Source organism: Halomonas ventosae, from assembly GCF_004361885.1.
Lineage (GTDB): Bacteria > Pseudomonadota > Gammaproteobacteria > Pseudomonadales > Halomonadaceae > Halomonas > Halomonas ventosae_C.
Map to the genome: position 1 here is coordinate 1 of NZ_SNWH01000013.1, position 57125 is coordinate 57125.

54 protein-coding genes and 1 pseudogene (1 of these 55 running past the window's edge) are annotated in these 57125 nt (G+C 63.2%); 37 read left to right on the forward strand and 18 right to left on the reverse strand.

Annotated features, from left to right (window positions below; translation table 11 throughout):
* Positions 1-198: 198 nt before the first annotated feature.
* The 4 genes from gyrB to dnaA form a co-directional block, all read right to left on the reverse strand.
* Positions 199-2619: a DNA topoisomerase (ATP-hydrolyzing) subunit B gene (gene gyrB, locus DFO68_RS10470; RefSeq protein WP_133483612.1), complete on the reverse strand. Its 2421-nt coding sequence runs from the start codon at positions 2617-2619 to the stop codon at positions 199-201.
* Between the two features lie 11 nt (positions 2620-2630).
* Entirely contained in the window at positions 2631-3746 is a 1116-nt protein-coding gene (gene recF / locus DFO68_RS10475) for a DNA replication/repair protein RecF (RefSeq protein WP_133483613.1), read from the reverse strand.
* A 58-nt stretch (positions 3747-3804) separates the two neighbouring features.
* On the reverse strand, positions 3805-4908 hold the full coding sequence (gene dnaN / locus DFO68_RS10480; RefSeq protein WP_133483614.1) for a DNA polymerase III subunit beta: 1104 nt from the start codon (positions 4906-4908) through the stop codon (positions 3805-3807).
* Between the two features lie 61 nt (positions 4909-4969).
* Positions 4970-6439, reverse strand: a complete 1470-nt coding sequence (gene dnaA / locus DFO68_RS10485; protein WP_133483615.1) for a chromosomal replication initiator protein DnaA — start codon at positions 6437-6439, stop codon at positions 4970-4972.
* Between the two features lie 497 nt (positions 6440-6936).
* Between dnaA and rpmH the strand changes: the two genes are divergently transcribed.
* From rpmH to mnmE, 4 genes are all read left to right on the forward strand, one after another.
* A complete protein-coding gene (gene rpmH / locus DFO68_RS10490) occupies positions 6937-7071 on the forward strand; it encodes a 50S ribosomal protein L34 (RefSeq protein WP_133483616.1) in 135 nt (44 codons plus the stop codon).
* 13 nt (positions 7072-7084) lie between these two features.
* The gene (rnpA, locus tag DFO68_RS10495) at positions 7085-7501 is read left to right on the forward strand and encodes a ribonuclease P protein component (RefSeq protein WP_133483617.1); all 417 of its coding nucleotides are present in this window, start codon (positions 7085-7087) and stop codon (positions 7499-7501) included.
* A gap of 186 nt (positions 7502-7687) precedes the next feature.
* Positions 7688-9382 (forward strand): membrane protein insertase YidC, encoded by a 1695-nt coding sequence (gene yidC / locus DFO68_RS10500; protein WP_133483618.1) that lies wholly within the window; start codon positions 7688-7690, stop codon positions 9380-9382.
* Positions 9383-9485: 103 nt separating this feature from the next.
* Entirely contained in the window at positions 9486-10856 is a 1371-nt protein-coding gene (gene mnmE, locus DFO68_RS10505) for a tRNA uridine-5-carboxymethylaminomethyl(34) synthesis GTPase MnmE (protein WP_133483619.1), read from the forward strand.
* Between the two features lie 6 nt (positions 10857-10862).
* Here the strand turns inward: mnmE and DFO68_RS10510 are convergent, their stop codons facing one another.
* The 9 genes from DFO68_RS10510 to DFO68_RS10550 form a co-directional block, all read right to left on the reverse strand.
* Positions 10863-11711, reverse strand: a complete 849-nt coding sequence (locus DFO68_RS10510; RefSeq protein ID WP_133483620.1) for a 23S rRNA (adenine(2030)-N(6))-methyltransferase RlmJ — start codon at positions 11709-11711, stop codon at positions 10863-10865.
* 82 nt (positions 11712-11793) lie between these two features.
* Entirely contained in the window at positions 11794-12477 is a 684-nt protein-coding gene (locus tag DFO68_RS10515; RefSeq protein WP_133483621.1) for an OmpA family protein, read from the reverse strand.
* Between the two features lie 45 nt (positions 12478-12522).
* Positions 12523-13710 (reverse strand): radical SAM family heme chaperone HemW, encoded by a 1188-nt coding sequence (gene hemW, locus DFO68_RS10520; RefSeq protein WP_133483622.1) that lies wholly within the window; start codon positions 13708-13710, stop codon positions 12523-12525.
* Complete coding sequence (rdgB, locus tag DFO68_RS10525) at positions 13707-14321, reverse strand: RdgB/HAM1 family non-canonical purine NTP pyrophosphatase (protein ID WP_133483623.1); 615 nt, start codon at positions 14319-14321, stop codon at positions 13707-13709. Before rdgB ends, hemW begins: the two co-directional genes overlap by 4 nt.
* Positions 14322-14358: 37 nt before the next feature.
* Positions 14359-15618, reverse strand: coding sequence for an AAA family ATPase (locus DFO68_RS10530; RefSeq protein ID WP_133483624.1), 1260 nt, complete (start codon positions 15616-15618; stop codon positions 14359-14361).
* 33 nt (positions 15619-15651) lie between these two features.
* Entirely contained in the window at positions 15652-16944 is a 1293-nt protein-coding gene (hemL, locus tag DFO68_RS10535; protein ID WP_133483625.1) for a glutamate-1-semialdehyde 2,1-aminomutase, read from the reverse strand.
* Positions 16945-17141: 197 nt separating this feature from the next.
* Positions 17142-18002: a bifunctional hydroxymethylpyrimidine kinase/phosphomethylpyrimidine kinase gene (gene thiD, locus DFO68_RS10540; RefSeq protein WP_133483626.1), complete on the reverse strand. Its 861-nt coding sequence runs from the start codon at positions 18000-18002 to the stop codon at positions 17142-17144.
* Positions 18002-18433 carry a protoporphyrinogen oxidase HemJ gene (gene hemJ / locus DFO68_RS10545; RefSeq protein WP_133483627.1) on the reverse strand — a complete coding sequence of 144 codons (432 nt, stop codon included), beginning with the start codon at positions 18431-18433 and terminating at the stop codon, positions 18002-18004. Before hemJ ends, thiD begins: the two co-directional genes overlap by 1 nt.
* Before the next feature lie 9 nt (positions 18434-18442).
* Positions 18443-20215 carry a chloride channel protein gene (locus tag DFO68_RS10550; protein WP_243726485.1) on the reverse strand — a complete coding sequence of 591 codons (1773 nt, stop codon included), beginning with the start codon at positions 20213-20215 and terminating at the stop codon, positions 18443-18445.
* Between the two features lie 128 nt (positions 20216-20343).
* Between DFO68_RS10550 and argC the strand changes: the two genes are divergently transcribed.
* The 23 genes from argC to DFO68_RS10665 all read left to right on the forward strand — a co-directional run bounded on the left by argC (position 20344) and on the right by DFO68_RS10665 (position 43884).
* The gene (gene argC / locus DFO68_RS10555; RefSeq protein ID WP_133483629.1) at positions 20344-21378 is read left to right on the forward strand and encodes an N-acetyl-gamma-glutamyl-phosphate reductase; all 1035 of its coding nucleotides are present in this window, start codon (positions 20344-20346) and stop codon (positions 21376-21378) included.
* A 118-nt stretch (positions 21379-21496) separates the two neighbouring features.
* On the forward strand, positions 21497-21850 hold the full coding sequence (gene erpA, locus DFO68_RS10560) for an iron-sulfur cluster insertion protein ErpA (RefSeq protein ID WP_133483630.1): 354 nt from the start codon (positions 21497-21499) through the stop codon (positions 21848-21850).
* Positions 21851-21964: 114 nt separating this feature from the next.
* A complete protein-coding gene (locus DFO68_RS10565) occupies positions 21965-22732 on the forward strand; it encodes a transporter substrate-binding domain-containing protein (protein ID WP_133483631.1) in 768 nt (255 codons plus the stop codon).
* Between the two features lie 110 nt (positions 22733-22842).
* Positions 22843-23514 carry an amino acid ABC transporter permease gene (locus tag DFO68_RS10570; protein WP_133483632.1) on the forward strand — a complete coding sequence of 224 codons (672 nt, stop codon included), beginning with the start codon at positions 22843-22845 and terminating at the stop codon, positions 23512-23514.
* Between the two features lie 11 nt (positions 23515-23525).
* Positions 23526-24305 carry an amino acid ABC transporter ATP-binding protein gene (locus DFO68_RS10575; RefSeq protein WP_133483633.1) on the forward strand — a complete coding sequence of 260 codons (780 nt, stop codon included), beginning with the start codon at positions 23526-23528 and terminating at the stop codon, positions 24303-24305.
* 542 nt (positions 24306-24847) lie between these two features.
* On the forward strand, positions 24848-26752 hold the full coding sequence (gene mnmG, locus DFO68_RS10580; RefSeq protein WP_133483634.1) for a tRNA uridine-5-carboxymethylaminomethyl(34) synthesis enzyme MnmG: 1905 nt from the start codon (positions 24848-24850) through the stop codon (positions 26750-26752).
* Entirely contained in the window at positions 26749-27405 is a 657-nt protein-coding gene (gene rsmG, locus DFO68_RS10585) for a 16S rRNA (guanine(527)-N(7))-methyltransferase RsmG (protein ID WP_133483635.1), read from the forward strand. Before mnmG ends, rsmG begins: the two co-directional genes overlap by 4 nt.
* A 37-nt stretch (positions 27406-27442) precedes the next feature.
* Positions 27443-28213, forward strand: a complete 771-nt coding sequence (locus tag DFO68_RS10590; RefSeq protein ID WP_133483636.1) for a ParA family protein — start codon at positions 27443-27445, stop codon at positions 28211-28213.
* Positions 28214-28253: 40 nt separating this feature from the next.
* Positions 28254-29168, forward strand: a complete 915-nt coding sequence (locus DFO68_RS10595) for a ParB/RepB/Spo0J family partition protein (protein ID WP_133483637.1) — start codon at positions 28254-28256, stop codon at positions 29166-29168.
* A 222-nt stretch (positions 29169-29390) separates the two neighbouring features.
* The gene (locus tag DFO68_RS10600) at positions 29391-29777 is read left to right on the forward strand and encodes a F0F1 ATP synthase subunit I (protein ID WP_133483638.1); all 387 of its coding nucleotides are present in this window, start codon (positions 29391-29393) and stop codon (positions 29775-29777) included.
* 14 nt (positions 29778-29791) lie between these two features.
* Entirely contained in the window at positions 29792-30655 is an 864-nt protein-coding gene (gene atpB / locus DFO68_RS10605) for a F0F1 ATP synthase subunit A (protein ID WP_133483639.1), read from the forward strand.
* A 63-nt stretch (positions 30656-30718) separates the two neighbouring features.
* The gene (gene atpE / locus DFO68_RS10610; protein ID WP_133483640.1) at positions 30719-30967 is read left to right on the forward strand and encodes a F0F1 ATP synthase subunit C; all 249 of its coding nucleotides are present in this window, start codon (positions 30719-30721) and stop codon (positions 30965-30967) included.
* A 64-nt stretch (positions 30968-31031) separates the two neighbouring features.
* Entirely contained in the window at positions 31032-31502 is a 471-nt protein-coding gene (locus tag DFO68_RS10615; RefSeq protein WP_133483641.1) for a F0F1 ATP synthase subunit B, read from the forward strand.
* Positions 31503-31513: 11 nt separating this feature from the next.
* Entirely contained in the window at positions 31514-32053 is a 540-nt protein-coding gene (locus tag DFO68_RS10620; RefSeq protein WP_133483642.1) for a F0F1 ATP synthase subunit delta, read from the forward strand.
* Between the two features lie 17 nt (positions 32054-32070).
* On the forward strand, positions 32071-33615 hold the full coding sequence (gene atpA / locus DFO68_RS10625; protein ID WP_133483643.1) for a F0F1 ATP synthase subunit alpha: 1545 nt from the start codon (positions 32071-32073) through the stop codon (positions 33613-33615).
* A gap of 70 nt (positions 33616-33685) precedes the next feature.
* Entirely contained in the window at positions 33686-34570 is an 885-nt protein-coding gene (gene atpG / locus DFO68_RS10630) for a F0F1 ATP synthase subunit gamma (protein ID WP_133483644.1), read from the forward strand.
* A 65-nt stretch (positions 34571-34635) separates the two neighbouring features.
* Positions 34636-36012: a F0F1 ATP synthase subunit beta gene (gene atpD / locus DFO68_RS10635; protein WP_133483645.1), complete on the forward strand. Its 1377-nt coding sequence runs from the start codon at positions 34636-34638 to the stop codon at positions 36010-36012.
* Between the two features lie 24 nt (positions 36013-36036).
* Positions 36037-36465, forward strand: a complete 429-nt coding sequence (locus DFO68_RS10640; protein WP_133483646.1) for a F0F1 ATP synthase subunit epsilon — start codon at positions 36037-36039, stop codon at positions 36463-36465.
* Between the two features lie 226 nt (positions 36466-36691).
* On the forward strand, positions 36692-37501 hold the full coding sequence (locus DFO68_RS10645) for an undecaprenyl-diphosphate phosphatase (RefSeq protein WP_133483647.1): 810 nt from the start codon (positions 36692-36694) through the stop codon (positions 37499-37501).
* Positions 37498-38577 carry an FAD:protein FMN transferase gene (locus DFO68_RS10650; RefSeq protein WP_133483648.1) on the forward strand — a complete coding sequence of 360 codons (1080 nt, stop codon included), beginning with the start codon at positions 37498-37500 and terminating at the stop codon, positions 38575-38577. The genes DFO68_RS10645 and DFO68_RS10650 overlap by 4 nt, the downstream gene beginning before the upstream one ends.
* A gap of 39 nt (positions 38578-38616) precedes the next feature.
* Complete coding sequence (gene glmU / locus DFO68_RS10655; protein ID WP_133483649.1) at positions 38617-39984, forward strand: bifunctional UDP-N-acetylglucosamine diphosphorylase/glucosamine-1-phosphate N-acetyltransferase GlmU; 1368 nt, start codon at positions 38617-38619, stop codon at positions 39982-39984.
* A gap of 11 nt (positions 39985-39995) precedes the next feature.
* Complete coding sequence (glmS, locus tag DFO68_RS10660; RefSeq protein WP_133483650.1) at positions 39996-41831, forward strand: glutamine--fructose-6-phosphate transaminase (isomerizing); 1836 nt, start codon at positions 39996-39998, stop codon at positions 41829-41831.
* Positions 41832-42543: 712 nt separating this feature from the next.
* Positions 42544-43884: a sodium-dependent transporter gene (locus tag DFO68_RS10665; RefSeq protein WP_133483651.1), complete on the forward strand. Its 1341-nt coding sequence runs from the start codon at positions 42544-42546 to the stop codon at positions 43882-43884.
* Positions 43885-43954: 70 nt separating this feature from the next.
* Here DFO68_RS10665 and DFO68_RS10670 read toward each other — a convergent pair whose 3' ends face one another.
* Positions 43955-44161 carry a PA3496 family putative envelope integrity protein gene (locus DFO68_RS10670; RefSeq protein WP_133483652.1) on the reverse strand — a complete coding sequence of 69 codons (207 nt, stop codon included), beginning with the start codon at positions 44159-44161 and terminating at the stop codon, positions 43955-43957.
* A 237-nt stretch (positions 44162-44398) separates the two neighbouring features.
* Here DFO68_RS10670 and hexR point away from each other — a divergent pair, with 237 nt between their 5' ends.
* The 4 genes from hexR (at position 44399) to DFO68_RS10690 (ending at position 49304) form a co-directional block, all read left to right on the forward strand.
* Positions 44399-45256: a transcriptional regulator HexR gene (gene hexR, locus DFO68_RS10675; RefSeq protein ID WP_133483653.1), complete on the forward strand. Its 858-nt coding sequence runs from the start codon at positions 44399-44401 to the stop codon at positions 45254-45256.
* A 130-nt stretch (positions 45257-45386) separates the two neighbouring features.
* The gene (uvrD, locus tag DFO68_RS10680; RefSeq protein ID WP_133483654.1) at positions 45387-47591 is read left to right on the forward strand and encodes a DNA helicase II; all 2205 of its coding nucleotides are present in this window, start codon (positions 45387-45389) and stop codon (positions 47589-47591) included.
* Between the two features lie 48 nt (positions 47592-47639).
* Positions 47640-48113 (forward strand): phosphate-starvation-inducible PsiE family protein, encoded by a 474-nt coding sequence (locus DFO68_RS10685; RefSeq protein ID WP_133483655.1) that lies wholly within the window; start codon positions 47640-47642, stop codon positions 48111-48113.
* Between the two features lie 102 nt (positions 48114-48215).
* A complete protein-coding gene (locus tag DFO68_RS10690; protein ID WP_133483656.1) occupies positions 48216-49304 on the forward strand; it encodes a TRAP transporter substrate-binding protein in 1089 nt (362 codons plus the stop codon).
* Between the two features lie 71 nt (positions 49305-49375).
* On the opposite strand, the gene DFO68_RS10695 is transcribed toward DFO68_RS10690, so the two are convergent.
* Positions 49376-49783, reverse strand: a complete 408-nt coding sequence (locus tag DFO68_RS10695; RefSeq protein WP_133483657.1) for an acyl-CoA thioesterase — start codon at positions 49781-49783, stop codon at positions 49376-49378.
* A 334-nt stretch (positions 49784-50117) separates the two neighbouring features.
* On the opposite strand from DFO68_RS10695, the pseudogene DFO68_RS10700 reads away from it, so the two are divergent.
* From DFO68_RS10700 to cysZ, 3 genes and pseudogenes are all read left to right on the forward strand, one after another.
* A pseudogene (locus DFO68_RS10700) lies at positions 50118-50411 on the forward strand (hypothetical protein); the annotation flags it as partial.
* A gap of 102 nt (positions 50412-50513) precedes the next feature.
* The gene (gene phoU / locus DFO68_RS10705; protein ID WP_133483658.1) at positions 50514-51242 is read left to right on the forward strand and encodes a phosphate signaling complex protein PhoU; all 729 of its coding nucleotides are present in this window, start codon (positions 50514-50516) and stop codon (positions 51240-51242) included.
* An 83-nt stretch (positions 51243-51325) separates the two neighbouring features.
* Complete coding sequence (gene cysZ / locus DFO68_RS10710) at positions 51326-52078, forward strand: sulfate transporter CysZ (RefSeq protein ID WP_133483659.1); 753 nt, start codon at positions 51326-51328, stop codon at positions 52076-52078.
* Here cysZ and phoR read toward each other — a convergent pair.
* The 3 genes from phoR to ubiA all read right to left on the reverse strand — a co-directional run bounded on the left by phoR (position 52066) and on the right by ubiA (position 55057).
* Positions 52066-53382 (reverse strand): phosphate regulon sensor histidine kinase PhoR, encoded by a 1317-nt coding sequence (gene phoR, locus DFO68_RS10715; protein ID WP_133483660.1) that lies wholly within the window; start codon positions 53380-53382, stop codon positions 52066-52068. The genes cysZ and phoR overlap by 13 nt on opposite strands.
* Position 53383: 1 nt before the next feature.
* Positions 53384-54073 (reverse strand): phosphate regulon transcriptional regulator PhoB, encoded by a 690-nt coding sequence (gene phoB, locus DFO68_RS10720; protein ID WP_133483661.1) that lies wholly within the window; start codon positions 54071-54073, stop codon positions 53384-53386.
* An 87-nt stretch (positions 54074-54160) separates the two neighbouring features.
* The gene (gene ubiA, locus DFO68_RS10725) at positions 54161-55057 is read right to left on the reverse strand and encodes a 4-hydroxybenzoate octaprenyltransferase (protein ID WP_133483662.1); all 897 of its coding nucleotides are present in this window, start codon (positions 55055-55057) and stop codon (positions 54161-54163) included.
* A 159-nt stretch (positions 55058-55216) separates the two neighbouring features.
* On the opposite strand from ubiA, the gene DFO68_RS10730 reads away from it, so the two are divergent.
* From DFO68_RS10730 to DFO68_RS10740, 3 genes are all read left to right on the forward strand, one after another.
* Positions 55217-56377 carry an NAD(P)/FAD-dependent oxidoreductase gene (locus tag DFO68_RS10730; protein WP_208107407.1) on the forward strand — a complete coding sequence of 387 codons (1161 nt, stop codon included), beginning with the start codon at positions 55217-55219 and terminating at the stop codon, positions 56375-56377.
* A gap of 106 nt (positions 56378-56483) precedes the next feature.
* On the forward strand, positions 56484-56759 hold the full coding sequence (locus DFO68_RS10735) for an HU family DNA-binding protein (protein ID WP_133483663.1): 276 nt from the start codon (positions 56484-56486) through the stop codon (positions 56757-56759).
* 84 nt (positions 56760-56843) lie between these two features.
* Positions 56844-57125 carry the 5' portion of a hypothetical protein gene (locus DFO68_RS10740; RefSeq protein ID WP_133483664.1) on the forward strand. 75 nt of this gene lie beyond the right edge of the window, so the window shows 282 of its 357 coding nt (coding positions 1-282); the start codon lies at positions 56844-56846; the stop codon falls past the right edge of the window.

Sequence of the window (57125 nt, forward strand, 5' to 3'; positions counted from 1 at the left end):
TCGGCTAGCACTTCCCCTTACCGGGCGTGCAGGGGACTTTCACCCCCAAGTCATTCCAAGGCACCACCCTTGGAAACAGCGCCAGTCAGGCGCTGCGCGCCATGCCTGGCGCACATGCAACAAGGCCAGCCACCATGGCCGGCCTTGTCGTTGTGTTGCACTCAGGCGGAGTAATGTTTCACGTGGAACATCGCAAATCTAGATATCCAGATTAGCTACTAGCGCATAGCGTTCGATGAAATCGCGCCGGGGTTCGACCTCATCACCCATCAGCGTATTAAACATCATGTCGGCAGCAACCGCATCCTCGATGGAGACACGCAGCATGCGACGGGTCTCCGGGTCCATGGTTGTCTCCCAGAGCTGGTCGGGATTCATTTCCCCCAGCCCCTTGTAGCGCTGGATGGACAGACCACGCTGGGCCTCAGCCATCAACCACTCCAGGGCATCGTAAAAGTTCGCAACCGGTTTCTGTCGTTCACCGCGCGCTACGTAGCTGCCCTCCTCCAGCAAACCGTCCAGTGTTTCGCCAAGGCCTGCCATGGCGCGATAGTCGGCACTGGTGAAGAACTCGATGCCCCAGACATAGTCGGTAGTCACGCCATGGGCGGTCAGCGTCACCGCCGGCAGATAGACGCCGCGCTCGCCGTCCTCCTCGAGGCGGAAGGTATAACGTGGCCCGCCCTCATAGGAGACCAGCGCATCCATCTCGTCCTGCAGGTACTCGATCCAGTTCTGCATGGTGACCCGATCGCGCAGGCTCTGCTCGCCATCGAGATGCGCCGCATGGACGATCTTGCGTAGCACCACATCGGGATAGACACGCGACAGGCGGTCGATGCGCTTCATCACATCGCGATACTGGTTGACCAGGGCTTCCAGCTGGGCACCGCCGATGCCGGGGGCATCGGCATTGACATGCAATCGAGCCCCATCGAGTGCCGTCGTCGTCAGGTAGTCGATCATCGCCTGTTCATCCTTGAGATAGAGCTCCTGCTTGCCACGCTTGATCTTGTAGAGCGGCGGCTGGGCGATAAATACATGGCCACGCTCGATCAGCTGCGACATCTGGCGGAAGAAGAAGGTCAGCAACAGGGTACGGATATGCGACCCATCGACATCGGCATCGGTCATGATGATGATGGAGTGATAGCGCAGCTTGTCGGGATCGAACTCCTCGCGGCCGATACCACAGCCCAGGGCGGTGATCAGCGTGCCAACCTCGGCCGAGGAGAGCATCTTGTCGAAGCGTGCCTTCTCGACATTGAGGATCTTGCCCTTGAGTGGCAGGATCGCCTGCGTGCGTCGATCCCGTCCCTGCTTGGCACTGCCGCCGGCCGAATCACCCTCGACGAGGAAGAGCTCAGAGAGGCTGGGGTCCTTCTCCTGGCAGTCGGCTAGCTTGCCGGGCAGGCCGGCGATATCCAGAGCCCCCTTGCGGCGGGTCATGTCACGCGCCTTACGCGCCGCCTCGCGCGCCCGGGCCGCATCCAGCATCTTATTGACGATGGCCTTGGCTTCATTGGGCTTCTCGATCAGGTATTCCGAAAAGTGCTTCCCCATTTCCTGCTCCACCGCGGTCTTGACCTCCGAGGAGACCAGCTTGTCCTTCGTCTGAGCAGAGAACTTCGGGTCTGGCACCTTCACCGAGATGATCGCGGTCAGTCCCTCGCGGGCATCGTCACCGGCGGTATTGACCTTGGCCTTCTTGAGCAGCCCTTCAGCCTCGATATAGTGGTTCAGCGAGCGGGTCAGCGCTGCGCGAAAGCCGGCCAGGTGAGTGCCACCATCGCGCTGGGGGATATTGTTGGTATAACAGAAGATGTTTTCGGAGAAGGTGTCATTCCACTGCATGGCCACTTCTACCCCGACGCCATCCTCGCGTTCGGCATTGAAGTGAAATACCGGATTGAGCACCGTCTTGTTGGTGTTCAGGTAGTTGACGAAAGCCTTGAGGCCACCTTCGTAGTGGAACAGCTCTTCCTTCCCGCTGCGTTCGTCCATCAGTCGGATGGCCACACCGGAGTTGAGGAAGGAGAGCTCCCGGAGCCGCTTGGCCAGGATATCGTAGTGAAACTCTATGTTATGGAAGGTCTCGCTCGATGGTCTGAAATGCACACGAGTCCCGCTCTTGTCCGTCTGTCCCACCACCTTCAGTGGGGCATCGGGAACTCCATGGTGGTAAACCTGCTCATGCACCTGACCCGCTCGCCAGATGGTCAGCTTTAGCTCCTCGGACAGGGCGTTGACGACGGAGACCCCGACGCCATGAAGGCCACCGGACACCTTGTAGGAGTTGTCGTCGAACTTGCCCCCGGCATGCAATACCGTCATGATCACCTCGGCCGCGGACACACCCTCCCCCTCGTGGAGATCGGTGGGTACACCGCGACCGTTGTCGGTGACGGTCACCGACTCATCAGGGTGGATGATCACCCGGATCTCGCTGCAGTGTCCGGCCAACGCCTCATCGATGGAGTTGTCCACCAGCTCGAATACCATATGGTGCAGGCCCGTGCCGTCGTCGGTATCGCCGATATACATGCCCGGCCGCTTGCGTACGGCATCCAGCCCCTTGAGGACCTTGATGCTCGATGAGTCGTAAGCCTGTTCGCTCATTGACTACTCCATCATGACGTCTGTCTGTCTATTGGCAGCAACTTTCCCTGCCCCGTTTCGGAATGTTTCACGTGGAACATCGCTACCCGGGTGTCCGGCTGCCAAAGACCTGCTAGGGCATCGGGATCGACGCTGGTGATGAACACCTGGCAATGCATGCGCTCCAGCCAGGCGCAGAATACTTGGCGATGGGCAAGGTCCAGCTCGGCAGGCAGGTCGTCGATCAGGTAGATGCAGGTGCGGCCGGTGACCTGCTCGAGAAGGCGCCCCTGGGCCAGCTTCAGGGCACTCACCACCAGCTTCTGCTGCCCCCGCGAGAGCACTTCCACGGCCGGACGCTTGCCGAGTCGAATGCCCAACTCCGCCCGCTGAGGTCCCTGCTGGGTAAACCCCATCTGATGGTCGCTGACGCGCCCTTGACGCAGGATATCCTCCAACTCGCGTTTGCGATCCCAACCGCGCGCATAGCGCAGCGCCAACCCGGGCAAGGTGATCAGCTCAACCAGAGTGTCTTCGAACACCGGCATGAACATCTCGACCCATCGGCGACGCATGTCATCCAGTCGATTGCTCCAGTGCACCAGTTCCTGTTCCCAGGCATCCAGGGAAGCATCCGACATTCTACCATGCCTGAGTAGCGCATTCCGATGTTTCAACGCGCGTCGAAAACGCCGCCACACATCGAGAAAGTCGTGTTTCACGTGAAACACACCCCAGTCGAGAAACTCGCGCCGCCCCACCGGCGGCCCCTCCAGAAGGCGAAAGGCATCGGGGTTGATCAATTGCAGCGGCAGAGTCTCCACCAGACGCGAGACGCGCTCGAGACGCTCGCCGGCAAGGCGCATCTCGAGCTCTCCGCCCTCGCGATGCCGACGGATACCGATGGTCATCGGCGGATCACCGGCCAGGCGACCATGCAGCGTCACAGCGTCGGCATCGTGGCTGATGGCTTGACGCAGCTGCCGGGCGCGAAAGGAGCGCCCCATGCCGAGGATATGAATACCCTCCAGCAGGCTGGACTTGCCGCTACCGTTGGCGCCGGTAAAGAGGTTAATGTGGGGGCTGGGCATCAGGTCCACGGCCTGCAAGTTGCGCAGACCGTGGAAGACGAGACGTTCGAGAGGCATCAGCTACAATCGGCCGTGGTGACGATGGTACCTGCACGGGGCACCAGGAAAGGACGTCTCAGAGGCGCATCGGCATGACGACGTACATGGCGTCACCGCCGCCCGGCTCTTCCATCAATGCACTGCTGTTGGGATCAGCCAGGGTCATCTGCACCCGGTCCACCTCCAGCACGCTGAGCACGTCGACCAGATAACCGACATTGAAGCCGATCTCCATCGCCGGCCCGCTGTACTCGATTGCGACGTTCTCCTCGGCCTCTTCCTGTTCGGGATTGTTGGCCATCACCCGCAGATTGCCCTCCTCGAGATTGAGGCGCACGCCACGGTACTTCTCGTTGGAGAGGATCGCCGTGCGCGATAGCACCTGGCGCAGCTCGGCACGCTCGGCGATGAAGACCTTGTCGCCACCGCGCGGCACGACTCGTTCGTAGTCGGGAAACTTGCCGTCGACCAGCTTGGAGGTGAAGGTGAAGTCGCCGGTATGGGCCCGCATATGGCTGGCACCAAGGGTCAGGCTGACTAGCTCCTCACCGTCGTCGAGCAGGCGCACCAATTCCAGGATGCCCTTACGCGGCACGATCAGCTTCTGAGGCGGCTCCACCTGGATCTCGGCAGGACGCGAACAGACGGCCAGGCGATGGCCATCGGTGGCCACGGTGCGCACCAGGTTGTTGCCCAGCTCCAGCAACATGCCGTTGAGATAGTAGCGGACGTCCTGCTGTGCCATGGCGAAGGAGGTGGCATCGATCAAATGCTTCAAGGTGCCCCGCGGCAGATTGAGCTCAACCTTACCCGGGTCATCCTCGATGTTAGGAAACTCGGCCACCGGCAGGGTCGAGAGGGTGAAGCGAGAGCGACCGCTGCGCAGTACCGCTTTGCCCTCCTCGAGGGAGAGCTGTATATCGGCCTGATCCGGCAGGGACTTGCAGATATCCATGAGCTTGCGAGCCGGTACGGTAGCCGACCCGGGTTCATCTACCAGGCTGGCGGCGGTACGCCCAATCAGTTCGACCTCGAGATCGGTGCCGGTCAGCGAGACCTGATCCTGGTCGACCTGAATCAGCACGTTGGAGAGTACCGGCAGGGTCTGGCGTCGCTCCACCACGCCGGCAACCAGCGTCAGCGGGCGCAGCAGCGCTTCTCGGGAGATGGAAAATTTCATGTCGGCTCCACTACTTGTCCTGGAGGGATTGAGGCCGGCGACCCGACCGCTGGTGTTCCGTTCAGCTGGTCAACAGCCGTAGCAGATTCTTGTAGTCCTCGCGGATGTCCGCGCTCTCCTCTTGCAACGCTTTCACCTTGCGGCAAGCATGCAGCACCGTGGTGTGATCCCGACCACCGAAGGCATCGCCAATCTCGGGCAGGCTATGATTGGTCAGCTCCTTGGCAAGGGCCATGGCGACCTGCCGAGGTCGTGCCACCGAGCGCGAACGACGCTTGGAGAGCAGGTCGGCAAGCTTTATCTTATAATACTCGGCCACGGTGCGCTGAATGTTGTCCACGCCGACCTGCTTGTCCTGAAGCGCCAGCAGATCCTTGAGGGATTCACGGATGAAGTCCTGGGTGATTGTCTTCCCCATGAAGTGAGAGTCGGCGATCACCTTTTTCAGGGCACCCTCCAGCTCACGCACGTTGGAGCGAATCTTCTGAGCAATGAAGAAGGCGGCGTCGTGGGGCAGGTCGACCTTGGCCTGGTCGGCCTTCTTCATCAGGATTGCGACACGGGTCTCCAGTTCGGGCGGCTCGATGGCCACCGTCAGCCCCCACCCGAAACGCGACTTCAGGCGCTCCTCTACCCCACTGATTTCCTTGGGATAGCGATCAGATGTCAGGATCATCTGCTGACCACCCTCAAGCAACGCATTGAAGGTGTGGAAGAACTCTTCCTGGGAGCGCTCCTTGCCGGCAAAGAACTGGATATCATCGATCAGCAGGGCGTCGACACTACGATAAAAGCGCTTGAAATCGTTGATGGCGTTGAGCTGCAGCGCCTTGACCATGTCAGCCACGAAACGCTCGGAATGCAGATAGACCACCCGAGCATTCTCGCGTCGCGTTGCCAGGGCGTTACCCACGGCATGCATCAAGTGGGTCTTGCCGAGACCCACCCCGCCATAGAGAAACAGCGGGTTGTAGGCGCCGCCGGGATTCTCGGAGACCTGGCGGGAGGCCGCCCTGGCCAACTGGTTCGACTTGCCCTCGACGAAAGTATCGAAGGTGAAGTTGGGATTGAGGCCACTGCTGTGCTTGAGACTCCCCTCCACCTGCACCTGACGCTCGCCACCTCGCCGCTGAGCAACACCTTCCTCACGCAACTTGTCGATCTCACGCTCGTCTCCCCCATCATCAACACCCCGCGACGGGGCCTGAACCGACGGTGCGCTGGGTGAGCGTTGCGCTGAGACGGGATTGCCCAGCTCACGTGGTTGGGGATTGGGCGCCGCTTGGCGACTACCCACCGCCAAGACCACCTTCGGCGGCTTGGCCGGCGACAATTCCCTCATCAGTTCGCTGATTCGCTTGGCATACTTGTCGCTAACCCAGTCGCGCACAAAACGATTCGGCGCCAGCAGGCGCAACTGGTTGGCTTCCCCCTCCTCTGCCTGGAGCGGGCGGATCCAGGTATTGAACTGCTGGGAACTCAGTTCGTCCTGCAGGGTATCCAGACATTGTTGCCAGAGAGCCAGTGACACGCGACCTCACCATTGCATAGAAAACGACCAGCTATTGTAACGGTCAGGCGCCGAGTTATCCACATAGCGTCCGGCAGCACCGAGTTGTGGAAAACTTCTGGATAGCTCCCGATAGGCCCAGCCGCAACGCGGCCTCTATACGTCCGCTCAAACCGATCTCACAGCTCGTAACAGTCTCGCAATCCCCATCTTTTCCACAGCAAGACTGTCTCTGTAGATAACTGATAAATAAGCTATATAGTATCTTGTACACAAAATGTATCCCCCATACTGATCACAGGCTTAGAGGGCTGAGTCACCGCCAGGCACGGTCGGTGGCAGAAGGCCTGAGTGCCACAGTTTGAGGATCGCATCAGCAGACACGGAAGGAATTGCACTGCGCAGCTGAAATCACTACAATTTCGGGTCTTGAACCGAACACTCCTGGGGCCGAGAGCGGCATCCAGATATCACCGAATGATCGATTCATTCCAAAAACCATGTAGGAATAACGAGTTATGAAACGTACTTTTCAACCTAGCGCCCTCAAGCGCAAGCGCGTGCATGGCTTTCGTGCGCGCATGGCCACCAAGAATGGACGTGCTGTACTGGCCCGTCGCCGTGCCAAGGGCCGCAAGCGCCTGAGCGCTTGAGCGCGGTTCTCGCGTGTCCCATCAGGGCTATCCCCGGCAATTGCGACTGCTGACTGCCGGGGACTATCGACGCGTCTTCGAAACAGCTGCATTCAAGATCCACGGAAAGGGGCTGATGGCTCTCGCCTCCCCCAACGGTTGCGGGCATCCACGTCTCGGCTTGATCTTCAGCAAGAAGAACGTCCGCAATGCTGTGGACAGAAACCGCCTAAAGCGTATCGTGCGCGAATCCATCCGGCTTCAACAGCACCGGCTGCCCTCGGTGGATATCGTGGTGCTGGCAAGACGAGGAGTCCATGAACTGGACAACGCGACCGTGCATCGCCAGCTCCATGGCATGTGGCGTCGCCTCGCGCGAGAGGCAAACAGGCCCGCCCACGAGACGGACCTGCCAGTCGCAGAGAGCGGTGGCGTTGACCGCGCACAATGACCGGCACCCCAGCGTGAGGGTGCTTCATGGAGCCTGCATGCGTCTCACCACTGTTCTGCTCGCCGCGCCCCTCAACGCCGAAACCTCGAATTCGGCCAGCCTGCCGCCGGCAGGCTTTCGTGTATCTCGGGTGTGCGGCCTGCGTTGCGCCATCGGAAAGTTCACTACCCATCGGGCAGACCCCTCATGGACGTAAAACGACTTCTCCTCCTGATTCCCCTGGCGATCCTCGCCTACCTGCTGATTGTCCAATGGAATCAGGACTACGGACAGGTTTCCCCTGAGCCGCAAGCCCCCGCCGTCAACCGCACTGCCCTGCAAGAGGGGAACCCGCCATCCTCCGGCAGCAGCGAGGATCTTTCGGTTCCCACCACCGCGTCCTCGACTCAGGACATTGACGGGGGGATCCCCGGCGAGCCCAGCACGACCTCGGGCAGCCGGGAATTGGTTGCCGTGGTCACCGATGTGCTCGATGTGCGTATCGACCCTCAGGGCGGTGACATTGTCTACGCCGCCCTGCCCCAGCATCGCTTCAGTCTCGACTCCGAGCGACCCTATGTGCTGCTCTCCGACAGCGAGAATCGCAGCTATGTCGCACGTTCCGGCCTTCAGCTCGAAGGCCACGAGGGCCGTATCACCTTCACGCCCGAGACAACCGATTACCGGCTGGGCGAGAACGATGAACGTCTCGAGGTCGACCTGAGCGCCGAGGTGAACGGCGTAGACGTGATCAAGCGCTTCGTCTTCGAACGTGACAGCTATGCCGTCGACGTAAAATACTTCCTGGCCAATGATACCGATAACCCCGTCACGGCGCGCTTCATCGGCCAGTTGGCTCGCGACAACAGCAGCGACCCCTCCAGTGGCCCCAAGATGGGCATGCGTTCCTATCTCGGCGCCGCCTATTCCACGCCGGAGGATCGCTACCTCAAAGTCAGCTTCGAGGAGATTCAGAACGGCGAATTCAACAATCGCGACGTCGAAGGTGGCTGGGTCGCCATCATTCAACACTACTTTACCTCGGCCTGGGTTCCCCCCCAGAACCAGCAGAACCTCTACTACGCCACCACCGACTCCCGAGGCCGTAACGTGGCTGCCTTTGCCGGGCCGACCACCAAGGTAGCCGCCAACAGCGAGGCGACGCTGGGAGCGACCCTCTACATGGGACCCAAGGTCCAGGATCGACTCGAGGCCGTGGCGCCCAACCTGGAACTGACGGTGGACTTCGGCTGGCTGTGGTTCATCGCCAACCCGCTGTTCTGGCTGCTCGATCACATCCATGACCTGATCGGTAACTGGGGCTGGTCCATCGTCCTGCTGACCCTGCTGGTGAAGACGGCCTTGTGGCCACTCTCCGCTAAGGCCTACAAGTCGATGGCGCGCATGCGCAAGCTGGGCCCGGAGATGCAGCGCCTCAAGGAGCAGTTCGGCGACGATCGCCAGAAGATGTCCCAGGAGATGATGAAGTTCTACCAGAAGGAGAAGATCAATCCGCTGGGCGGCTGCCTGCCGATCCTGGTACAGATGCCGGTGTTCATCGCCCTCTACTGGATGCTGCTGGAATCCGTGGAGCTGCGTCACGCGCCCTTCATATTCTGGATCAACGACCTGTCGGTGAAGGATCCGTACTTCATCCTGCCGATCCTGATGGGCGCCTCGATGTTCGTTCAGCAGATGCTCAACCCAACGCCGCCGGACCCCATGCAGGCCAAGATCATGAAGATGCTGCCGATCGTCTTCACCTTCTTCTTCCTGTGGTTCCCAGCCGGCCTGGTCATCTACTGGGTAGTCAACAACTGCACCTCGATCGTTCAGCAGTACATGATCACCCGCAAGATCGAGGCTGATCCCAGTGTCGGAAAGGGCATGAAGACCAAGTAGCAATGTGCGTCGCTGCCTTTTCCCTGACCCCCGCCACAGCGGGGGTCAGGCGTTTACGAAGCGCACCCGGACAATCTCTTCCCTTGCCAGCGAGGAATCGCCAATGAGTGTCAGCCTCCACGATCAGGACACCATCACCGCCCTGGCCACGCCGCCGGGACGTGGCGGCGTGGGGATCGTCCGGGTCTCGGGGCCAGCCTGCACGGCGATCGTCGAGGCCATGATCGGCCAGCGTCTGGCCCCACGATACGCTCACTACGGCCCCTTCCGCGGTGAATCCACGGTGATTGATGAGGGCATTGCGCTGTTCTTCCCCGGGCCGCATTCCTTCACCGGCGAGGATGTCCTCGAACTGCAGGGGCACGGCGGACCGGTGATCATGGACCTGCTGCTCGAGCGCTGCGTGCAACTGGGGGCCAGGCTCGCCCGCCCAGGGGAGTTCTCGGAGCGGGCCTTCCTCAATGACAAGCTGGACCTGGCCCAGGCAGAGGCTATCGCCGACCTAATCGAGGCCAGTTCCCGGGGGGCCGCCGAGAATGCCCTGCGCTCCTTGCAGGGCGAATTCTCGCGCCGCGTGGAAGCACTGGTCCAGCGGCTAATCGAGCTACGCATGTACGTCGAGGCCGCCATCGACTTCCCCGAAGAGGAGATCGACTTCCTGGCTGACGGGCATGTCGCCGAGAGACTTGCCGCCGTCCAGTCGGAGCTGGACGAGGTGCGGGCCGCGGCCGGCCAGGGGGCCCTGATGCGGGAAGGCATGAGCGTGGTGATCGCCGGGCGCCCCAATGCCGGCAAGTCGAGCCTGCTCAATGCCCTGACCGAGCAGGATACCGCCATCGTCACCGACATCGAGGGCACCACCCGCGATGTGCTGCGTGAACACATCCACCTGGATGGCATGCCGCTGCATGTCATTGATACAGCGGGCCTGCGCGATACCCCGGATGCCGTGGAGAAGATCGGGGTAGCCCGCGCCTGGCAAGAGATAGAGACAGCCGACCGCGTGCTGCTGCTGGTGGATGCCGCCACCACCGATGCCGTCGATCCGATGACCATCTGGCCCGAATTCGTCGCCCGCCTTCACGATTCCTCGCGGCTGACACTGGTGCGCAACAAGATCGACACCAGCCACGAATCGCCGGGCATCGATGAGGGTGCCGCCACACCCGTGGTGCGTCTCTCGGCTAAAAGCGGTGCCGGGATGGATCACCTCAAGGAGCATCTTAAGGCGGTGATGGGCTATGCCGTCACCAGCGAAGGACGCTTTTCGGCCCGACGCCGGCACCTCGAGGCGCTAGACCACGCCAAGCAGGCCCTTGCCGGCGGCGAGGCGCAGCTCGCCGGCGACGGGGCCGGTGAGCTGCTTGCCGAGGACCTGCGCGACGCTCAGCACGCCCTGGGCGAGATCACCGGGGAGTTCAGCGCCGATGACCTGCTCGGCGAGATCTTCGGCAGCTTCTGCATCGGGAAGTGAAAAGGACTACTCCCCTGCCCACCAGTCGCCACGATGCTGGCAACTCGTGCCCAGCAGCGGCACGACCCGCTGCATGGCCGCCTCCAGCCGTGTCTCCATCCCCCAGGGCGGATTGATCACCAGCATACCGCTGCCTAACATGCCGCGCTCGCCCTCCCGGGGCTCGCGCAACCTCAATTCACTGCGCCATATCTTGCGCAATCCGCCTTCACGCAGGCCTTCCAGCAGTTCATGGTGGCGGCCGGTCGGCAGCAAGGGATACCACACCAGCAGCACGGCATGGCGCGCCTTGTGCATGGCCTTCCGCACCACCTCAACCACCTCGCCATATTCCGTCTTGCGCTCATAGCTGGGATCGATCAACACACATAGTCGCGGAGTGGCCACTGGCAGACACCTCACCAGTCCTCGCAGGCCGTCGCCATGAATGCGCTGCACATTATCGGGTAGCGGCTGACGGGCCAGATGACCATGCTCGCCGGGGTGCAGTTCAAAGAGCGTCAGGTGATCCTGCTCGCGCAGCCGATCCGACAGCCACCAGGGTGAACCGGGATAGTGGTCCAGCCTGCCGTCCCGCGCCTGGACCCGCGCGACAGCGGCGAGCCAGTTGCCGAGTAGCGGGTCGTCACCCAGACGGGTTCTCGCCTGCCACAGCCGGCCAATGCCGTCGCGGTACTCGCCGAGCCTCGCGGTCTCTTCGGCCGCCAACGGATAGAGGCCGCGACCCGCATGGGTATCGATATACGTAATGGATGTTTTCTTACGTAATAAATGATCAATAACGGAAAAGAGTGTCAGATGCTTGTGAACGTCGGCGAAATTGCCGGCATGATAGGCATGCTGGTAGGAGAGCATGGAAAAGTTCCGTGAATCGGCAAGACGACAAGGCCCGCCACTGCAGCGCAGTGGCGGGCCTTGTACGGCGTGAGAGGTCGGGTTACGGCTGCTGGAAACGCGACTCAATGGGCGACAGGGTGATCTCCACCCGACGGTTCTGGGCCCGGCCCTGCTCGGTGTCGTTGCTGGCTACGGGCTGACTCTCGCCGTAGCCCTGCATGTTCAAGCGGTTGCGTGAAACACCGGCCTGGGCGAGATAGTTGCCCACTGCATCGGCACGACGCTCGGAGAGACGCTGATTGTAGCCGGCGTCACCAGTGCTATCGGTATGGCCGGCGATATTGACCCGGGTGTCGGGATACTGCTGCAGGACCGAGGCCACGTCGTTGAGAGCATTGCGCGCATTGGCGGTCAGCTCGCTGGAGTCGAAGCCGAAGGTCACCTCACTGGGCATGTTGAGCACGATGTCGTCACCACGGCGATCCACGCCTATCCCGGTGCCCTGCGTGCTTTGCCGCAACTGCTGCTCCTGACGATCCATGTAGGCGCCGATACCTCCGCCGGCGGCGGCCCCCACGGCGGCGCCGATCAGGGCGCGATCGCGACGACTGGTGCTGCCGTCACCACTGAGGGCGCCCGCCGCGGCGCCGACGACAGCGCCGATGGCCGCTCCGGTGCCAGTCTGGCTACGCTGGGTCTGCCCGCTGTAGGGGTCGGTGGTAGTGCAGCCTACCAGCAGCGCGGCGGCGGCCAGCGGGGCGATCAATCGAATGGATCTGTGCATGGCGTCCTCGTCTCCTTGGGTAAATCAGTAGCATCCTTCACTGGCTCATTCATCATCGATCAGGGCCAGCAACTCGTTCAAGAATAGTAGACCTTGGGGTGATGCCCTAAGCCGTTCGGCATCTTCCACAAGAAGTCCTTTTTTGCGCGCTGCACCCAACCGTGACCGCAACGCCTGCCAGCCGCGGCCGGTATGGGCCTGCCATGTCGAGAGAGCTACGCCATCGACCAGCCGCAGGGCATTCATGGCGAATTCCAGCGGCAGCTCTTGCGCCTCGATAGCCTGCCGACCCGCCACGAAGCCCCGTGGGTCATTGACCCGACGCAGGTAGGCCTCCGGCAGGCGCGACTTCCAGCGGCGTTCGATCTCAAGGCCATCGCTTCCCGGCATACTGAGCTTGCCGTGGGCACCGGCACCGATCCCCAGATAGTCACCGAAGCGCCAGTAGTTGAGGTTGTGCCGCGAGCCCCGACCGGGGCGGGCATAGGCAGAGATCTCGTAGCGTACAAGGCCGGCGGCCTGCAGGCGCTCGTGACCCCGGTCCTGGATGTCCCAGAGCGCCTCCTCTTCCGGCAAGCGGGGCGGGCGGGAATGAAACTCGGTATTGGGCTCCACGGTCAGCTGGTACCAGGAGAGATGCGTCGGGGAGAGGGAAAGGGCCTGGTCGAGATCGGCCAAGGCCAGCGCTGGTGTCTGTTCGGGCAAGCCATGCATCAGGTCGAGATTGAGGTTATCGAAACCCGCCTGGCGCGCCTGCTCGACGGCTACCACGGCATCATCGCCATCGTGGATCCGTCCCAATGCCGCCAGCTGAGCGTTCTGGAAGCTCTGTACGCCAAGCGACAGACGGTTGATTCCCGCGGCCCGATAGCCGGCAAAACGCCCCCGTTCAAGGGTGCCGGGATTGGCCTCCAGGGTGATCTCGATGTCGGCGGCCAACGCAAGTCGGCTCGCCACTGCCTGCAGCAGCTGCTCGTAGAAGCCGGCCGACATCAGGCTCGGCGTACCGCCGCCGATGAAGATACTCACCAGTTCGCGCCCCGCGGCCAGCGGAAGATCGGCCTCGAGGTCGGCGATCAGCGCCGCCAGGTATGCCGTCTCGGGCAGTTCTGCGCCCCGTCCGACCCCATGAGAATTGAAGTCACAGTAAGGGCATTTGCGCACGCACCAGGGCACATGGACATAGAGCGACAGCGGAGGCAGGCCGGAGATGGCCAGGGAAGGCGCACTCATGGCCGGTCTCGTCCGGCGCCCATCGCCGCCACCAGCGCCTGCAGGGCCCGTCCCCGATGGCTCAGGCGATTCTTCTGCTCGGCACTGAGTTCGGCGGCACTCGCCTGCTGATCGGGAAGCCAGAACAGCGGATCATAGCCAAAGCCCCCCTCGCCGCGCGGTGCAGATAGAATCTCACCTTCCCATCTGCGCTGAACAATCAGCGGGACGGGATCCTCGGCATGGCGCAGCAGCACCAGCACGCACCAGTAGCGCGCCAGGCGCTGCCCCTCCGGCACCTCGGCAAGGGAGGCCAGCAACCGGGCATTGTTGCGGGCATCGCTCTTCGGCTCGCCCGCGAAGCGCGCGGAATAGATACCCGGCGCCCCGTTCAGCGCATCGACCTCCAGGCCGGAATCATCGGCCAGCGCCGGCAGCCCGCTAAGACGACTGGACTGGCGGGCCTTGAGCAGGGCATTCTCGACGAAGGTCAGGCCGGTCTCCTCGACGTCGGTCACGCCGAAGTCGGCCTGGGGGCATACCTCGAAGCCCAGTGGGGCGAGCAGCGAGTGGAACTCGCGCAGCTTGCCGAGATTGCCACTGGCGAGAACCAGCTTGGTAGAAATAGACATCCTATGCCTCTTGCGAAGGAAAGCGCTGGCAGGCTCTTTATCCCAGCATTACATGTTCCTGGATAAGCGCACCCAGTGTCTCGGCGGCATTAGCTGAGGTGGTATCGAGATGCACCAGATGCAGACGCTCTTCATCGGCGAATGGCTCGAAGCGTTGCTGTTGCTTGACAAGAACTTCCAAACTCACCGCTACGTTGCCTCCCTGCCGACGGGCAAGCTTTTCGATGCGCTGACGCAGGATGGAGTCATCAGCCTCGAAGCTGACCAGCAAACAAGGCAAGCCGCGGGCCTCAGCCTGCTGCCGCAGAAGATCACGCTGGCGACGGGTCAAGCAGGTAGCATCCACGCAAGCGGTGATACCCGCATCGAGCAGATGGCCAGCACAGATCGCCAAGCGCCGATACGTCGCTGTGGTGGCGGACTCACCGAAGATGTCCCCCCTCGCCGCATCTCCCGCGCCCGGGGGATGCAGTGAGGCATCGTCGGCCTGAACAAGGCGCTTCCGCTCGGCCTGGGAGCTAACGCGAATCGCTCCCAGGCCCGTGACCAATCCGCGAGTAAAGCGACTCTTGCCACTTCCCGCGACTCCCACGGCAATGATCAAGGGCGGAAAGCGAAACTCGGCGATGCGTTCGGCCAGGGCCAGGTGGCGGCGGCATTCCGCCATGCTCTCGGCCAGCAGGGCGGGATGCTCAGGATCATCACCCGCGGCGGGACGGCGAAGCAGCGCCCGTCGTGCCGCCGTCACGGCATGCAAGGTGCCATACAACGACAACAGTCGAGCCAGTTCGTAGTCGCCAGAATGGCGCAGGTAGCGATCCAGGGCCAAGCGTGTCAGATCAGGCGCTTCGCGGCCCTCAAGGCCAACCAGCAGGGACGCGATGTCGCTGGCGGGATCATCGGCAAGCCTTGCGCCGTGTACCTCGAGATCGCGACCGATGGCATTCGCCAGCACGGGTCGGCCAGCGTGGTACAGCCGGGAATTGGGATGACGTAGCGCCCAACTCGGCACATGGCGAGCGGCGCGCGACTCAAGAAGCGGGGCAAGGCGTTCAAGGTCTTGCTCGAAACAGCAGCCGAGATGAGTAAGCCTTTCACGCTCTTCGTCATCGAGCAGGGCCTCTCGGATCGTGGCAAGTTCAGACTGCATGGCCGAGACAAGCTGCTTGCAGACGCAATGGGCATCGGTCTCCTGGGAGGCGGCCCCACGATGATAGGCCACCAAGGCATCAATCAGTGCGTTCAGTTCCAGGTTCTCACCGCCGGTAGCCGTGTCGATATCTTGGATGAGGCCCATGGCGATCCTCCCGCGGATGAGTGAAGTGATGCGTCAACCCTGCTGCTGCATCACCCAGAATGCCTTCTCGGCACCGTCCAGGGTCAGCTGGATATCCTCAGGGGCATGAGCACTGGACATAAAACCGGCCTCGAAGGCCGATGGGGCCAGATAGACCCCCTGGTCGAGCATCAGGGAGAAGAAGCGGCGGAAGGCATCGGCGTCGCAGGCGGTGGCCTGAGCGAAGTTATCGACCCGGCTCTGGCCGGTGAAGAAGACCCCAAACATGCCGCCAGCCCGCTGGGTGATCATGTCGATACCCGCGGCATCGGCCCTCTGCTGGAGACCATGGCAGAGAGTTTCAACCCGCTGTGCCAGAGCGTCGTGGAAGCCCGGCTGGCGCAGCTTGCCCAGCAGCGTGATGCCCGCCGCCATGGCCAGCGGGTTGCCGGAGAGGGTGCCGGCCTGGTAGACGGGGCCCAGCGGCGAGATCACCTCCATGATCTCGCGGCGACCGCCGAAGGCGCCCACCGGCATGCCGCCGCCAACGATCTTGCCCAGGCAAGTGAGGTCCGGCTCGATGCCGTAGTGGGCCTGGGCCCCTCCCATCGCTACGCGAAAGCCGGTCATCACCTCGTCGAAGATCAGCACGCTGCCGTGCTGGTCGCAGACACGGCGCAGGGTCTCGAGAAAGCCCGGCTGCGGCGGGATGCAGTTCATGTTGCCGGCCACCGGCTCGACGATGATGCAGGCCACCTGGTCGCCGATCTCCTCGAAGCACTCCTCCACGGCATCGGGATCATTGTAGGAGAGCGTCACGGTGTGCTCGGCCAACGAGGCGGGCACACCGGGAGAGCTGGGTTCACCATGGGTCAAGGCGCCCGAGCCGGCCTTGACCAGCAGCGAGTCGGAGTGGCCATGGTAGTTGCCCTCGAACTTGACGATCTTGTCGCGGCCGGTATAGCCGCGTGCCAGGCGAATCGCCGACATGGTGGCCTCGGTGCCGGAATTGACCATGCGCACCATCTCGATGCTGGGAATCATCTCGCAGATCAGATCAGCCATGGTGGTCTCGATGGCTGTAGGGGTACCGAAGGAAAGGCCACTGTCGAGGCGTTCGCGCACCGCAGCAAGCACCTCGGGGTCGGCGTGTCCAGTGATCATGAGCCCCCAGGAACCGACGTAGTCGACATAGCGTTTGCCTTCCACATCGAAGAGATAGGCGCCCTTTGCACGCTCCATGAACACCGGAGGACGATCCATTCCCTTGAAGGCGCGAACCGGCGAATTGACCCCGCCGGGAATATGGCGACAAGCCTGTTCGAAGAGCTGTGCGGATGTGGTCATGTCAACCTCTTGGGTGTTGATGCGTGCCCGAACGGGCTGTGGATAGTTCTTTGGATAGTTCTCTGGATAACTTCGTGACAGACGGTGAAGTGCCGGTGAACGTCGTCGAACGACGCGAGACTGTGCCGCTGTCGGATTCATCTATTCTCCTCTGCCGCATTCTCGTCTGCCGAAGAAGCGATGACCAGCCCGTCCCGTCATTGCCGAGGCGCCGCGGCATCAGTGGCGAGAAAGGCCGGCCGTGCCGGTAACTGCCAGAGACGCCGTGGCAATCGCTGGTCATGACCCGGCTGCCAGCCACGGGACAACGCCTGCCAGGTGAAGGCTTGAGCCTGCTCGCAGGCCCTGACCAGCGACTCGCCCGCCGCCAGGCGCGCTGCAAGGGCGCTGGCCAGGGTGCAGCCGGAACCATGAAAGCGTCCGGCGAGTCGCGGCCAGCTCCACTGCCGGCTGGTCTGTGGCGCATGCAGCGTGTGTTCCACCCGATCGCTCGGTACCCGTGCCGCAGGATAGTCGGTGCCGGTGACCAGCAGGGCCTGGCAACCCAATGACATCAGCCGCACCGCCCGCTCGGTGTCATCAGCGAATTCGGCACCTGCCAGCCGGGCTAGCTCCTGGCGGTTGGGGGTTAGGATATCCACACACGGCAGCAAGTGGCGGCAGATGGCATCGATCAGCTCAGCGGTGGATAAGTCACTCCCCCCGCCAGCCCTGAGCACCGGATCCATCACCACCGGCACCCCGGGGCGACGGCGCAGGATATCCACCACGGCATCCAGCACGGCGCCGTCCGGGATCAGGCCGATCTTGATGGCGGCGATCTCGAACTCCTCCAGGGCCGCCGCCATGGCGCGCAGGTCATCGGCGGCCACGGACGTCACCGCGGTGACGTCCCGGCAGTTCTGCACCGTCAGCGCGGTGGGTAGGGTCAACGCCCAGCCGCCGCAGGCCGCCACCGCTTCGCTGTCGGCGACCAGGCCGGCACCCCCGGTGGGGTCATGGCCGGCCAGCACCAGTACCGTCGGCAGGTGCGCAGTCAGTTCGGTTATCCCGGCCATCAGAACGGCTTCAACACAGCCAGGAAGATGATCAGCAGCAGGGCGATCACCGGCAGCTCGTTGAACCAGCGAAAGAATACCTGACCGCGACGACAGCGCGACTCGGCAAACTGTTTGAGGTAGATCAGGCAGAGATGATGGTAGCCCACCAGCAACGCTACCAGTAGCAGCTTGGCATGTATCCAGCCCTGGGCGAGCCAGGTGGGATTGAGCACCAGCAGCGCGCCGCCGAACACCAGCACGGCGATCATCGACGGGGTCATGATCCCGCGATAGAGCTTGCGCTCCATCACTAGAAAATACTCGATGGCCTGCTGGTCGCCGCGTTCCCGCGCCATGGCGTGGTAGACGTACAGGCGCGGCAGATAGAACATCGCAGCAAACCAGGTCACCATAGCTACCAGGTGCAGGGCCTTGATCCACAGATACATGACGACTCCTCAGCCGTGGGTCGAATCGGAAAAGCGATAATAGCGCTCGATGGCGTCGCGGGTAATGATACCGGAAATCCGCTTCTGCTTGGGCCGGTAACCATGCTCCACGTAGAGGGCATCCAACGCCTTGTCGTTGAGCCGATCGAAGGCCTCAGAGAGCGTCGCCTGCAGGTGGATCGGCGCCATATCCAGGCGCTGACCGGGAATTTCCAGCAGGTCCAGCAGGGCGCTGTCGTCTTCTGACTCGGGGGCTTCATGCTCCAGCAGCCAGCGGGCCAGGTCGGCCGCCTTGAGCGCCAGGGTCGGCTTGTCGTCCGAGGAGCGCTCAATCAGAACCCAGGCAGGACTGGACTCGAGCAGGGCACTGGCCTGGTCGCGGGTTATCATGCGCGAAGTGCGCACCACGCTACGCTCCATCACCGCCGGCACTGAGACCCGGGAGAGCGCCTGCATCAGCGGCTGCTGTAACGGGTGCAGGCCATGACGCGACTGGGTGAGGAAAAACCCTTGGCTGCGACTCAACTGCCGCGCCGTGAGGCTGGCCACCACCACCGCCAGCATGCCCGGCATGATGATGCTGGGATTGTGGGTGAGCTCGAGCAGTGCCATCAGCGCTGCCAAGGGGGCTTGCAGCACGGCGCCCATCATCGCTGCCATGCCCAGCAGGGCATAGACCTCGGGCGCAGAGGCCCCCATCGGCAGCAGCGCCTGACCTGCCATCCCGCACAGCGCCCCCATGGCGCCGCCGGCTACCAGAATGGGACCGATGATACTGATCGGAATACCACATGCGACACTTAAGGCCGTGAGCAACAGCTTGCCGATGGCCACTGCCAGCAGTACATCCACGGCGGCGCCGCCCCCCAAGGCCAGCTGAAGAGAGTCATACCCCATCCCCTGCACCTGGGGATACCACCAGGCCACCCCGGCCACCGCCCCCGCGGCCAGGCCGAAGCGCCATCCCATGGGCAGTCGCTGCAGCCCCTCATGGCCCCGGGAAACGCGCACGAACAGCGCCGCCATGAGGCCAATGAGCAGGCCACTGGCGAGGATCCAAGGGATGTCCAGCAAAGATTTCAGATGCAGGTCGGGAATACCGATAGCGGGGTCGGGCCCGTAGACCAATTGGGCCACCACGGCACCCATCGAGGAAGCCAGGATCACCGGCATGAAGCCGATGATGGTGTACTCCATCATCACCACTTCCATGGCGAAGATGACCCCGGCAATGGGCGTATTGAACGAGGCCGAGATGCCTGCCGCCGTGCCGCAAGCCACCAGTACCCTGAGGCTGTTGTGGGGCAGGTGCAGGTACTGGCCGAGACCGGTGGAGGCCGCTGCGCCAAGATGGATGGCCGGCCCCTCGCGACCGGCGGAAAGACCACCGATCACCGATACCACGCCCACCCACCACTGGGCCAACCAGTTGCGCAGCGGAAAGCGGCCCTGATGATAGGTCAGCCGGTCGATGACGTGGACCACGCCGATACGCCGTCCCTCAGGCGGCAGCTGGAAGAGCCACAGGCCAATCAGAGCGGCCGCGGCCAGGGGCATCAGCATCCGCAGGGCGGGGGACAGGGCCTCGAAGGCCTCGGGATCCCCCTCGGGAAACAGCAGTAGCCCACCCAGCGACAGCAGCAGCCGAAACCCCACCATCAACCCCCCCGTCACCAGACCCGAGACCACCCCCAGCACGCAGAGCTGGGGGAGGGCATCGACATTAGCCAACTGGCGACGGAAGCCTTCCAGACTAAAATCGGGAAGCGGGAGACGCGGCACGGCGACGTTCCTTTTCTGCCTTGTGGGCAAGCCCCTCCAGGCTGGAGCTGGGTAGAGCACGTCTGTCTTGTGTATCATATCCGGCGGCACAGGTCCCATCGCCATATCACCCACCTTAGGAGGCCACCGTGATCAAGGTCGGAATCGTCGGCGGCACTGGTTACACCGGCGTCGAACTGCTTAGGCTGCTAGCTTGTCACCCGCACGTGTCAGTGGAGGCCATCACCTCGCGCTCCGAGGCCGGCACGGCCGTCAGCGAGCTCTATCCCAACCTGCGTGGTCACTACGATGAGCTGACCTTCAGCGACCCCGATGCCGAGCGGCTGTCGCATTGTGACGCCGTGTTCTTCGCCACGCCCCATGGCGTGGCTCACGCCCTGGCGGGCGAGCTGCTCGACAAGGGCACCCGAGTCATCGACCTTTCGGCCGACTTCCGGCTGCGCGACAGCGATGAGTGGGCTCACTGGTATGGTCAACCCCACGGCGCCCCCGAACTGCTGGGCGAGGCGATCTATGGCCTGCCCGAGGTCAGCCGCGAACGCATCCGTCAGGCGCGCCTGATCGCGGTGCCCGGCTGTTACCCCACCGCCGTGCAGCTTGGCCTGCTGCCGCTGCTGGAAGCGGGCGTGATCGATACCGAGCGGGTCATCGCCGACTGCAAGTCCGGGGTCACCGGGGCCGGGCGCGGTGCCAAGGTGCCCTCGCTGCTGGCCGAGGCCAGCGAATCCATGAAGGCCTACGGTGCCTCGGGACACCGCCACCTGCCAGAGATCCGCCAAGGACTCTCCGATGCCGCCGGGGTTCCGGTGGGACTGACCTTCGTCCCCCACCTGACACCGATGATTCGCGGCATCCACGCCACCCTCTACGCTCGCCTGATCGCCGACCCCGGCGACCTCCAGGCACTCTTCGAGCGACGCTTCGCCGGTGAGCCCTTCGTCGACGTGATGCCGCCCGGCAGCCATCCCGAGACGCGCAGCGTGAAGGGCGCCAACGTCTGCCGCCTGGCCATCCACCGTCCCGGTGATGGCGACACCGTGGTGGTGCTCTCGGTGATCGACAACCTGGTCAAGGGCGCCTCCGGGCAGGCCGTGCACAATCTCAACCTGATGTTCGGCCTCGACGAGCAAGCCGGCCTCGAGGCACCGGCGATCATGCCCTGATGGCAGCGAAGGGCCCCACATGAAAACCCGTGATGAGTATCATAAAGTTGACTATTTTAGTGGGGGTTGTGGATAATCCCCACTGGCAAGACATTCATCGATCCAGGGGAGGTCATCCATGAGCGGTGCCGAATCCTTCGTTCCCACCCCCTTGATGCTCTCCGACGGGGCCCGTGCCCGGCTCGCGGCGCTCATCGAGGAACAGGGCAATCCCCAGCTCAAACTACGGGTCTACGTCACGGGTGGCGGCTGTTCGGGTTTCCAGTACGGCTTCGATTTCGCCGAGCAGGTCGCCGACGACGACACCCTCGTCGAGTTCGGCCAGGTCGCGCTGGTCGTCGATCCACTCTCGTATCAATATCTGGTCGGCTCCACCGTCGACTACGAGGAGGGCCTGGCCGGTGCCCGCTTCCTGGTGCAAAACCCCAATGCCACCACTACTTGTGGCTGCGGCGCCTCCTTCATGGTCTGAGCATTAGCGTTGGCTCAGCGGCGACAGCCGGCTTTTTTCCCCACTTGACGCTTCCCCGGGAACTCGCCATGGTTTAAGGCGTAATCCATAACAAATTCTTCCATGGGGAATCGTATGAAACGTCAACTGAAGACCGCTTGGCTGAGTGCCAGCATCGCCCTCGGCTTGGGCCTCTCCGGCGTAGCCAGCGCCAACAATCATGTTCTCACGGTCGTTACCGACCCGAGCTTCGTGCCCTTCGAGATGATGGATCAGGAAACCGGCGAGATGGTCGGCTTCGACATGGACATCATCAACGAGGTAGCCGAACGGGCCGGCTTCGAGTACAACCTGCGCACCATGGACTTCAACGGCATCATCCCCGCCGTGCAGACCGGCAACGTCGACATCGCCATTGCCGGCATCACGATCACCGATCAACGTGCCGAGATCGTCGACTTCTCCGACCCCTATTACGACAGTGGCTTGCGCATCCTGGTCCGCGCTAACGACGACAGCGTCAACGACATCGAGGATTTGGAAGACAAGAAGATCGGCACCAAGGTCGGTTCCACCAGCTATGACTTTCTCGATGAGAACCTTGGTGACGAGGCCGATATTGTCCCCTATCCGGGCAGCAGCGACATGTATATGGCGCTGCTTGGCGGCAGTGTCGATGCCGTCTTTTACGATGCCCCCAACGTCGGCTATTTCGCCAAAACCCGCGGCGAGGGACGGGTCAAGGTCGTCGGTCCGCTCTATGAAGGTCAGCAGTACGGCATCGTCTTCGTCAAGGGCAGCGAATGGGTCGACCCCGTCAACGAAGCCCTCGCCGCAATGAAGGAAGATGGCACTTACGACGAGATCCACGCCAAGTGGTTCGGTAGCACCAGCGGCGAGTGATGCCCTCCATCTGCTGATCGCGGGGCCGGGTCGAAAGCGCCCGGCCCCGCTGCGTTGTGCATCCGGCTCGCCCCCTGTCGCCCCCCCCTGCGTCTTGACGGAGAAACCCTGTGGACGTCACCTTCCAATTCGACTGGCAGGCGGCCTTTGCCTCCATTCCCTTCCTGCTTAAGGGTATTCCCTATACCCTGCTAATCTCCTTTGGTGGCCTGGCCATCGGTTTCCTGATCGGGATCCTCTTCGGCCTGCTGCGGATCAGTCCTATCGCCTGGCTGAAGGTTCCGGCCGTGGCCTATATCGAGATATTCCGTGGCACCCCGGTACTGGTGCAGGTGCTGTTCATTTTCTATGGCCTGCCGCAACTGCTGGGCAGCCCCATCAACGCCCTGGTGGCCGGCATCGCTGCCATCGCCGTCAACGCCGGCGCCTACATCTCGGAGATCGTGCGAGGCGGCGTGCAGTCCATCGAGCGCGGTCAGCGCGAGGCGGGCCTTTCGCTGGGCCTGTCCCGACTCCAGACCTTCCGCTACATCATCTGGCCCCAGGCGTTCCGGCGCATGATCCCGCCCCTGGGCAACCAGGGCATCATCAGCATTAAGGATACCTCACTGTTCTCGGTGATCGGCGTCGGCGAACTGGTGCGCCAAGGTCAGGTGTATATCGCCACCACCTTCAACGCCCTGGAGGTCTACCTGATGGTCGCCCTACTCTACCTGGCGATCACCCTGACCCTATCGTTTGCGCTGCGCCAGCTGGAGCGCAAGGGCCTAGTCGGACAATAAGGAAAGGCGATATGAACCCAGACAAGTCCCAGTCCTCGTCCGGTGCCGATTTCATCGTGCGTCTGGACAAGGTCAACAAGTTCTTTGGCGACCTTCACGTGCTGAAGGACATCGACCTGGCAGTCTCTCCCGGGGAAGTGGTGGTGATCATCGGTGCCAGCGGCTCGGGCAAGTCGACGCTGATCCGCTGCATCAATGGCCTGGAGGAGTTCCAGCAGGGCCACATCGAAGTCGACGGCAACGAGCTACTGCCCCATGGCAAGGCTGGCAGGGCTCTGCAGAAGATCCGCACCGAGGTGGGCATGGTCTTCCAGCAGTTCAACCTCTTCCCGCACCTGAGCGTGCTCGACAACGTGACCCTGGCGCCGATGAAAGTCCGCGGCTGGAGCCGTGCAGATGCCACCGAGACCGCCGACCGCCTGCTTGAACGGGTGGGCATCAGCGACCAGGCGGCCAAACACCCCGGGCAGCTCTCCGGTGGCCAGCAACAGCGTGTGGCACTTGCTCGTGCCCTGGCCATGGAACCGCGCCTGATGCTGTTCGATGAACCGACCTCGGCGCTCGACCCAGAGATGATCGGCGAAGTCCTTGATGCCATGCGTGAACTGGCGAGAGAGGGCATGACCATGCTAATCGTAACTCACGAGATGGGCTTCGCCCGGGAGGTCGCCGACCGGGTAATCTTCATCCACCAGGGAGAGATCGCCGAGCAAGGCCCACCCGAGGAAGTGCTCGATCATCCCCGCCATCCGCCCACCCAGCAGTTCCTGTCGCGAGTGCTCAAGCACTGATAACCCTACATTGGCACCGAAACAAAAGGCTCTGTCGTGATCGACAGGGCTTTTTTTTAGTTGTGGACAGAATATTCGCTTAACTGCGTTGGATCGGCCTGTAGCCCTTGCCACGCGTGGCTATGGGTAGGTAATGGGCAGGTAATGGCGGGGTGTTCACAGTCACGGTAGTAAGCCAGGTAGGCAGCGGTGGATAACCCGTGAGCGAACGGGACTGTGGATAAGCATGCTCTTCGTCCACAGCCTCCTGACACGTCACGCCCAGGGAGCCAGCTCGATCTCCGCACAGTTGTCAACACCATAAGCTATTGAAAAAATGATGATTATATAACTTATCCACGGATAATGCCCACACCAGTAGTTACAACCACAACAGAAGTTCTCTTTTATATTCTGTTTTAATGTATAGCAGGAGCGCGATGATGTCTTCATCACGGAACGGGTGTGGAAAACCCTGACGATTACCCACAGGAGGTTTATACTGGCCCGCTGATTTGCTCTTCCCTGACGCAACATCGGCGCCATGCGCCAAGAGGTGACCCTTGCAATATCCCGACCGCTTTGACGCCATCGTCATCGGCGGCGGCCATGCCGGAACCGAAGCTGCCCTGGCCTCGGCCCGCATGGGCTGCCGGACCCTGTTGTTGACCCACAACATCGAGACGCTCGGCCAGATGTCTTGCAATCCCGCCATCGGCGGGATCGGCAAGAGTCATCTGGTCAAGGAGATCGATGCCCTGGGCGGCGCCATGGGCCTGGCAACCGACCTGGCCGGCATCCAGTTTCGCGTGCTCAACGCCCGCAAGGGACCGGCAGTACGCGCCACCCGGGCCCAGGCAGACCGGGTCCGTTACAAGGCGGCAATTCGTCACATGCTGGAGACCCAGACCAACCTGACGCTCTTCCAGCAAGCGGCCGGTGACCTGATCGTCGAGGGGGATACCGTGCGCGGCGTGGTCACCGAGACCGGTATCCGTCTACTCGCCGAGACCGTGGTGCTATGCACTGGAACCTTCCTCGGTGGGGTGATCCATATCGGCCTTGACTCTAGCCGTGGCGGACGCGCCGGTGATCCGCCCTCCAACGCCCTGGCCGAGCGTCTGCGGGCACTGCCGTTTCACGTCGACCGGCTCAAGACTGGAACTCCTCCGCGCCTGGACGCCAAGAGCGTGGATTTCTCGGTGCTCGAGGACCAGCCTGGCGACGATCCGACGCCAGTAATGTCCTACCTCGGCAATCGCGAGATGCACCCTCGCCAGGTAAACTGCCATATCGCGCATACCAACCCGCGAAGTCACGAGATCATCCTTGCCAACCTCGACCGTTCACCGATGTACTCCGGGGTGATCGAGGGGGTCGGGCCACGCTATTGTCCGTCCATCGAGGACAAGGTGCATCGCTTCGCCGACAAGGCCAGCCACCAGGTGTTTATCGAGCCGGAAGGGCTCGACACTCACGAGCTCTATCCCAATGGGATCTCCACCTCGTTGCCCTTCGACGTGCAGCTGCAGGTTGTGCGCTCCATCGCCGGGCTGGAGAACGCCCATATCACCCGCCCGGGTTACGCCATCGAGTATGACTTCTTCGATCCCCGCGATCTCAAGCACTCGCTGGAGACGAAATTTATCCACAACCTCTATTTCGCCGGCCAGATCAACGGCACCACCGGCTACGAGGAAGCAGGTGCCCAGGGGCTGCTAGCGGGGCTCAATGCGGCATTGCGGGCGCGAGGACGGCAGGCCTGGTCACCGCGCCGCGATGAGGCCTACCTCGGTGTGCTGGTCGATGACCTGATCACCCTTGGGACCAGGGAGCCTTATCGGATGTTCACCTCGCGCGCTGAATACCGCCTGCTGCTGCGCGAGGACAACGCCGACATGCGCCTCACCGAAATCGGTCGCGAACTGGGCCTGGTGGACGATGCCCGCTGGTCAGCCTTTGCGGCCAAGCGCGAGGCGGTGGAGCGCGAGAGCGCGCGGCTGAAGGCCCACTGGGTGCAGCCGGGCTCCCCCGCGGCCGCCCGGGTCGAGGCCAAGACCGGCACGCCGCTGACCCGTGAATACAGCCTCATGGAGTTACTGCGGCGCCCTGAGCTTGCCTATGGAGACCTCGCCGACCTGCCCGGCATCGAAGGGCAACCGGTCGAGGACGAGGCGGTCGCCGACCAGGTGCAGATCCAGGCCAAGTACCAGGGCTACATCGATCGCCAGCAGCACGAGATCGACAAGCTCAAGCGCCACGAGGCCATGCTGCTGCCGGCTGACCTCGACTACCAGCGGGTCGAGGGGCTCTCCCACGAGATCCGTCAGAAGCTCGGGAAGGCGCGTCCCGAGACCCTGGCCCAGGCCGGGCGCATCTCCGGGGTGACCCCGGCGGCGGTCTCTATCCTGTTGATCCACCTCAAGAAGCGGCGGATGCTCGACGAGAGACGGGTGGCTCAGGCATGACGCAAGGCGATCAGCTCGCCGACGCTCGGCTTGATAGCGGACTGGCGGCGCTGGGTATCGCCGTGGATGACCTCCAGCGCCGCCGATTACTGGCGCTGGTGGAACTGTTGCACAAGTGGAACCGCGCCTATAACCTCACCGCGGTACGCACGCCGGCGGAGATGGTGAGCCGCCACCTCCTCGACAGTGCCGCCGTGATGCGTTATGTCCACGGCCCCGAACTGCTTGACGTGGGTTCGGGATCCGGCTTGCCAGGATTGGTACTGGCGATTCTCGAGCCGACGCTGTCGGTGACGCTGCTCGACAGCAATGGCAAGAAGGTTCGGTTCCAGCGCCAGGCCGTGATGGAGCTTGGGCTTGGCAATGTCACGCCGGTTCAGGTAAGAGTCGAAGCCTTCGCGCCGCTCTCTGGCGGCTATTCCCAGGTGATCTCGCGGGCCTTCTCTAGCCTGGGCGATTTCGTTGCATTGACCGCGCGCTTGATGAAGCCCCATGGCGAGTGGTTAGCCATGAAGGGCCCAGCCGTGGATGATGAGCTTCACGGTTTGCCCGAGGGAGTCGAGGTGACGGCACGACACGAGCTTGCAGTGCCCTACGTGGACGGCAGTCGTCAGCTCGTCATCCTTCGCCACCAGGATGTGAGCCAGGCCTGACTCAGTAGTGTCTGTTTTCCCAGCAAGGGAGTTGCCCGTGACCAAGATCATCGCCTTGACCAACCAGAAAGGGGGGGTGGGAAAGACCACCACCGCCGTCAACCTCGCGGCGAGCCTGGCGGCCCTGGATCGTCGTGTGCTGCTGGTCGACCTGGACCCACAGGGACATGCCACCATGGGCAGTGGCGCCGACAAGCATGGTCTGGATGGCAGCGTGCTCGAGGTGGTGCTGGGCGAGAAACGCCCCTCCGAGGTGATCCTCGACTGCCCCCAGGCGGGCTATGCATTACTGCCCGGCAACGGCGACCTGACGGCCGCTGAGGTGGAACTGCTCAATCGTCACGAGGGGCGTGAGCGCTGCCTGATCAAGGCCTTGGAAGATGTCGCCGGGGAATATGACGTGGTGCTGATCGATTGTCCGCCGTCGCTCAACATGCTCACCGTCAATGCCCTGACCGCCGCCGATGGCGTATTGATCCCGCTGCAGTGCGAGTTCTACGCTCTGGAGGGATTGTCGGCCCTGCTTGACACCGTGGAGCAGATAAAGGATAGCGTGAACCCGCAGATCGAGATCTTCGGGATATTGCGTACCATGTTCGATGCTCGTAACAGCCTGACCCGGGATATCAGCAAGCAGCTGCGCGACTACTTCGGTGATGCACTGCTCAAGACCACCATCCCGCGCAACGTGCGGGTCGCCGAGGCGCCAAGCCACGGGTTGCCGGTGACCAAGTACGCGCGCTTCTCGCGCGGCAGCCAGGCCCACCGGGTGCTGGCCAAGGAATTGATCCGGCGCCTGTCGCTGTAGCTGGGTGCCGAATACCGCTGGTAGTGATGAGAGGAAATCGATGACGCGTAAACGCGCCCTGGGACGCGGCCTGGATGCCCTGATCGGTGCCAATGTCCGCCGTCGTGAAAGCCTCGACCTGCCTGAGGTCGATCTCGATCCGCATGGGCAGGACGCCGTTCCGGTGGTCGCGCAAGCCGAGGAACGACTCGAACGCTTACCGCTGGACCAGCTCGCTCGTGGCAAGTTCCAGCCGCGACGCGACATCCAGCCCGAGGCCCTCGAACAACTCGCCGATTCGATTCGCGCCCAGGGCGTGATGCAGCCCATTGTGGTGCGCCCTGTCGGCGAAGCTCGCTATGAGATCATCGCTGGTGAGCGTCGCTGGCGTGCCGCCCAGCTCGCCGAGCTCGACGTGATTCCTGCGGTGATCCGCGAGGTCAGCGACGAGGTGGCGCTGGCCCTGGCGCTGATCGAGAACATCCAGCGTGAAGACCTCAACCCCGTTGAGGAAGCGATGGCCCTCAAGCGGCTGCTCGAGGAGTTCGCCCTCACCCAGCAGCAGGTGGCCGATGCCGTGGGCCGCTCACGGGCCCAGGTGGCCAACCTGCTAAGACTGCTGACGCTGGACCCTGAAGTACAGACCCTGCTCGAGCGTGGCGATCTGGACATGGGGCATGCCCGGGCGCTTCTGGCGCTTACCGCTGCCAAGCAGCGCCAGGCCGCTCACGAGGTAGTCAACAGGGATCTGACGGTTCGTGATACTGAGGCATTGGTGAAGCGCCTGGCCAAGGGGGAGCCCACCAAGCCACGAGCCGAGGCGCCGTCGGCGGATGTGGCGGGTCTCGAGACGCGGCTCGCCGAGGTTCTGGGCGCGCCCGTGAAGATCCAGCATGGCCGCGGCGGCAAGGGACGCGTAACCATTCGCTACGCTAGCCTGGATGAACTCGATGGCATCCTCGAGCATATCCGTTGATGGGAGATTTCCCGCCACAGGAAAGCATTTAGTCGGCTAATTAAATCGCCGATTTTATCGACTTTTAGTCGTAGGCAAGCGAGATATCGCGAACGATGGCAACTTTCTCGGTTGAAGCCTGGAGGAGGCTTCCCTATAATCCCGGCGAATTGTCGCTGGCTGGCACACGGCAGTCACCGGGCATATCGAAACGCATCGACACGACAATTCTGGAGGAAGCCGATGGCTGTCAGCATCCAGCGTCCGCGCTTCCATAGCCTGTTGATGGCCCAGTGTGCCGCGGTTGGCCTGATGGCGAGCCTGGGAGCATGGTATGGTGGCTTGCCCGCCGCCGGCTCCGCTTTGCTGGGCGGCATGGTAGCCATTGCACCCAATACCTATTTTGCCTGGCAAATGTTCCGTTATCAGGGTGCCCGATACACCAAGCAGATCGTCAATAGCTTCTACAAGGCAGAGGCCGGCAAGTTCGGTTTGACGGTGGCACTGTTTACGCTGGTATTCGTCGCAGTGCCCCCCTCAAACCCCGCTTTCTTCTTTGGCGCATATGTGGTGGCGCTGTTTGCCCACTGGTTGGGTCCCTGGTTGGTGCGGCAACCGTCACACACCTGAAATCGAGGCAGCTCATGGCAGGCAACAACCCGACTCCCACGGAGTATATCCAGCACCACCTGCAAAATCTGACCTTCGGCTACCACCCGGAGAACGGCTGGTCGATCGCCCATTCCGCCCAGGAGGCCGCCGACATGGGGTTCTGGGCGCTGCATCTCGATACCTTGGGTTGGTCCATTGGCCTTGGCGTGCTGTTCCTGTGGTTGTTTCGCAAGATAGGCAAGGCGGCCACTACCGGGATTCCGGGAGTGATGCAGAACTTCGTCGAACTAATGGTCGAGTTCGTCGATAACTCGGTGAAGGACACCTTTCACGGCAAGAGCAAGCTGATCGCCCCGCTGTCACTGACCATCTTCTGCTGGGTCTTTTTGATGAACCTGATGGACCTGGTGCCGGTGGACTTTCTGCCGATGCTGGCCCAGAGGGTCGCTGCCATGTTCGGTGCCGACCCGGCACACGTCTACTTCAAGGTGGTGCCCACCACCGACGTCAACGCGACCCTGGGCATGGCCCTCTCGGTTTTTGCGCTGATCATCTTCTACACCATCCGTGAGAAGGGTTTCTCCGGCTTTATCGGCGAACTGACCCTGCACCCGTTCAACTCTACGAACAAGTTGGTGCAGGCACTGTTCGTACCGGTTAACTTCCTGCTCGAGACGGTGACCCTGATCGCCAAGCCAATTTCACTGGCGCTTCGTCTGTTCGGCAACCTCTATGCCGGTGAGCTGATCTTCATCCTGATCGCCATGATCGGACTCTGGCAGCTGCCCCTTCACTTTACCTGGGCCGTCTTCCATATCCTGGTCATTACCTTGCAGGCCTTCATCTTCATGATGCTGACCATCGTCTACCTGGCGATGGCGGTGGAGAAGCACTGAGCATCCCGACAACCCGCTGGACCATCAACCCCTAAACCACTCGACTGAAACTGGAGAACCACCATGGAAGCACAAGTTCTGGGTCTGACCGCGATTGCCGTGTCCCTGCTGATCGGCCTGGGCGCCCTGGGCACCGCCATCGGCTTCGGTATCCTCGGCGGCAAGTTTCTGGAAGGCGCTGCACGCCAGCCGGAAATGATCCCTGTGCTGCAGGTCAAGATGTTCATCGTCGCTGGCCTGCTGGATGCCGTGACCATGATCGGTGTAGGTATCGCGCTGTTCTTCACCTTCGCTAACCCGTTTGTCGGTTAAGGCACGACGGTCTAAAGAACCGTCGTGATGTTAACCCCAAACCTGTGACGCGAGAGGTGCTGGCGTGAACCTGAACCTAACCCTGATCGGCCAGGCTATCGCCTTTGCGTTCTTCGTCTGGTTCTGCATGAAGTTTGTCTGGCCCCCGGTCATGCAGGCTCTGCAGGAGCGCCAGAAGAAGATCGCCGATGGTCTAGATGCTGCCAGCCGGGCATCCCGCGATCTCGAACTGGCCGAAGAACAGGCCAGTGAGACACTGCGTGAGAGCAAGCAACAGGCAGCCGAAATCCTGGAGCAGGCCCATAAACGGTCCAACCAGATGATTGACGAGGCACGTGACCAGGCCCGCCAGGAAGGCGAGCGGATGATCAACAATGCCAAGTCCGAGATTGAGCAGGAAGTGAACCGCGCAAAGGAAGAGCTGCGTGCGCAGGTGTCGCGACTCGCCATCGTGGGGGCGGAACGCATCCTGGAATCCTCCATCGACGAGAAGCAGCACAGCAAGCTCCTCGACAAACTCGCCAAAGAGCTTTGAGGAGGTGACCCATGGCGGAAACGACAACCATCGCTCGACCCTACGCCAAGGCAGCCTTTGAGTTTGCTGTCGAGCATCAGGCACTGGATGACTGGTCCATGATGCTGGGCACCGCGGCACGTGTGGTCGCCAATGAGGACATGCATCGTCGGGTGCTGGGCAACCCGCTTGTGTCGAGTGCCCAGAAGGTTGACCTGGTCGTCGATGTCTGCGGCGATGTGCTCAACGACGACGTCCGCAACTTCCTGCGGTTGATTACCCAGAAGGGTCGCTTGGTCGCGTTGCCGGCCATCGCCGAGCAATTCGAGCTGCTCAAGGCGCAGCAGGAAAAACGCATGGACGTGAGCATCGTCTCTGCCTTCCCGCTGGATGACGCACAGCAGGACAAGCTCGCGAGTGCCCTGGCCAAGCGTCTTAACCGCGAAATCTCCATTACCACTCAGGTGGATTCCAGCCTCCTGGGAGGCGTCATCCTGCGTGCCGGCGACACCGTCATCGACGGCTCGGTACGCGGTCGACTGAACCGCCTCCATGAGGCCCTTTCCGCCTGAGTCTGAGGGACATTGGCATGCAGCAACTGAATCCTTCCGAGATCAGCGACATCATCAAGCAGCGTATCGAGAAGCTGGATGTCGCATCCGAAGCCCGCAATCAGGGCACCATCGTCAGCGTGTCTGACGGTATTGTGCAGATCCATGGCCTTGCCGACGCCATGTTCGGCGAGATGATCGAGTTTCCTGGCGGCATCTACGGCATGACGCTTAACCTCGAGCGCGACAACGTCGGCGTGGTGGTGCTCGGCGACTACCTTCAACTCGAGGAGGGCATGACTGCCCAGTGTACCGGGCGCATCCTCGAGGTACCGGTGGGGCCGGAGTTGTGCGGTCGCGTGGTCGACGCCCTGGGTAACCCCATCGATGGCAAGGGCGACATCAACACCAAGATGACCGACGCGGTGGAGAAGGTTGCCCCCGGCGTCATCACCCGCCAGTCGGTCGATCAGCCGATCCAGACCGGCTTCAAATCCATCGACGCCATGGTACCGATCGGTCGCGGCCAGCGCGAGCTGATCATCGGTGACCGCCAGATCGGCAAGTCGGCCATCGCCATCGACGCCATCATCAACCAGAAGGGTAAGGACGTCACTTGCGTCTATGTCGCGATCGGCCAGAAGCAGTCGACCATCGCCAACGTGGTACGCAAGCTCGAGGAGCATGGTGCCATGGAACACACCATCGTGGTTGCCGCCGGCGCTGCTGACCCGGCCCCGATGCAGTTCCTCGCCGCCTACTCTGGCTGCACTATGGGCGAGTACTTCCGTGACCGCGGCGAAGATGCACTGATCGTCTACGACGACCTGTCCAAGCAGGCGGTGGCCTACCGTCAGGTCTCGCTGCTGCTGCGTCGTCCGCCGGGTCGCGAGGCCTACCCCGGTGACGTCTTCTACCTTCATTCACGTCTGCTCGAACGTGCCGCTCGTGTCAACACCGACTACGTCGAGAAGTTCACCGACGGCAAGGTGAAGGGCAAGACTGGCTCGCTGACGGCCCTGCCGATCATCGAGACCCAGGGGGGCGATGTTTCAGCCTTCGTGCCGACCAACGTGATCTCGATCACCGACGGCCAGATCTTCCTCGAAACCGACCTGTTCAACTCGGGCATCCGTCCGGCCATCAACGCCGGTCTGTCGGTATCGCGTGTCGGTGGCTCGGCCCAGACCAAGATCATCAAGAAGCTGGGCGGCAGCGTGCGTCTGGCCCTGGCCCAGTACCGTGAACTGGCAGCCTTCGCCCAGTTTGCCTCCGACTTGGATGAGGCGACCCGCAAGCAGCTCGAGCACGGTCAGCGCGTCACCGAACTGATGAAGCAGAACCAGTACTCGCCGATGTCCGTGGCCGAGATGGCCGTCTCGCTGTATGCCGCCAATGAGGGCTACCTTGAGGACGTCGAGGTCAGCAAGGTGCTGAGCTTTGAACGTGCCCTGCAGGACTTCATGAAGTCCGAGCATGGCGAACTGCTCGACCAGATCAACGAGACCGGCGACTACAACGACGAGATCAAGAACGGCTTGAAGGATGGTCTCGACAAGTTCAAGGCCACTCAGAGCTGGTAACACGGCTGGCCCGCTCGCCGTGAGCGGGCCATGGAGCTTTCTGAGGGCCACGAACGAAAGGTAGATCGCTATGGCAGCTGCAAAAGAGATTCGCACCCAGATCGGGAGCATCAAGAACACGCAGAAGATCACCAGCGCCATGGAAATGGTCGCGGCATCGAAGATGCGCAAGGCACAGGATCGGATGAAGGCCAGCCAGCCCTATGCCAAACAGATGCGCAATGTCGTGAGTCATGTCGCTGATGCCAACCCGGAGTATCTGCATCCGTGGATGGTGGAGCGTGAGGTCAAGCGCGTGGGCTATATCGTGGTGTCTTCCGACCGCGGCCTGTGTGGTGGCCTGAACGTCAACCTGTTCAAGACCACGGTCAGGCATGCCAAGTCCCGGCGTGATGAGGGCGCGGAGCTCGACTTCTGCGCCCTGGGTAGCAAGGCCACCAGCTTCTTTCGCAAGTTTGGTGGCAACCTGGTCGCGGCCAAGAAGGGACTGGGCGAGGCTCCCGGTGCCGAGGACCTGATCGGCAGCGTTAAGGTGATGCTGGATGCGTATGACGAGGGCCAGCTGGACCGCCTGTACGTGGTGCATAACGAATTCATCAACACCATGACCCAGAAGCCGGTGGTTCGTCAGTTGCTGCCCCTCTCGAACGAGATGGGGGCGGAGGAGCCCGACGACGAGGAACACAAGCGTCCCAACAGCTGGGACTACCTGTATGAGCCGGATGCCAAGACGCTGCTGGATAGCCTGCTGGTGCGTTTCGTCGAGGCGCAGGTCTATCAGGCGGTGGTCGCCAACGTGGCATGCGAGCAAGCCGCTCGCATGATCGCCATGAAGAGCGCGACCGACAACGCCGGCAATCTGATCGACGACCTGGAGCTGGTGTACAACAAGGCCCGTCAGGCGGCCATTACCCAGGAAATCTCCGAGATCGTCGGTGGCGCCGCCGCCGTTTAGCGTCAGGGAGGGTGTGTCCCTCCCGGCAAGCAGGTTTCATTTTCAGGTATTTGAGAGGAACCAAGATGAGCGGACGTATCGTACAAATCATCGGCGCGGTGATTGACGTAGAGTTTCCGCGGGACGATGTGCCCAAGGTCTACGACGCGCTGAAGGTCTCGGACAACGGGACCGTTCTCGAGGTCCAGCAGCAGCTGGGAGACGGCGTGGTGCGCACCATTGCCATGGGCACGACTGAGGGACTCAAGCGTAGCATGGAGGTCGACAACACTGGGGCGGCGATCTCCGTACCGGTGGGCAAGCAGACCCTGGGGCGCATCATGAACGTGCTCGGTGAGCCCATCGACGAGGCTGGCGAGATCGGCGAGACCGAGCGCATGCCGATCCACCGAAAGGCGCCTGGTTACGCGGACCAGGCAGCGACCGAAGAGCTGCTGGAAACCGGCATCAAGGTCATCGACTTGGTCTGCCCGTTCGCCAAGGGGGGCAAGGTTGGCCTGTTCGGCGGTGCCGGGGTGGGCAAGACCGTCAACATGATGGAGTTGATCCGCAACATCGCCACCGAGCACAGTGGTTACTCGGTCTTCGCTGGTGTCGGCGAGCGGACCCGCGAGGGTAACGATTTCTATCACGAGATGACCGAGTCCAACGTCATCGACAAGGTGTCGCTGGTCTATGGCCAGATGAACGAGCCGCCCGGCAACCGCCTGCGCGTAGCGCTGACCGGTCTGACCATCGCCGAGAAGTTCCGCGATGAAGGCCGCGACGTGCTGCTGTTCGTCGATAACATCTATCGCTATACCCTGGCGGGTACCGAGGTTTCCGCCCTGCTGGGCCGGATGCCTTCTGCGGTTGGGTACCAGCCGACTCTGGCCGAGGAGATGGGGGTTTTGCAGGAGCGCATCACCTCCACCAAGGATGGCTCTATCACCTCGGTGCAGGCCGTCTACGTCCCCGCGGACGATCTCACCGACCCGTCACCGGCGACGACCTTTTCGCACCTGGATGCCACGGTGGTGCTGGCGCGTTCCATCGCCGAGCTGGGTATCTATCCGGCCATCGATCCGCTGGATTCCACCTCGCGTCAGCTCGACCCGCTAGTGGTCGGCGAGGAGCACTACAACACCGCCCGTGGTGTACAGGGCGTGCTGCAGCGCTACAAGGAGCTTAAGGACATCATCGCCATCCTGGGTATGGACGAGCTGTCTGACGAGGATAAGCTGGCCGTGTCTCGGGCGCGCAAGATCCAGCGCTTCCTCTCACAGCCGTTCTTCGTCGCCGAGGTGTTCACCGGCTCACCCGGTAAGTACGTGTCCTTGAAGGAAACCATTCGTGGCTTCCAGGGCATCCTCGACGGCGAGTACGACGAATTGCCGGAGCAGGCCTTCTATATGGTGGGCACGATCGACGAGGCCGTCGAGAAAGCCAACCAGATGAAGTAATCCCTCCACCTGGGAGACGTCATCATGACGAAAAGCTTCAAATGCGAGATCGTCAGCGCCGAGGCGTCGATCTATTCCGGCACCGCCGAGGAGCTCGTGGCGGTCGGGGGCTTGGGGGATCTCGGTATCCTGGCCGGGCACGCCCCGCTGTTGACCGAGCTCAAGCCGGGCCCGGTTCGGATCGTTCATGGCCAGGGCGAGGAGGATCACTTCTACGTCACGGGGGGCTTTCTCGAGGTGCAGCCGGATGTGGTCACCGTGCTGGCGGATACCGCCGTGCGGGCCGATGACCTCGACGAGGCAGCGGCGGAGGAGGCTCGCCAGCAGGCGCTCAAGGCGATGAGTGACAAGTCTGCGGAGATGGATTATTCGCGGGCCTCGGCCGAGCTGGCCGAAGCCATGGCGCAATTGCGCACCATCCAGCAGCTGCGCAGGAAGGCCGGCAAGGGCTGAAACCGCCCGATGCCGTTGACCGCGCCCCCCGTACTCATCCTGCGGGGGGCGTTGTCGTCTCGGGCCAGTATCACGTCGACTCCAGCAGCTTAGCCAGATCCCTCGATGACACCCTGACGCTGTGCCAGCTGATGGATTTGATTCGGCGGGCGGACAGCGGCACTGCGAATGTGTATGCTCGGCAACCGCTGCGCTAGCCCACCCGACGCCTCTTACGGATCTTGACATGGATTGGCTACAGATCTTCGTTCTCGCGATCGTTCAGGGATTGACCGAGTTCCTGCCGATCTCCAGCTCGGCCCACCTAATCCTGGTGCCGATATTCAGTGACTGGAACGACCAAGGCCTGGCCTTCGACGTGGCCCTGCACATCGGCAGCCTGAGCGCGGTGGTGATCTACTTCCGCCATGAACTGGTCGGCATGACCACCAGCTGGTGTTGTAGTGTGGCGAGGCGAGGGACCGACGAGGATGCGCGTTTGGCCTGGTGGGTGATCCTGGCCACCATCCCGGTAGGGCTCGCCGGGCTGGCCTTCAAAGACAGTATCGAGGGCATCATGCGCTCACCGCTGGTCATCGCCGCGGGGTTGATCGTCTTTGGCCTGCTGCTTGCCTATGCCGACTGGCGTCATCGCGGGACACGTGACGAGTACCACCTGTACTGGCAGGATGCCCTGTGGGTCGGCCTGGCCCAGACTCTGGCGCTGATCCCGGGCACCTCGCGTTCCGGCATCACCATGACCGCAGGGTTGCTGCTGGGGCTGAGCCGCGAGGCTTCGGCGCGCTTCTCCTTCCTGCTGTCGATCCCGGTGATCGTGCTGGCCGGTGGCCTGGAGATCATCGGCCTCGCCAGCGCCCCCGGCCCGGTGGATTGGAGGACGCTGATTCTGGGGGCGTTGCTCTCTGGCATTAGCGCCTTCCTGTGTATCCATTTCTTCCTGCTCTTCATCAGGCGCATCGGCATGCAACCCTTCGTGGTCTACCGCCTGATGCTGGGTGTGGCCCTGATCTGGCTATTCGGAGGTTCCCCGTCATGAGCGTCTGTCGTCCCCTGTGGTTGCTCCTGCTGATCGTCCTGCTGGCGGGCTGCTCCGAACGCGACCGGCCGCTGGACTCGCCGGTGACCCTCAAGGGCGAAGTCTTCGGAACCTTCTATCAGGTGACCATCGCCGACCCGCTGACACGGCGCGAGCTCGAGGCTCTGGAGACAGGCATTCTGGCCGAGATGGCATCGGTGGATGCCGCCATGTCGACCTGGCGCAAGGATTCCGAGCTGGTACTGTTCAATCAGGCGCCACTGGGTGAATGGCAATCGCTTTCCGATGAGCTGATCGAGGTGATGGCCATCGGTCAGGCCGTGTCTGAAGCCAGCGGTGGAGCCTTCGACATGACCATTGGCGGCCTTGTCAACCTGTGGAGTTTCGGGCCCGAGGCGCGTCCCCGAGAGGTGCCCGATGACGCCACCCTGAGCAAACGACTGGCCAAGATCGGCCCTGGTAGCCTGGAGATCGACGAGCAGGCCTTGCAGGCTCGACGCCTTCGTGATGTCTTCGTCGATCTCTCCGGGGTCGCCAAGGGCCATGCTACCGACCGTGTGGCGGCCTACCTGACCCGGCAGGAGATCGACCACTATCTGGTCAACATTGGGGGAGAACTAAAGGTCGCGGGGTTTCGCGACGGCGAGTCCAGCCCTTGGCGCATCGGCATTGAGGTGCCTCGGGATGGCCCCCAGCAGGCCCAGCAAATTCTGCCTCTCAATGACATGGCGCTGGCAACGTCCGGTGACTATCGCAACTATTTCGAAGAAGATGGCCAGCGTTACTCCCACACTATTGACCCGCGCACCGGTCGGCCCATCGACCACCGCCTGGCCTCGGTGAGTGTTTTTATGTCCTCCGATGCCTGGGCCGATGCCTGGGCGACTGCGCTGATGGTGCTGGGTGAGGAGGAAGGCATGGCGCTGGCCCGCGAGCGGAACCTCGCGGTTCTGATGCTGGTGCGTCAGGGGGAGGGATGGGCGACGTGGGTCAGTCCTGCCTTTGTCGATCGCTTCGGCCATGAAATCGTCGACAATTTTGACATGACCGTCGCCGATGGGCCCACCTCCGCCTAGAATGAGGGGGGTTCAGGTGAATCAGGCCAAGGAGTCATGATGACGCTCGATGTGGTGATACTGGCAGCCGGGCAGGGAACTCGCATGCGCTCGACCCGGCCCAAGGTGCTGCACCAGCTGGCCGGCAAGCCGATGGTGCGTCACGTGATCGATACCGCCCGCCGGCTAGCGGCCGAGCGCACCCATGTGGTGGTCGGCCACGGGGCTGAGCAGGTGCGTGAGGCCCTGGCCGACTGCCCGGTGCACTTCGCCCTGCAGGCCGAGCAGAAGGGCACCGGCCATGCCGTGGCCCAGGCTCTTGACGCGCTCGGCGAGGGCCGGGTGCTGGTGCTCTACGGTGACGTGCCGCTGATCCGCCACGAGACGCTGGTTGAGCTGCTCGCCCACGTCGACGAGCACCACCTGGGCCTGCTCACCGTGCTCCTGGAGGATCCCGCGGGTTATGGTCGCATCCTGCGCAATGCGGCCGGTGAGGCGGTCGCCATCGTCGAGCACAAGGATGCCTCCGAGACCGAACGAGCCGTGCGCGAATGCAATACCGGTATCATGGCCATGACCGCCGCCCAGTTGCGTCGCTGGTTACCGCGTCTTTCCGCCGATAACGCCCAAGGCGAGTACTACCTGACCGACATCATCGCCATGGCCGCCGCCGAGGGCGTGAAGGTGGCTACCGTTCAGCCGGCCCGACCGCTGGAGGTTGAGGGCGTCAATAATCGTGCCCAGATGGCTCATCTGGAGCGTGCCTATCAGCATGATATCGCCGAGCGACTGATGGAGCAGGGGGTGGCCCTCGCCGACCCTTCTCGCCTCGACGTGCGTGGACGTCTAACCTGCGGCCATGACGTGGAGATCGACGTGGGCTGCGTCTTCGAGGGCGAGGTGGCACTGGGCGAGGGGGTGCGCATTGGCCCCCACTGCGTGATCCGTAACAGCCACGTCGGCGCCGAGAGCGTGATCGAGTCTCACAGCGTCCTCGACGGGGCGGTGGTGGCTGGGCTCAATCGCATCGGCCCCTTCGCCCGGCTGCGGCCCGGCTCGCGGCTGGCAGTGGGGGCCAGGATCGGCAACTTCGTCGAGACCAAGAACGTCGAGGTGGGTGAGGGTAGCAAGATCAACCATCTGAGCTATGTGGGCGATGCCCGCCTGGGACACGACGTCAATGTCGGCGCCGGCACCATCACCTGCAACTACGATGGCGTCAACAAGCACCATACCGAGATCGGCGACGAGGCCTTCATTGGTTCCAACACGGCGCTGGTGGCCCCGGTCAGCATTGGTCAAAGCGCCACCGTGGGCGCCGGCTCGACGATCAGCAAGGATGTCGCCGACAACGCCCTGGCCATCTCCCGGGCCTGCCAGATCAGCAAGGCCGACTGGCCGCGGCCAGCCAAGCGCCAGAAATCCTGAGGAGAGGCCTTATGTGTGGAATCGTCGGTGCGGTTGCCGAACGCAATGTGCAGAATATCCTGCTGGAAGGGCTGAAGCGACTGGAGTACCGCGGTTATGATTCCGCCGGCATGGCGGTGCGCTCCCCGCAGGGGCATCTGCAGCGGCGTCGGACACTGGGCAAGGTGGCGGTTCTCGAGGAGTGTCTGGTTGCCGAGCCGCTGCCGGGACGTAGCGGGATCGCTCATACCCGCTGGGCGACCCATGGACGTCCCAGCGAGCACAATGCTCATCCGCATCAGTCCGGCGAGCGTCTGGCGGTGGTGCATAATGGCATTATCGAGAACCACGAGACCCTGCGCCGCGAGCTCGAGGCCGAGGGCTACGCCTTCATCTCCGAGACCGATACCGAGGTGATCGCTCATCTGCTGGAGCGGGAGAGCCGCCAGGCCGGTGACCTGCTCGCTGCCGTTCGACGGGTGCTGACCCGTATCGACGGCGCCTATGCGCTGGGAGTGATCCATGCCGAGGAGCCCGATGTAATCATCGGCGCCCGCAAGGGCAGCCCGCTGGTGGTGGGAGTGGGCATCGACGAGGCCTTCCTGGCCTCCGACCCACTGGCCCTGCTACAGGTCACCGACCGCTTCATCTACCTAGAGGAGGGCGACGCGGTGCGTCTTTGCGCCGGTGGGCGCATCGAGGTGTTCGACACCGAGGGCGCGGTCGTGGAGCGCGCGGTGCAGACCTTCGAGCATGGCGACGGGGCGGCCAGTAAGGGCGACTATCGCCACTTCATGCTCAAGGAGATACATGAGCAGCCAATGGTGATCGCTGCGGCCCTGGAGGGGCGTCTGGGCGAGCGCTCGGTGCTGGTGGAGAGCTTTGGCCCCGATGCCGAGGCGCTCTTTCGACAGGCGCGTCAGATCCATATCGTTGCTTGCGGTACCAGCTACCATGCAGGCATGGTAGCCCGCTACTGGCTGGAGCGCTATGCCGGGTTAGCGGTGCAGGTGGAGGTGGCCTCGGAGTATCGCTATCGCCAGGTGGTGGTGCCGGAGGGAACCCTCTTTGTGACCCTCTCGCAGTCCGGCGAGACCGCCGATACCCTGGCGGCACTGCGCTTTGCCCGGCAACGCGGCTATCTCGCCAGCCTGGCGATCTGCAATGTGCCAGGTAGCTCGCTGGTGCGCGAATCGGACCTGACTCTGATGACCCAGGCCGGGCCGGAGATCGGCGTGGCCTCCACCAAGGCCTTCACCACCCAGCTTACCGCGCTGATGCTGCTGACCCTGGCGCTGGGCCGTCTGCGCGGTCAGGCCGAGGACGAACAGGCAAACCTGGTTCAGGGGCTGCGGGAACTGCCCGGCCTGGTGGCGCGGGTTCTCGAACTCGATTCGGCCATCGAACAGCTCTCCATGGCCTTCGCCGAGAAGCACCATGCGCTCTTTCTGGGCCGCGGCGCCCACTTCCCCATCGCCCTGGAGGGCGCGCTCAAGCTCAAGGAGATCTCCTACATCCACGCCGAGGCCTACCCGGCGGGCGAGCTCAAGCATGGCCCGTTGGCGCTGGTCGACAGCGAGATGCCGGTCATCTCCGTGGCGCCCAACGATGAACTGCTCGACAAGCTCAAGTCCAACCTTCAGGAGGTGCGCGCCCGGGGTGGCGAGCTCTTCGTCTTTGCCGATGAGCAGGTTGGCCTGATCGAGGAGGAGTACGTTCACGTGCTGCGCCTGCCCCATGTGCATGAGGCGCTAGCGCCGATCCTCTATACCGTGCCACTGCAGTTGCTCAGCTACCATGTGGCGGTGCTCAAGGGCACCGACGTGGATCAGCCGCGCAACCTGGCCAAGTCCGTCACCGTGGAGTGAGTCGCTCGCTACTCCCCGACGTCAGAGGTATCGATGGGGCTGCATGCCGATTGACGTGGTAGGCTCACGTTCTCCCAGGATGTTGATAACTTGTGGCGTGAACCGCATGATGCGCGGCATTCGGCTGTGCTTCCCAGGCTCCTGCGACCGCTCTTGTCAATGCCAGCTCTACCGGAGCGATTTGCCAAGAGTCCCATTACACGGGCTTTTCACGGCAGGTATCTGGCCGTTGCCCTCTGTCGAACCCTTGGCTGGCGTCCTGGACGGGTGCCCGTTTCCTGCCCTTGATAGTCTGTGGCATCCTGTGGATAAATCAGGGGAAAACCCCTGACTTCAGGGTGGATACCGAATGATCGCGGTGTCCCGAACCGACCGATACTACGTCCAAAAACGTAGGCAAGAAACAGGCCCTAGCCATCGAGCGTTTGATCGGATAGTTTTACCGACTGGTGTGCCTCTTCCCATGGATATTGACGCGATATTGCGCAGAAACAGCGTGGATCTTGCGAGCATCTGGCACCCCAGCATCTCCCGTTCCTTGCCACACTTGGACAGAAACGCGCGAGACGCGACACGGCAGTGATCCTGCCTGGATCCTGTCATGCTCTGGATGGCGTCGTGTGAACCTCGGCGCCCTGGACGTGGCAATGACAAGCACAAGCCGTCATCGTGCCAGATCGGCCGTTGGCGACACGTACTCTCAGGGTGAAACATGTCGAAACTCTCCCACGCACAGTGGTCATCCCGGCTGACCTTCATTCTCGCCGCCACCGGTTCCGCGGTGGGGCTGGGCAACATCTGGAAATTTCCCTACATGGTGGGCGATAGCGGCGGTGCAGCCTTCGTGCTCGTCTACCTGCTGTGTATCGCCGCGGTGGGTTTGCCCATCCTGGTGGCGGAGTGGCTGATCGGTCGCCGCGGACAGAAGAACCCCATCAGTACCATGGCCGACCTGTCGCGCTCTGCCGGGCGCAGCCGAGGCTGGGTGGCGGTGGGCATCAGCGGCGTTCTCGGCGCCTTTTTGATCCTGTCGTTCTATAGCGTGATCGGTGGCTGGTCGCTCAACTACACCCTGGGGTCGGTGATCGGCGACTTCAGCGGCGAGAGCGCCGAGGGTATCGAGGCGCTGTTCACTGGCATGCTCTCCAGTCCCGGCGAGCTGCTGTTGTGGCACACGATGTTCATGGTGCTGGTCGTGGGTATCGTGGGCCGTGGCGTGACTCAGGGCCTGGAGAGCGCCGTGCGCAGCCTGATGCCGGCGCTGGGTATCCTGCTGTTGGTGCTGGTCGGCTACGGTATAGCGTCAGGCCACTTTGGCCAGGCGGTGAGTTTCATGTTCAACCCTGATTGGGGCGCGGTCACCGGCGAAGTGGTACTGGCCGCCATGGGGCAGGCGTTCTTCACCCTTTCACTGGGCATGGGCATCATGATGGCCTATGGCTCCTACCTGAACGAGGACGTCAATCTGCTGGCCACGGCGCGTACCGTCGTCATCCTCGATACCCTGGTGGCGCTAGTTGCCGGCCTGGCGATCTTCCCCATCGTCTTCGCCAACGGGCTGGACCTGAGCTCCGGGCCGGGGCTGATCTTCATCACCCTGCCGCTCGCCTTCGGTAACATGACCGGTGGCATCATCCTGGGTTTGATGTTCTTCCTGCTGCTGACCTTCGCCGCCCTGACCTCGGCCATTTCTCTGCTCGAGCCGGTCGTGGAGTTCGTCGAGGAGCGCACTGCACTGTCGCGCATGAGTGCCACCCTGGTGGCAGGTGTGGCGACCTGGGTGCTGGGGATCGCGGCATTGCTGTCGTTCAACGTCTGGAGCGAGGTGAGCCTGCTCGGTCTGAGCATCTTCGACTTCCTCGATGCCCTCACCAGCAAGTACCTGCTGCCGTTGACCGGTCTGGGGGCTGTCGTCTTCGTGGCCTGGCGGCTTGACCGTGACAGTGTGGCGGCTGAGCTGAACCTCTCTGGTGGACAGGCGACGTTATGGCACCTAGTGGCGCGTTTCATCGCCCCGCTCGGTGTGATTGCGGTATTTGTCTCGAGTCTCTGAGGCGGATCCTACGCCGCGAATCTCGACTTGGCGGGATTCGCGGCGTAGGAATCATGGCCGTGGAAAGGACTCAATGCATTTCATCCTCGGCGTCGGGCAGCGGGGCGATGTCCTGGCTCAGCCGCTTGAATTCGTTGTGCAGCTCGATGCCGCGCCGGGCACGCAGGTTGCGCTGGGCGGCGGTGCGTGAGCGCTGCTGGTGTTCGACGACTTCCATGCTCATGAAGATGTCGAGAAGCTCACTCTTGAGGGAGGATACCCGTTCGACATTGCGCATGATCGACTCTCCTGAAAGGTTCGCGACACTGCATGTCTTACTATACCCCACTTGACAGAATGATGACGGCGGCTGTATCGGGGGCAAAAACACTGTGCCAACGCTCGCCTGATGAGCTCATGGTCAGCCGTACCCTCGGACCGAGTTGCGCATCGTGTTTCGGCTTGGGGCATACTGTGGATATAAAGTCGCCAATCCTTGCCGCCTCGCCGGGTGGCCAATTGCAAGGAGTTCCGCGTGAGCCGCGCCCTGTTCGATGAGATGAGACGTCGCATGGAGCACTTCCGACGCTCCGAGCAGAAGGTCGCGCGCTTCGTGCTGCGCAACCCCGAGGAAGTGATCCATATGCGCATCGTCGACTTGGCCACCGAGGCCAAGGTCAGCGAGCCTACCGTGGTGCGCTTCTGCCGCGCCCTGGGCTGCAATGGCTTTCAGGACTTCAAGCTGCAGCTGGCGCAGATGCTGGCTTCGGGCAGCCAGTTCGCCCAGTTCTCGATGAACGACAGCGACTCGGTGGCAGAATTCTCCCAGAGCATCTTCGATTCCACCGTGGGCACGCTGCTCTCGGTACGTGACCGGCTCGACAACGAAGCCTTGAGCCGTGCCATCAATACGCTGGCCATGGCCAACCGGGTGGAATTCTATGGCTTCGGCGCCTCCGGTGCCGTGGCCTTCGATGCCCAGCACAAGTTTTTCCGACTGCAGATCTCCACCGCGGCCTACACCGACCCGCACATGCAGAACATGTCGGCGGTGACCCTGAAGGAGGGCGATGTGGTGGTGGCGATCTCCCAGACCGGCCGCACCCGGGCGCTGGTGGCCAGCGTGCGCCTGGCCCGCGAGGCTGGCGCCACGGTGATCGGTCTGTGCCCCAGCGGTTCGCCGCTGGCCGAGGAGGTCACGCTGCCGCTCTATATCGATGTCCACGAGGACACCGAGATCTATACGCCGATGAGCTCGCGCATCGCCCACCTGGTGCTGGTCGATGTGCTGGCGGTGGGCGTGGCCAAGACCCGCGGCCCGAAACTCGCCGAGCAGCTCCGCGAAGTGAAGAAGAGCCTCAACCCGCTGCGCTTCCCCGAACCGAAGCCATAAGCTGTAAGCTATAAGTAAAAATCGTTGCCGTTGGTGAACTTGGGTAGAGTCCCAGCTTACGGCTTCCCGCGCCGAGGCGGGGGCATATGATAAGCTGTTCGCCCATTTTCCGAGCAGCGATGCCTTCCCCATGGACGACGTCACGGCGATTCTCGATCATATGAATCCGGCCCAGCGCGAGGCCGTCAGTGCGCCCCAGGGCAACATGCTGGTGCTGGCCGGGGCCGGGTCCGGCAAGACCCGGGTGCTGGTCCATCGCATCGCCTGGCTGATGCAGGCCGAGGGCCTCTCCCCCTACGCCGTGCTCGCCGTGACCTTCACCAACAAGGCGGCCCGCGAGATGCGCACCCGTCTGGAGGCGCTGCTGGGTATCTCGTTGCGCCATGTCTGGGTGGGCACCTTCCACTCCATCGCCCATCGCCTGCTACGTACCCACTGGCAGGATGCCCGGCTGCCCCAGCACTTCCAGATCATCGACAGTGACGACCAGCTGCGGCTGGTCAAACGGCTGCTCAAGGACCATCGCATCGACGACGAGCGTTTCCCGCCGCGTCAGGTGCAATCGTTCATTTCGGGCTGCAAGGAGGAGGGGCTGCGCCCCCATCAGGTAGATGCCCATGGCGATGCCTACCTGGCCCAGATGGTCGAGCTCTATGAGCGCTACCAGCTGACCTGCGAGCGCGGTGGCCTGGTCGACTTCGGCGAGCTCTTGCTGCGCAGCCTGGAACTATTGCGGGACACCCCGGCGCTGCTGGCCCACTACCAGGCGCGCTTTGGCCATGTGCTGGTCGACGAGTTCCAGGATACCAATACCCTGCAGTACGCCTGGCTCAAGCTGCTCACCGGCATGCAGACGCCGATGACCGTGGTCGGCGACGACGACCAGTCGATCTACGGCTGGCGCGGGGCACGCATCGAGAATATTCGGCGCTTCGAGCAGGAGTTCCCCGCCACCAAGACGGTGCGACTGGAGCAGAACTACCGCTCCACCAGCGCCATTCTCGATGCCGCCAATGCGTTGATCCGCCACAATGCCGAGCGCATGGGCAAGGAGCTGTGGACCGAGGGCGCCAGGGGCGAGCCGATCTCCGTCTACTCGGGCTTCAACGATCTGGACGAGGCGCGCTTCATCGTCGATACCATTCGCGAGAAGGTCGAGGAGGGCTTCAACCGGCGCGAGATCGCCATCCTCTACCGCTCCAACGCCCAGTCCCGGGTGCTGGAGGAGACGCTGATCCGCCAGGGGGTGCCCTACCGCATCTACGGCGGCCAGCGCTTCTACGAGCGTCTGGAGATCAAGAACGCCCTGGCCTATCTGCGCCTGCTGCTCAATCGTGACGACGACGCCTCCCTGGAGCGGGTGATCAACGTCCCGGCCCGGGGCATCGGCACCCGTACCGTGGAGGTGCTGCGCAATCGCGCCCGGCACAGCGAGGTCTCGCTGTGGCAGGCGTTGCACGACAGCCTGCTGGATGCCTCGCTCAAGGGGCGTGCCGCCACCTCGGTTCGCGCCTTCGCCGAGCTGATCGAGCGACTCGACAACGACACCGCCGGCCTGGCCCTGCACGAGATCATCGATCATGTGATCGAGCGTAGCGGCTTGATCGAGCACCATCGCAGCGAGAAGGGCGAGAAGGGTCAGGCCAGGGTCGAGAACCTGGAGGAGCTGGTCACCGCCGCTCGGGCCTTTACCCAGGGCGACGCCTTCGAGCCCCCCGAGGTCGGCGAGGGAGCGGTGGCCCTGGAGGCCTTCCTCTCCGAGGCGGCGCTCAACGCCGGCGACCACGAGGCTGACGAGTTCGAAGACTGCGTGCAGCTGATGACCCTGCACTCGGCCAAGGGCCTGGAGTTCCCGGTGGTGTTCATCGCCGGGGTCGAGGAGGGGCTCTTCCCGCACCGCATGTCGCTGGAGGAACCGGGTCGTCTGGAGGAGGAGCGGCGCCTCTGCTACGTGGGCCTGACTCGTGCCATGCGCAAGCTCTACCTGACCCACGCGGAGCTGCGTCGCCTGCACGGCAAGGAGACCTTCCAACGGGCCTCACGCTTTTTGCGCGAGCTGCCGGAGGAGTACCTGGAAGAGGTGCGCTTGCGCGGCCAGATCTCGCGTCCGGTAACCACTCGCCCGACGGTGGGACGCTCGCGACAGACCACGGTCGACGGGGGCGACGAGCTGCCGTTGCTCTCGCTGGGCCAGCGGGTCAGCCATCCGGTGTTCGGCGAGGGGGTGATACTCAACGCCGAGGGCGAGGGCGAGCGCGCCCGGGTCCAGGTCAGCTTCGAGGGCGAGGGCGACAAGTGGCTGGTGCTGGGCTTTGCCAAGCTGACGCCCCTATGATGGGGGGCGAGCTCATCCTGTTCAGTGTCATCATGGAGCGAAGAAAGTATGCGAGCGATGCTAAAACGCTGGTTCCCGGAAGTTACCACACAGTGGTCCTCCCTGAGCGGCTACCAGCGCTTCGAGCGACTGGTATCGCTGGTACTGACGACCGCCATCGGTGGTGTGGTCCTGGTCGCGCTGTATTACCTGATCGATCATGTGATACATCTATTGTTCGTACAGACCCGCGACCCCTTCGACTACCGGGTGTTCCAGGCCGTCTTCGACATGATCCTCACGGTGTTGATTGCCATGGAGTTCAATAACTCCATCGTGCGCACCATGAACCACGACGGTGGTTTCATCCAGGTGGAGATCGTGGTGCTGATCGCCATCATGGCGCTGGTGCGGAAATTCATGGTGATGGACCTCGACAGCATCGATCCTTGGAAGATTTTAGCACTGGCCGCCGGTGTCCTGTCCCTGGGCATCTGTTACTGGCTGGTACGCCAGGGGAATCGGCATGGACCGCAACGGTGATCTCTCCCGTGCCATGCGGTCGCTTTCTCGTGACCCGCGCAGACAGGGTCGGGCGCCGCGGACGGGACATCCACAATAACGCTTCTGGAGCTATCGCCTACCATGCAACGTCGCAGATTTCTCAAATCCGCCGGCCTCGGTGCCGCCGGTGTGGCCGCCGCCCCCTTCATCTCCACGGCCAGTGCCCAGCAGACCATCACCTGGGACATGGTGACCTCCTGGCCCAAGAATTTCCCGGCGCTGGGTACCGGGGCCAATGATTTCGCCGCGCGCATCGAGCGCCTCTCCGGGGGCCGCATGAAGATCCGCGTGCATGGCGCCGGCGAACTGGTGCCCGCCCTGGAGGTGTTCGACGCGGTGGGCGAGGGCACCGCCGAAATGGGCCACTCCGCCTCCTACTACTGGCGCGGCAAGACCCTGGCCGCCCAGTTCTTCACCGCTGTTCCCTTCGGCATGACCACTACTGAGACCAACGCCTGGCTCTACTACGGTGGCGGCCATGAGCTGTGGGACGAGGTGTACGCCCAGTTCAACCTCAAGCCCTTCCCGGTGGGCAATACCGGCACCCAGATGGCCGGCTGGTTCAAGAAGGAGATCCACTCGCTGGAGGACATGCAGGGCCTCAAGCTGCGCCTGCCGGGCCTGGCCGGCGAGGCGATGAACGGCATCGGCGTGACCACGATGAACATCCCCGGGTCCGAGATCTTCACCTCCCTGCAGACCGGCGTGCTGGATGCCGCCGACTGGGTCGGTCCCTATAACGACCTGGCCTTCGGCCTGCACCAGGTGGCCAATTACTACTACACCTCGGCCTGGAACGAGCCCAGCGCCATCATCGAGGCCACCGTCAATCTGGACGCCTGGAATGCCCTGCCCGACGACCTCAAGGCGGTGGTCAGCGAGGCGGCGATGGCCTCCAACCTGGCGATGATCAGCGAGTTCGCGTTACGCAACGCCGAAGCCCTCGAGACGCTGGTCAATGAGCATGGTGTGGAGCTGCGTCGCTTCCCGGACGACGTCCTGAAAGCGCTTTATGTCTCCTCGCAGCAGGTGCTCGAAAGGCAGGTGGCGGCCGACGAAATCTCGCGCAGGGTCTACGACTCCTACACCGCCTTCCAGCGCAAGGTGCAGCGCTTCACCGAGGTGGGCGAGTTCGCCTACCTGAAGACCCGGGAGAAGGTCGGCGCCTGACGACTCTCGCCCTCCTTTGCCACCCCTCATGGGCGCCCCTTGAGTCTGGCGAGGGTGGCTCAGTCGGTGGTTCAGTCGTTTTGGCTAACGGCCCGGATCCGTCCGTTGTCATCTAGCGCGACCATCACGAAGCGGGCCTCGGTGACCTTGTGCAGTTCGTCGGGGTCGCGTTCATGGGGGGCACGGATCCACACTTCTACATCGATCTTGAGTGAGCTGTGGCCAATCTCGCTGACTCGGGTGAAGATGTTGACCATCGAACCGACGCGGACCGGGCACAGGAAGTCCATGGCCTCGATGGCCACGGTCGCCGTGCGACCCCGGGCCTCACGGCCGGCGGCCACCTCGGCGGCCTGGTCCATGCGGGCGACCAGCCAGCCGCCGGGAATGTCGCCATGCAGGTTGGTGTCCTGGCGACTGGCCAGCAGCTTGAGGGTCAATTGACCCTGGGGAGCGGGGATATCGTCGATGTCTGTCATGGAAGGCTTTACAACTCGGGTTGTTGTTGTGGCGCGTGATCAGCTCGCCATGATATACGCCGAGGGCTGCGGTTCACCACCATGGCGACACGCTGCCTTGTTGCCGTTCCTTCTTTGGTTCATCGAGGAGGCTGTCATGTTTGCCATCCTGCGTCGTTGCCTGGCCTCCTGGCTGTTGGTAGCACCTACTGCTGCTGGTCTATGCCACGGTGCTGCTGCTGGTGATCCTGGTACTTAATCTGACTGCAATATTTCTACGTCACCATATCGGTACGCGCTATGGGACGCTGAGTCATCGGTGAGCCCACGACTGTCGCGCCATCCGGGAGCCCCGATGCCCTTCGCCCAGGATCTGACTGCGCCGCCCGCTCTGCCGGCATTGATCGACTTCTCCCCTGCGGCCAGCAGCTTGGCCCTCCGGGGGGTGAGCCTCGCCTATGGTGACAGTCCGGCGCTGCGCAACCTGACGCTGCGCCTACCACGCCATCGGGTGACAGCCTTTATCGATCCCTCCGGCTGTGGCAAGTCGACCCATGACAATGTGGCCTTCGGCTTGCGCCTGCAAGGTAGCCTGAGCAAGCGCGACGACATCATCGAGTGGGCGCTACGGCGAACTGGTGGAATATGGCTCCACCGATAGCCTGTTCACCAATCCGCACCTGCGGCGTACCCAAAACCACATTACTGGGCGCATGGCCTGACGGCCGGCCTTAAGCAAAGGAGAGATCCCATGGACATCACCAGCAACATCCACAGCCAGCATATCTCCCGGCAGTTCAACCAGGAGCTCGAGGAGCTCAAGACCCACCTGATGGCGATGGGGGGGCTGGTCGAGAAGCAGGTTCAGGACGCCGTGGCCGCCCTGCTCGAGAGCGATTCTGAACTGGGCAGGCGGGTGGTCGACAACGATCGGGCAGTCAACGACATGCAGATCAAGATCGACGAGGAGAGCACCCAGGTGCTGGCGCGGCGCCAGCCCACCGCCTCCGACCTGCGCCTGGTACTGGCGGTGATCCGTGCCGCTTCCGACCTGGAGCGGATCGGCGACGAGGCAAGCAAGATCGCCCGCAATGCCATCGAGCTGATCGACGCCAACAACGGCAATCGCGGCTTCGTCGAGGTGCGCATGATCAGCGAGCACGTGCGGCGCATGGTGCGCGACGCCCTGACCTCCTTCGCGCGCCTCGACACCGAACTGGCGATCAAGCTGGTGCATGAGGACGAGGAGGTGGACAACGAGTACCGCACCGCCATGCGCTCGCTGATGACCTTCATGATGGAGGATGCCCGTTCGATCTCGCCGATCCTCAGTCTGATGTGGATCCTGCGCGCCCTGGAGCGCATCGGCGACCATGCCAATAACCTGGCCGAGTACGTGGTCTACCTGGTCAAGGGGCTCGATATCCGCCATACCAGCCCGGATGACCTCGACGAGCAGGCAATCACCCGCAAGGGTTGACCGCGAACGCCTCCTGGCCGTCAATATCGCAGGCCGCCGCCCAATCGGGCGGCGGCCTGCGGCGTGATAGGAGGAAGTGACGAATGCTCGATGCCCTGACGGCGCTGACCCGCGGGACCCGCCTGGTCTACTCCCGCGGCCTGCGGCGCTATGTGTTCCTGCCGATACTGGTCAACCTGCTGGTCTATGGCGGCATGCTCGGGTACGTGCTGGGCCACTTCGGCGGCTGGCTGGATCACTGGATGGCGATGGTCCCCGAGTGGCTGGCCTGGCTCTCCTGGCTGATCTGGCCGCTCTTCGTGGTCAGCCTGGTGCTGATCGTCTTCTTCACCTTCACCCTGGTGACCCACCTGATCGCCGCGCCCTTCTACGGCTTTCTGGCCGCCCGGGTGGAGATGCAGGCGACCGGCCGGCCGCCGCTGGACGACCGCGGGCTGGCGCGGACCGTCGTGGACGCCATGGGGCGTGAACTGGTCAAGCTGGGCTACATCCTGCCGCGCATGGCGCTGCTCTTCGTGCTCAGCTGGATCCCGGTGCTCAACCTGATTGCGCCGCTGCTGTGGGCGGCCTTCTCGGCCTGGATGATGGCCATCACCTACCTCGACTACCCCATGGACAACAACATGGTCAGCTTCCGCGACATGCGTCGCCGGCTGAAGGCGCGCTGGTGGCCTACCCTCACCTACGGCGGCTGGGTGACCCTGATCACCTGGTTGCCGCTGGCCAACCTCTTCCTGCTGCCCGGGGCCGTGGCTGCCGCGGTGCTGATGTGGGAGCGCCACTATCGTGACATCGAGGCCGGCACGGCCCCGGGTGGTCCGCTTCAGGCGCGCTGAGCCCTCTCTGCCGCCGTATCTCGCAGGCGCTCGGCGGGGAACAGGCAGCGGAAGGTGGCGCCGCGGCCGGGGAGGGAGTCGATCTCCAGTCGGGCATCGTGGCGCAGCAGCACGTGCTTGACGATGGCCAGCCCCAGGCCGGTGCCGCCGGTGGCGGTGCTGCGGCCCTTGTCGACCCGGTAGAAGCGCTCGGTGAGCCGCGGCAGATGCACCGGGTCGATGCCCTCGCCATCATCGGCTACCTCTAGGCAGGCGCCCGCGCCATGGGGGCGCCAGCGCAGCACGATATGCCGCCCCTCCCCGGCATAGCGCACGGCATTGAAGGTCAGATTGGAGAGCGCGCTGCGGATCTCCTGCTCGCTGCCGAGCAGGGCGCGAGACTCCTCGACCTCTACCGTGATCGACTGGCGACCGTCGGAGAGCGCCACGGCGTCGCTCTGTACGGCATGCAGTAGTTCATCCATCGCCAGCGGCGCGTCATCCCGCCCGCCCTGGTCGATCTCCAGACGCGAGAGTAGCAGCAGGTCGTTGACTAGGTTCTGCATGCGCTCGGTCTGGGCCTTCATCTGCACCAGGCCGCGGCCCAGCCGCGGCGGCAGCTGGTCGGCCATGTCGCCATAGGTCTCCAGGTAACCGGCCAGCACGGTCAGCGGTGTGCGCAACTCGTGGGAGACGTTGGCCACGAAGTCGCGACGCATCTGCTCCAGGCGGTGCAGGCGGGTGATGTCGCGGGCCATCACCAGGCGCTCGTCGTCGCCGTAGAGGGTGATCTGGAACTGCAGGATCAGCCTCTCGTCGATGGGTGAGGGCAGGGTCAGCGGCTCGCGATAGTCGCGGCCATGGAAATAGTCGACGAAGCGCGGGTCACGCAGCAGGTTGGTAATGTGCTGGCCGCGGTCGAGTTGGGGCTTGAGGCCGAGCATGCGTTCGGCCGCGCTGTTCCACCACTCCAGGTCGCCGTGACGGTCGAGCATCACCACGCTGTCGCGCATCGCCTCGGAGGATTCCTGGATGCGCTGCAGCGTGGCCCGCAGCCGCTGCTGGGTGAGGGCCTGGCGCTTCTGGTAGCGGTAGAGGCGGTCGAACAGCTCGCCCCACAGGCCGCTGGCGGCGGGAGGTTCTTCCTGGGGGCGCAGAGTGAGCCACTGGTAGAGGGCGTGCAGCTGGCGCAGGTGGAAGGCCAGGCAGAGCGAGAGGCCGACGGTGATGCCGGCCACCACAGCGGAGAAGGGCCAGCCGAATAGCGCCCCGGCGGCGACCAGGGTCACCAGGCGCCAGAACTCGCCTCGCCAGAGCCGTCCCACGTTAGCCCTTGGCGGAGAACCGGTACCCGGTGCCACGCACGGTCTGGATCAGCTGATGGTGGGGCTCGCCCAGCGCCTTGCGCAGGCGACGGATATGCACGTCCACGGTACGCTCCTCGACATAGACGTTGCCGCCCCACACCTGGTCGAGCAGCTGCCCGCGGGTGTAGGCACGCTCCTGGTGGGTCATGAAGAACTGCAGCAAGCGGTACTCGGTGGGCCCCATCTCCAGCGAGTGGCCATCGACGCTGACCCGGTGGCTGACCGGGTCGAGCAGCAGCCCGCCGACCTCCACCGGGTCTTCGACGCCTCGCGGTGTGGTGCGACGCAGCACCGCCTTGAGGCGCGCCACCAGCTCCCGTGGCGAGAAGGGCTTGGTGATGTAGTCGTCGGCGCCAGCCTCGAGACCCTGGATCTTGTTGTCCTCCTCGCCCTTGGCGGTCAGCATAATGATCGGCAGCTCGGCGGTGGCTTCCTCGCGCTTCAGCCGGCGGGCCAGCTCGATGCCGCTGGTCCCCGGCATCATCCAGTCGAGCAGCACCAGGTCGGGCTGATGGTCAACCACCATGGCATGGGCATCCTGGGCATTGTCCGCCTCGAGGACACGATAGTCGGCCATCTCCAGGGCTACCGCGATCATCTCGCGGATCGGCGCCTCATCATCGACGATCAGTACGGTCTTGGCGGTCATCCCGGAGCCTCATGGTCAATGACAGGTCGATGACGATGACAGCACGTCATGATGACAATAGCGTGACAACGCCGGGCTGTCGCCCGCTCAGCCGCCGTTCGTCACCGGCCATAATGAGAGCGCGATGCCGGCGAAGACCAGCAGGCCCGACCAGTGATTGTTGAGGAAGGCCTGGAAGCAGCGGTCCCGATCCCGCTCGCGGATCAGCCACTGCTGATGCACGAAGGTCGCCGCCATGGCGGCCAGCCCCAGCCAGAAGAAGCCCCCCAGCGCGAGCCGCCATCCGGCCCAGGCCAGCAGCGCCAGAGTCAGCCCCTGCAGCAGCCCGATCATCAGCCGGTCGGCGCGGCCGAACAGCACCGCGGTGGATTTGATGCCGATCTTCAGGTCGTCGTCGCGGTCGACCATGGCGTACTCGGTGTCGTAGACCACCGTCCAGGCCACGTTGGCGGCAAACAGCAGCCAGGCGACCGGCGGCAGCGCACCCTGCACGGCAGCGAAGGCCATGGGAATCGCCCAGGAGAAGGCCGCACCGAGGAAGGCCTGGGGCAGATGGGTGTAGCGCTTCATGAAGGGGTAGATGAAGGCCAGCACCACCCCCACCACCGAGAGCATCACCGTGAAGAGGTTGGTGAACCAGACCAGCACGAAGGCGGCCATCACCAGCATCAGGAACAGCGCCTGGGCCTCGCCCTCGCTGATCCGGCCGGTGGCCAGGGGGCGGTTCCGGGTGCGCTTGACGTGGCCGTCGAAGTGGCGATCGGCATAGTCGTTGACCACGCAACCGGCGGCCCGCATCAGGTAGACGCCGACGATGAAGATCAGCAGCACCTGGCGGTCGGGAATGCCCTTCGCGGCGATCCACAGGGCCCACAGGGTGGGCCACATCAGCAGCCAGGTGCCGATGGGGCGGTTCAGGCGGGTCAGCTGCAGGAAGTCGGTCACCCGGGCCAGGCCCCTGGGGTGCATCAGGGAAGGGTCCATCTCGGTCTCTCGCATGTGAAAGCGTGCCGCAGAGCCTAGCGCGAAGGCAGCCCGAGGTCATCCGCCATGCGCTCGAGGAAGAACTCCTTCTTCGCGTCGATTTCGGGGGTGGCTAGTGTACCATGCTGCCCCATCATTCTTTCCCGATCGATGAGGCCTATGAGCGCTCCCCTGACCATCATCGGTTCCGGCATGGCGGGCCTGGCCCTGTTGCGCCAGCTGCGCGCACGGGACTCGGCGCGACCGATGACGCTGATCACCGCCGACAGCGGCGATGACTATGCCAAGCCGCTGCTCTCCACCGGCTTCGCCAAGCGCCTGCCGCCGCAGCGCCTGGCGACCCGTTCCGCGTTGGAGGTTACCGACGAGCTCGGCGCCGTGGTGCGCACCCACACCCGAGTGCAGGCCATCGACCCGTTGGAACGCACCTTGACCATCGGCAGCGAGACCCTGCCCTGGAGCGAGCTGGTGCTGGCCACCGGCGCCGCGCCGGTGCGCCCCTTCAGGGTACCCGACGCCGTGGCCGGCCGGGTCTTCAGCGTCAATGACCTGGATGATTACCGCGCCTTCCACGCGGCCCTGGAGGCGCGGGGCCGGCCGGCACGCGTGGCGATCATCGGCATTGGCCTGGTGGGTTGCGAGTTCGCCAATGACCTCGTCGCCGGCGGTCACCACGTCGAACTGGTGGCCCCGGAGCCCGCGCCCCTGCCGCGCCTGGTGCCGGAGCCGCTGGGCCGCGCCCTGGGCGAGGCCTTCCGCGAGGCCGGCGTGGCGCTGCACAGCGGACGCCGGCTGATGGCGCTGGAGGCCGACGACCGCCGCGTTGGCCTGGCGCTGGATGATGGCACCTCCCTTTCTGCCGACCTGGTGCTGGTGGCCACAGGCCTGCGGCCGCGCACCGTCCTGGCCGAGTCGGCAGGGATCGCGGTCAGCGAGGCGGGCATCCACACCGACCGGCAGCTGGCCACCTCGGTGCCGGGTATCCATGCCCTGGGCGATGCGGCCTGTGTCGATGGCGTCAATGCCATGTACGTGCAGCCGCTGCTGGCCAGCGCCAAGGCCCTGGCGAATACCCTGACCGGCAGCCCCAGCGCGGTGACCTATGGCCCCTGGCCGGTGCTGGTCAAGACGCCACTGCTGCCGGTGGTGGCCCTGCCGCCGCTTCACACCCCGGCTCGCTGGCGTCTCGAGGGGGCAGGCAGCGACCTGACCGCACTGGCCGAAACAGAGGACGGACGCTTGCTCGGCTTTGCGTTGACAGGTCGCTGCGTGCGTCGGAAAGTCGAACTAGCGCGAGCCGCGCCGCCGTTGCTAGGCTAGTCTCGTCAACGTCGCAGCTGGCGATGATCCGTGACTAACCATCATGCCATCCCAACATCGCCGGTGGTGATCGCCGGCATCATAATGCCAATATCAGGAGGACTGTATGCGCAAGCCAGAACTCGCCGCGGCGATTGCCGAGCGTGCCGATCTTTCCAAGGACAAGGCGAGCCAGGTGCTCAACGTGATCCTTGATGAGATCACCGGTAGCGTTTCCCAGGGGGAGGACGTCAGCCTGATCGGCTTCGGTACCTTCAGCGTGCGCGAGCGCGCCGCACGCACCGGCAAGAATCCCCAGACCGGCGAGCCACTGGCCATTCCGGCCAGCAAGACCGTTGCCTTCAAGCCGGGCAAGGGCCTCAAGGACGCCGTGGCGAAATAAGGCCGTATGGCCCGCTTCGTGCGGGTCGCCTCATTCTCTCTCGACGGACGCTTTCGACGGTCTCTCGATGCTGGCGAAGCCGATATGAAGCTGCGACTGATGCTGTGGCTGCTGGGATTGATGCTCAAGCACGCCCTGTGCTGTAAGGCGCGGTTCCGTGAGCTGCTCGGTGAGATGCGGGGCCTCGACTGGGGCATCGCCACCGAGGATCTCTCCATCGCCCGCCACTACCGGATGTCGCCGAGCGGCATCCGCAGCGGTCGGGGCCTGCCGGTGGATCTCGATCTGGAGCTGCGCTTCGAAGACCCGGCCACGGCCATCAAGGTGCTTAGGAAGCCCACCCAGCAGGCCTTCCTCGACGGCATG

Excerpts from the sequence above, each read along its gene's own strand:
- gyrB (WP_133483612.1), bottom strand. The coding sequence starts at position 2,619 with ATGAGCGAACAGGCTTACGACTCATCGAGCATCAAGGTCCTCAAGGGG.
- recF (WP_133483613.1), bottom strand. The coding sequence starts at position 3,746 with ATGCCTCTCGAACGTCTCGTCTTCCACGGTCTGCGCAACTTGCAGGCC.
- dnaN (WP_133483614.1), bottom strand. The coding sequence starts at position 4,908 with ATGAAATTTTCCATCTCCCGAGAAGCGCTGCTGCGCCCGCTGACGCTG.
- rpmH (WP_133483616.1), top strand. The coding sequence starts at position 6,937 with ATGAAACGTACTTTTCAACCTAGCGCCCTCAAGCGCAAGCGCGTGCAT.
- yidC (WP_133483618.1), top strand. The coding sequence starts at position 7,688 with ATGGACGTAAAACGACTTCTCCTCCTGATTCCCCTGGCGATCCTCGCC.
- mnmE (WP_133483619.1), top strand. The coding sequence starts at position 9,486 with ATGAGTGTCAGCCTCCACGATCAGGACACCATCACCGCCCTGGCCACG.
- DFO68_RS10510 (WP_133483620.1), bottom strand. The coding sequence starts at position 11,711 with ATGCTCTCCTACCAGCATGCCTATCATGCCGGCAATTTCGCCGACGTT.
- DFO68_RS10515 (WP_133483621.1), bottom strand. The coding sequence starts at position 12,477 with ATGCACAGATCCATTCGATTGATCGCCCCGCTGGCCGCCGCCGCGCTG.
- hemW (WP_133483622.1), bottom strand. The coding sequence starts at position 13,710 with ATGAGTGCGCCTTCCCTGGCCATCTCCGGCCTGCCTCCGCTGTCGCTC.
- rdgB (WP_133483623.1), bottom strand. The coding sequence starts at position 14,321 with ATGTCTATTTCTACCAAGCTGGTTCTCGCCAGTGGCAATCTCGGCAAG.
- DFO68_RS10530 (WP_133483624.1), bottom strand. The coding sequence starts at position 15,618 with ATGGGCCTCATCCAAGATATCGACACGGCTACCGGCGGTGAGAACCTG.
- hemL (WP_133483625.1), bottom strand. The coding sequence starts at position 16,944 with ATGACCACATCCGCACAGCTCTTCGAACAGGCTTGTCGCCATATTCCC.
- thiD (WP_133483626.1), bottom strand. The coding sequence starts at position 18,002 with ATGGCCGGGATAACCGAACTGACTGCGCACCTGCCGACGGTACTGGTG.
- hemJ (WP_133483627.1), bottom strand. The coding sequence starts at position 18,433 with ATGTATCTGTGGATCAAGGCCCTGCACCTGGTAGCTATGGTGACCTGG.
- erpA (WP_133483630.1), top strand. The coding sequence starts at position 21,497 with ATGAGCGGTGCCGAATCCTTCGTTCCCACCCCCTTGATGCTCTCCGAC.
- DFO68_RS10565 (WP_133483631.1), top strand. The coding sequence starts at position 21,965 with ATGAAACGTCAACTGAAGACCGCTTGGCTGAGTGCCAGCATCGCCCTC.
- DFO68_RS10575 (WP_133483633.1), top strand. The coding sequence starts at position 23,526 with ATGAACCCAGACAAGTCCCAGTCCTCGTCCGGTGCCGATTTCATCGTG.
- rsmG (WP_133483635.1), top strand. The coding sequence starts at position 26,749 with ATGACGCAAGGCGATCAGCTCGCCGACGCTCGGCTTGATAGCGGACTG.
- DFO68_RS10595 (WP_133483637.1), top strand. The coding sequence starts at position 28,254 with ATGACGCGTAAACGCGCCCTGGGACGCGGCCTGGATGCCCTGATCGGT.
- DFO68_RS10600 (WP_133483638.1), top strand. The coding sequence starts at position 29,391 with ATGGCTGTCAGCATCCAGCGTCCGCGCTTCCATAGCCTGTTGATGGCC.
- atpB (WP_133483639.1), top strand. The coding sequence starts at position 29,792 with ATGGCAGGCAACAACCCGACTCCCACGGAGTATATCCAGCACCACCTG.
- atpE (WP_133483640.1), top strand. The coding sequence starts at position 30,719 with ATGGAAGCACAAGTTCTGGGTCTGACCGCGATTGCCGTGTCCCTGCTG.
- DFO68_RS10620 (WP_133483642.1), top strand. The coding sequence starts at position 31,514 with ATGGCGGAAACGACAACCATCGCTCGACCCTACGCCAAGGCAGCCTTT.
- atpA (WP_133483643.1), top strand. The coding sequence starts at position 32,071 with ATGCAGCAACTGAATCCTTCCGAGATCAGCGACATCATCAAGCAGCGT.
- atpG (WP_133483644.1), top strand. The coding sequence starts at position 33,686 with ATGGCAGCTGCAAAAGAGATTCGCACCCAGATCGGGAGCATCAAGAAC.
- atpD (WP_133483645.1), top strand. The coding sequence starts at position 34,636 with ATGAGCGGACGTATCGTACAAATCATCGGCGCGGTGATTGACGTAGAG.
- DFO68_RS10640 (WP_133483646.1), top strand. The coding sequence starts at position 36,037 with ATGACGAAAAGCTTCAAATGCGAGATCGTCAGCGCCGAGGCGTCGATC.
- DFO68_RS10645 (WP_133483647.1), top strand. The coding sequence starts at position 36,692 with ATGGATTGGCTACAGATCTTCGTTCTCGCGATCGTTCAGGGATTGACC.
- DFO68_RS10650 (WP_133483648.1), top strand. The coding sequence starts at position 37,498 with ATGAGCGTCTGTCGTCCCCTGTGGTTGCTCCTGCTGATCGTCCTGCTG.
- glmU (WP_133483649.1), top strand. The coding sequence starts at position 38,617 with ATGACGCTCGATGTGGTGATACTGGCAGCCGGGCAGGGAACTCGCATG.
- glmS (WP_133483650.1), top strand. The coding sequence starts at position 39,996 with ATGTGTGGAATCGTCGGTGCGGTTGCCGAACGCAATGTGCAGAATATC.
- DFO68_RS10665 (WP_133483651.1), top strand. The coding sequence starts at position 42,544 with ATGTCGAAACTCTCCCACGCACAGTGGTCATCCCGGCTGACCTTCATT.
- DFO68_RS10670 (WP_133483652.1), bottom strand. The coding sequence starts at position 44,161 with ATGCGCAATGTCGAACGGGTATCCTCCCTCAAGAGTGAGCTTCTCGAC.
- uvrD (WP_133483654.1), top strand. The coding sequence starts at position 45,387 with ATGGACGACGTCACGGCGATTCTCGATCATATGAATCCGGCCCAGCGC.
- DFO68_RS10685 (WP_133483655.1), top strand. The coding sequence starts at position 47,640 with ATGCGAGCGATGCTAAAACGCTGGTTCCCGGAAGTTACCACACAGTGG.
- DFO68_RS10690 (WP_133483656.1), top strand. The coding sequence starts at position 48,216 with ATGCAACGTCGCAGATTTCTCAAATCCGCCGGCCTCGGTGCCGCCGGT.
- DFO68_RS10695 (WP_133483657.1), bottom strand. The coding sequence starts at position 49,783 with ATGACAGACATCGACGATATCCCCGCTCCCCAGGGTCAATTGACCCTC.
- phoU (WP_133483658.1), top strand. The coding sequence starts at position 50,514 with ATGGACATCACCAGCAACATCCACAGCCAGCATATCTCCCGGCAGTTC.
- cysZ (WP_133483659.1), top strand. The coding sequence starts at position 51,326 with ATGCTCGATGCCCTGACGGCGCTGACCCGCGGGACCCGCCTGGTCTAC.
- phoB (WP_133483661.1), bottom strand. The coding sequence starts at position 54,073 with ATGACCGCCAAGACCGTACTGATCGTCGATGATGAGGCGCCGATCCGC.
- ubiA (WP_133483662.1), bottom strand. The coding sequence starts at position 55,057 with ATGGACCCTTCCCTGATGCACCCCAGGGGCCTGGCCCGGGTGACCGAC.
- DFO68_RS10730 (WP_208107407.1), top strand. The coding sequence starts at position 55,217 with ATGAGCGCTCCCCTGACCATCATCGGTTCCGGCATGGCGGGCCTGGCC.
- DFO68_RS10735 (WP_133483663.1), top strand. The coding sequence starts at position 56,484 with ATGCGCAAGCCAGAACTCGCCGCGGCGATTGCCGAGCGTGCCGATCTT.